48 protein-coding genes and 1 pseudogene (2 of these 49 running past the window's edge) are annotated in these 57671 nt (G+C 34.0%); 35 read left to right on the top strand and 14 right to left on the bottom strand.

The window, feature by feature from the left end; genetic code table 11:
* Together ribB and ribH are read left to right on the top strand one after the other, a co-directional pair.
* Window positions 1-1118, top strand: partial view of a 3,4-dihydroxy-2-butanone-4-phosphate synthase gene (ribB, locus tag QQM35_RS09965; RefSeq protein ID WP_251519733.1) — the 3' portion only. 64 nt of this gene lie to the left of the window's left edge; 1118 of the gene's 1182 nt are visible here — the last part of the coding sequence; its start codon lies off the left edge, out of view; it ends in the stop codon at window positions 1116-1118.
* A 12-nt stretch (window positions 1119-1130) separates the two neighbouring features.
* Window positions 1131-1589 (top strand): 6,7-dimethyl-8-ribityllumazine synthase, encoded by a 459-nt coding sequence (ribH, locus tag QQM35_RS09960; protein ID WP_251519734.1) that lies wholly within the window; start codon window positions 1131-1133, stop codon window positions 1587-1589.
* Between the two features lie 289 nt (window positions 1590-1878).
* On the opposite strand, the gene QQM35_RS09955 is transcribed toward ribH, so the two are convergent.
* Window positions 1879-2880: a proline dehydrogenase family protein gene (locus tag QQM35_RS09955; protein WP_342610374.1), complete on the bottom strand. Its 1002-nt coding sequence runs from the start codon at window positions 2878-2880 to the stop codon at window positions 1879-1881.
* A gap of 263 nt (window positions 2881-3143) precedes the next feature.
* Between QQM35_RS09955 and QQM35_RS09950 the strand changes: the two genes are divergently transcribed.
* The 3 genes from QQM35_RS09950 to QQM35_RS09940 all read left to right on the top strand — a co-directional run bounded on the left by QQM35_RS09950 (window position 3144) and on the right by QQM35_RS09940 (window position 5781).
* The gene (locus QQM35_RS09950) at window positions 3144-3968 is read left to right on the top strand and encodes an alpha/beta fold hydrolase (RefSeq protein WP_251519736.1); all 825 of its coding nucleotides are present in this window, start codon (window positions 3144-3146) and stop codon (window positions 3966-3968) included.
* 315 nt (window positions 3969-4283) lie between these two features.
* Window positions 4284-5240 (top strand): L-lactate dehydrogenase, encoded by a 957-nt coding sequence (locus QQM35_RS09945; protein ID WP_342610373.1) that lies wholly within the window; start codon window positions 4284-4286, stop codon window positions 5238-5240.
* A gap of 139 nt (window positions 5241-5379) precedes the next feature.
* Complete coding sequence (locus QQM35_RS09940) at window positions 5380-5781, top strand: transcriptional regulator, SarA/Rot family (protein ID WP_251519738.1); 402 nt, start codon at window positions 5380-5382, stop codon at window positions 5779-5781.
* 308 nt (window positions 5782-6089) lie between these two features.
* Here the strand turns inward: QQM35_RS09940 and QQM35_RS09935 are convergent, their stop codons facing one another.
* Both QQM35_RS09935 and QQM35_RS09930 read right to left on the bottom strand, forming a co-directional pair.
* Window positions 6090-6650, bottom strand: coding sequence for a tRNA (mnm(5)s(2)U34)-methyltransferase (locus QQM35_RS09935; protein WP_251519740.1), 561 nt, complete (start codon window positions 6648-6650; stop codon window positions 6090-6092).
* Window positions 6647-7600, bottom strand: coding sequence for a TIGR01212 family radical SAM protein (locus QQM35_RS09930; protein WP_342610372.1), 954 nt, complete (start codon window positions 7598-7600; stop codon window positions 6647-6649). The genes QQM35_RS09935 and QQM35_RS09930 overlap by 4 nt, the downstream gene beginning before the upstream one ends.
* A gap of 107 nt (window positions 7601-7707) precedes the next feature.
* Between QQM35_RS09930 and QQM35_RS09925 the strand changes: the two genes are divergently transcribed.
* The 3 genes from QQM35_RS09925 (at window position 7708) to QQM35_RS09915 (ending at window position 11977) form a co-directional block, all read left to right on the top strand.
* Window positions 7708-8883 (top strand): MDR family MFS transporter, encoded by a 1176-nt coding sequence (locus QQM35_RS09925; protein WP_251519742.1) that lies wholly within the window; start codon window positions 7708-7710, stop codon window positions 8881-8883.
* A 347-nt stretch (window positions 8884-9230) separates the two neighbouring features.
* A complete protein-coding gene (gene leuS, locus QQM35_RS09920; protein WP_251519743.1) occupies window positions 9231-11645 on the top strand; it encodes a leucine--tRNA ligase in 2415 nt (804 codons plus the stop codon).
* Between the two features lie 20 nt (window positions 11646-11665).
* Entirely contained in the window at window positions 11666-11977 is a 312-nt protein-coding gene (locus QQM35_RS09915) for a rhodanese-like domain-containing protein (RefSeq protein WP_251519745.1), read from the top strand.
* Window positions 11978-12047: 70 nt separating this feature from the next.
* Here the strand turns inward: QQM35_RS09915 and QQM35_RS09910 are convergent, their stop codons facing one another.
* On the bottom strand, window positions 12048-13319 hold the full coding sequence (locus QQM35_RS09910; protein ID WP_251519747.1) for an NAD(P)/FAD-dependent oxidoreductase: 1272 nt from the start codon (window positions 13317-13319) through the stop codon (window positions 12048-12050).
* 123 nt (window positions 13320-13442) lie between these two features.
* On the opposite strand from QQM35_RS09910, the gene QQM35_RS09905 reads away from it, so the two are divergent.
* From QQM35_RS09905 to QQM35_RS09870, 8 genes and pseudogenes are all read left to right on the top strand, one after another.
* A complete protein-coding gene (locus QQM35_RS09905; RefSeq protein WP_251519749.1) occupies window positions 13443-15083 on the top strand; it encodes a putative polysaccharide biosynthesis protein in 1641 nt (546 codons plus the stop codon).
* Window positions 15080-15778, top strand: coding sequence for a pseudouridine synthase (locus QQM35_RS09900; protein WP_251519751.1), 699 nt, complete (start codon window positions 15080-15082; stop codon window positions 15776-15778). Before QQM35_RS09905 ends, QQM35_RS09900 begins: the two co-directional genes overlap by 4 nt.
* Before the next feature lie 15 nt (window positions 15779-15793).
* Window positions 15794-16237 carry a YtxH domain-containing protein gene (locus QQM35_RS09895; protein ID WP_251519754.1) on the top strand — a complete coding sequence of 148 codons (444 nt, stop codon included), beginning with the start codon at window positions 15794-15796 and terminating at the stop codon, window positions 16235-16237.
* Window positions 16238-16447: 210 nt separating this feature from the next.
* Window positions 16448-17857, top strand: a complete 1410-nt coding sequence (gene pepV / locus QQM35_RS09890; protein ID WP_251942767.1) for a dipeptidase PepV — start codon at window positions 16448-16450, stop codon at window positions 17855-17857.
* A 1-nt stretch (window position 17858) separates the two neighbouring features.
* Window positions 17859-18707, top strand: coding sequence for a D-amino-acid transaminase (gene dat, locus QQM35_RS09885; RefSeq protein WP_251519758.1), 849 nt, complete (start codon window positions 17859-17861; stop codon window positions 18705-18707).
* A gap of 452 nt (window positions 18708-19159) precedes the next feature.
* A complete protein-coding gene (locus tag QQM35_RS09880) occupies window positions 19160-19951 on the top strand; it encodes a phosphotransferase family protein (protein ID WP_251519760.1) in 792 nt (263 codons plus the stop codon).
* 12 nt (window positions 19952-19963) lie between these two features.
* On the top strand, window positions 19964-20602 hold the full coding sequence (gene trmB / locus QQM35_RS09875) for a tRNA (guanosine(46)-N7)-methyltransferase TrmB (RefSeq protein ID WP_251942771.1): 639 nt from the start codon (window positions 19964-19966) through the stop codon (window positions 20600-20602).
* A 355-nt stretch (window positions 20603-20957) separates the two neighbouring features.
* Window positions 20958-21789: pseudogene (locus tag QQM35_RS09870) on the top strand (YtnP family quorum-quenching lactonase).
* 234 nt (window positions 21790-22023) lie between these two features.
* Here QQM35_RS09870 and QQM35_RS09865 read toward each other — a convergent pair.
* Window positions 22024-22344: a PepSY domain-containing protein gene (locus QQM35_RS09865; protein WP_251519764.1), complete on the bottom strand. Its 321-nt coding sequence runs from the start codon at window positions 22342-22344 to the stop codon at window positions 22024-22026.
* A gap of 80 nt (window positions 22345-22424) precedes the next feature.
* Here QQM35_RS09865 and QQM35_RS09860 point away from each other — a divergent pair, with 80 nt between their 5' ends.
* From QQM35_RS09860 to ccpA, 10 genes are all read left to right on the top strand, one after another.
* Complete coding sequence (locus QQM35_RS09860) at window positions 22425-23501, top strand: M42 family metallopeptidase (protein WP_342610371.1); 1077 nt, start codon at window positions 22425-22427, stop codon at window positions 23499-23501.
* Window positions 23502-23518: 17 nt separating this feature from the next.
* Window positions 23519-23827, top strand: a complete 309-nt coding sequence (locus QQM35_RS09855) for a thioredoxin family protein (RefSeq protein ID WP_251519768.1) — start codon at window positions 23519-23521, stop codon at window positions 23825-23827.
* 179 nt (window positions 23828-24006) lie between these two features.
* Entirely contained in the window at window positions 24007-24870 is an 864-nt protein-coding gene (locus QQM35_RS09850; protein ID WP_251519770.1) for a DUF1444 domain-containing protein, read from the top strand.
* A 12-nt stretch (window positions 24871-24882) separates the two neighbouring features.
* On the top strand, window positions 24883-25482 hold the full coding sequence (gene ytpR, locus QQM35_RS09845) for a YtpR family tRNA-binding protein (protein ID WP_251519772.1): 600 nt from the start codon (window positions 24883-24885) through the stop codon (window positions 25480-25482).
* Between the two features lie 17 nt (window positions 25483-25499).
* Window positions 25500-29192, top strand: a complete 3693-nt coding sequence (locus QQM35_RS09840) for a DNA translocase FtsK (RefSeq protein WP_342610370.1) — start codon at window positions 25500-25502, stop codon at window positions 29190-29192.
* A gap of 32 nt (window positions 29193-29224) precedes the next feature.
* The gene (gene murC / locus QQM35_RS09835; protein WP_251519776.1) at window positions 29225-30538 is read left to right on the top strand and encodes a UDP-N-acetylmuramate--L-alanine ligase; all 1314 of its coding nucleotides are present in this window, start codon (window positions 29225-29227) and stop codon (window positions 30536-30538) included.
* A gap of 71 nt (window positions 30539-30609) precedes the next feature.
* Window positions 30610-31179: a DUF948 domain-containing protein gene (locus tag QQM35_RS09830; RefSeq protein WP_251519778.1), complete on the top strand. Its 570-nt coding sequence runs from the start codon at window positions 30610-30612 to the stop codon at window positions 31177-31179.
* Window positions 31180-31259: 80 nt separating this feature from the next.
* Window positions 31260-32531, top strand: coding sequence for a hypothetical protein (locus QQM35_RS09825; RefSeq protein WP_251942779.1), 1272 nt, complete (start codon window positions 31260-31262; stop codon window positions 32529-32531).
* 311 nt (window positions 32532-32842) lie between these two features.
* Entirely contained in the window at window positions 32843-33934 is a 1092-nt protein-coding gene (locus QQM35_RS09820; RefSeq protein ID WP_251519782.1) for a bifunctional 3-deoxy-7-phosphoheptulonate synthase/chorismate mutase, read from the top strand.
* Window positions 33935-34188: 254 nt separating this feature from the next.
* The gene (gene ccpA, locus QQM35_RS09815; RefSeq protein WP_251519784.1) at window positions 34189-35178 is read left to right on the top strand and encodes a catabolite control protein A; all 990 of its coding nucleotides are present in this window, start codon (window positions 34189-34191) and stop codon (window positions 35176-35178) included.
* A 94-nt stretch (window positions 35179-35272) separates the two neighbouring features.
* Here the strand turns inward: ccpA and QQM35_RS09810 are convergent, their stop codons facing one another.
* Together QQM35_RS09810 and QQM35_RS09805 are read right to left on the bottom strand one after the other, a co-directional pair.
* Window positions 35273-36430, bottom strand: coding sequence for an acetoin utilization protein AcuC (locus QQM35_RS09810; RefSeq protein WP_342610369.1), 1158 nt, complete (start codon window positions 36428-36430; stop codon window positions 35273-35275).
* Window positions 36431-36443: 13 nt separating this feature from the next.
* Window positions 36444-37076: a GNAT family N-acetyltransferase gene (locus QQM35_RS09805; RefSeq protein WP_251519788.1), complete on the bottom strand. Its 633-nt coding sequence runs from the start codon at window positions 37074-37076 to the stop codon at window positions 36444-36446.
* A 179-nt stretch (window positions 37077-37255) separates the two neighbouring features.
* Between QQM35_RS09805 and acsA the strand changes: the two genes are divergently transcribed.
* Window positions 37256-38965, top strand: coding sequence for an acetate--CoA ligase (gene acsA / locus QQM35_RS09800; RefSeq protein WP_251519790.1), 1710 nt, complete (start codon window positions 37256-37258; stop codon window positions 38963-38965).
* 368 nt (window positions 38966-39333) lie between these two features.
* Entirely contained in the window at window positions 39334-41001 is a 1668-nt protein-coding gene (locus tag QQM35_RS09795) for a formate--tetrahydrofolate ligase (protein WP_251519792.1), read from the top strand.
* 97 nt (window positions 41002-41098) lie between these two features.
* Here the strand turns inward: QQM35_RS09795 and QQM35_RS09790 are convergent, their stop codons facing one another.
* Entirely contained in the window at window positions 41099-42004 is a 906-nt protein-coding gene (locus tag QQM35_RS09790) for a biosynthetic peptidoglycan transglycosylase (protein ID WP_251519794.1), read from the bottom strand.
* Between the two features lie 379 nt (window positions 42005-42383).
* Between QQM35_RS09790 and tyrS the strand changes: the two genes are divergently transcribed.
* Window positions 42384-43649 (top strand): tyrosine--tRNA ligase, encoded by a 1266-nt coding sequence (tyrS, locus tag QQM35_RS09785; RefSeq protein WP_251519801.1) that lies wholly within the window; start codon window positions 42384-42386, stop codon window positions 43647-43649.
* A gap of 61 nt (window positions 43650-43710) precedes the next feature.
* Here the strand turns inward: tyrS and QQM35_RS09780 are convergent, their stop codons facing one another.
* Entirely contained in the window at window positions 43711-45000 is a 1290-nt protein-coding gene (locus QQM35_RS09780) for a S1C family serine protease (RefSeq protein ID WP_251519803.1), read from the bottom strand.
* Between the two features lie 165 nt (window positions 45001-45165).
* Here QQM35_RS09780 and QQM35_RS09775 point away from each other — a divergent pair, with 165 nt between their 5' ends.
* From QQM35_RS09775 to QQM35_RS09765, 3 genes are all read left to right on the top strand, one after another.
* Window positions 45166-45786, top strand: a complete 621-nt coding sequence (locus QQM35_RS09775) for a lysophospholipid acyltransferase family protein (protein WP_251942785.1) — start codon at window positions 45166-45168, stop codon at window positions 45784-45786.
* Window positions 45787-45926: 140 nt separating this feature from the next.
* Window positions 45927-47405, top strand: coding sequence for an N-acetylglucosamine-specific PTS transporter subunit IIBC (gene nagE, locus QQM35_RS09770; protein ID WP_342610368.1), 1479 nt, complete (start codon window positions 45927-45929; stop codon window positions 47403-47405).
* Window positions 47406-47684: 279 nt separating this feature from the next.
* A complete protein-coding gene (locus QQM35_RS09765; protein WP_342610367.1) occupies window positions 47685-48806 on the top strand; it encodes an HAD family hydrolase in 1122 nt (373 codons plus the stop codon).
* Window positions 48807-48946: 140 nt separating this feature from the next.
* Here the strand turns inward: QQM35_RS09765 and serA are convergent, their stop codons facing one another.
* The 3 genes from serA to QQM35_RS09750 form a co-directional block, all read right to left on the bottom strand.
* Window positions 48947-50563 carry a phosphoglycerate dehydrogenase gene (serA, locus tag QQM35_RS09760; RefSeq protein ID WP_251519814.1) on the bottom strand — a complete coding sequence of 539 codons (1617 nt, stop codon included), beginning with the start codon at window positions 50561-50563 and terminating at the stop codon, window positions 48947-48949.
* Window positions 50556-51716 (bottom strand): pyridoxal-phosphate-dependent aminotransferase family protein, encoded by a 1161-nt coding sequence (locus QQM35_RS09755; RefSeq protein ID WP_251519816.1) that lies wholly within the window; start codon window positions 51714-51716, stop codon window positions 50556-50558. The genes serA and QQM35_RS09755 overlap by 8 nt, the downstream gene beginning before the upstream one ends.
* Window positions 51717-51875: 159 nt before the next feature.
* The gene (locus QQM35_RS09750; protein ID WP_251519818.1) at window positions 51876-52316 is read right to left on the bottom strand and encodes an SACOL1771 family peroxiredoxin; all 441 of its coding nucleotides are present in this window, start codon (window positions 52314-52316) and stop codon (window positions 51876-51878) included.
* A gap of 78 nt (window positions 52317-52394) precedes the next feature.
* On the opposite strand from QQM35_RS09750, the gene QQM35_RS09745 reads away from it, so the two are divergent.
* Complete coding sequence (locus QQM35_RS09745; RefSeq protein WP_251519820.1) at window positions 52395-53144, top strand: glycerophosphodiester phosphodiesterase; 750 nt, start codon at window positions 52395-52397, stop codon at window positions 53142-53144.
* An 84-nt stretch (window positions 53145-53228) separates the two neighbouring features.
* On the opposite strand, the gene rpsD is transcribed toward QQM35_RS09745, so the two are convergent.
* Window positions 53229-53831: a 30S ribosomal protein S4 gene (rpsD, locus tag QQM35_RS09740; RefSeq protein WP_251519829.1), complete on the bottom strand. Its 603-nt coding sequence runs from the start codon at window positions 53829-53831 to the stop codon at window positions 53229-53231.
* A gap of 252 nt (window positions 53832-54083) precedes the next feature.
* Window positions 54084-54548: a GAF domain-containing protein gene (locus tag QQM35_RS09735; protein ID WP_251519832.1), complete on the bottom strand. Its 465-nt coding sequence runs from the start codon at window positions 54546-54548 to the stop codon at window positions 54084-54086.
* A gap of 214 nt (window positions 54549-54762) precedes the next feature.
* Between QQM35_RS09735 and ezrA the strand changes: the two genes are divergently transcribed.
* Both ezrA and QQM35_RS09725 read left to right on the top strand, forming a co-directional pair.
* Window positions 54763-56454: a septation ring formation regulator EzrA gene (ezrA, locus tag QQM35_RS09730; RefSeq protein WP_251519859.1), complete on the top strand. Its 1692-nt coding sequence runs from the start codon at window positions 54763-54765 to the stop codon at window positions 56452-56454.
* Between the two features lie 350 nt (window positions 56455-56804).
* On the top strand, window positions 56805-57671 hold the 5' portion of the coding sequence (locus tag QQM35_RS09725) for a cysteine desulfurase family protein (RefSeq protein WP_251942791.1). Its footprint extends 270 nt past the window's final position; the window shows 867 of its 1137 coding nt (coding positions 1-867); its start codon is at window positions 56805-56807; its stop codon lies beyond the right edge, outside the window.

Here is a 57671-nt window from a genome sequence, read left to right as displayed (position 1 = left end):
TAGATGATGAAGATAGAGAAAATGAAGGTGATTTAGTCGCAGTCACAGAATGGATGAAAGACGACACTGTGAATTTTATGGCGACGCATGGTAAAGGTTTAATCTGTTCACCTATAAGTAAAGACATTGCTAATCAGTTAGAATTAGAACCAATGGTAAGACAAAATACAGATGCTTATGGCACGCAATTTACAGTCAGTGTCGACCATGTCAATACGACGACAGGTATAAGTGCACCTGAAAGAACAATGACAGCGAAAGCATTGATTAATGAGCACGCAACTGCTAAAGATTTCAATAAACCAGGACATCTTTTCCCGTTGATTGCTCAAGATGAAGGTGTTCTTGTGCGTCGAGGACATACAGAAGCTTCTGTTGATTTAGCAAAAATGACAAATGCAAAGCCAGCAGCACTCATTTGTGAAATAATGAATGATGATGGCACAATGGCTAAAGGCGATGAATTACAATCGTTTAAAGAAGAACATCAACTTGTCATGATTTCAATAGAAGATTTAGTTAAATATCGTAAATCTTCACCCTCCAACTTAGAAGCGAAAGCCAAAGTTAAATTGCCTACACAATATGGTCAATTCGATATGTATGGCTTTACTACTGGTGATAAAAAAGAAGAAATTGTAGCTATTGTGAGTGGTGACATTAAAAAAACTGAAAACGTACGTATACATTCGTCATGTTTAACAGGTGATATATTCCACAGTCAACGCTGTGATTGTGGTGAGCAACTTGATGCCTCTATAAAATATATTCAACAACATGGCGGCATGATTTTATATCTACCTCAAGAAGGTAGAGGTATAGGTTTAATCAATAAACTCAAAGCCTATGAACTGATTGAACAAGGATATGATACTGTAACTGCTAATGTTGCATTAGGTTTTGATGAAGATTTACGTGATTATAGAGATGCAGCTGAAATATTGAACTATTTCGGTATTGAAAATGTGAATTTAATAAGCAATAATCCTAAAAAGTTTGAAAGCTTAGAAACATATGGTATTAATATAGCACAACGTATAGAACTTGTTGTTCCAACAAATAAATACAATCAAGATTATATGGATACTAAAAAAGTTAAAATGGGACATTTATTATAGGAGGAAAACATTATGAATTTTGAAGGTAAATTAATAGGATCAGATTTAAAAGTAGCGGTAGTAGTAAGTAGATTTAACGACTTTATTACAAATCGTTTATTAGATGGAGCGAAAGATACACTTATTCGCCATGAAGTACCATCAGAAAATATTGACGTTGCATACGTACCAGGAGCATTTGAAATTCCGTTAGTAGCTAGAAAGCTTGCACAAAAAGGTGAATATGATGCAGTTATTACATTAGGTTGTGTCATTCGCGGAGCTACTTCACATTATGACTATGTATGTAATGAAGTTGCGAAAGGTGTTTCTAAAGCAAATGATGTAACTGATACACCAGTCATTTTTGGTATCTTAACTACTGAAAACATTGAACAAGCAGTTGAACGTGCAGGTACAAAAGCAGGCAATAAAGGTGCCGAAGCAGCAGTAAGTGCAATCGAAATGGCTAACTTATTAAAAGAAATTTAAACTATTCAGTTTTAATTAGAATAAAAATGATGTAAATCTGATTTGTTCTATATTCAGATAAAATAAAAACGATGATTTCTATCATATTAAAATAGAAATCATCGTTTTTTAGTTATTTTATCTTACTTTGAATTTTGGAATAACGGTTAAATTTTTATCGTGTAATAAATATATATGACGATCATAAGAGGGGATAAAGGTCTCCATTACATCATGACGTTAATCAATATAATATGCCCATCAAAAGGTTTTAATTAAAATCCTTTGATGGGCATCATTTTGACTTATTTTACTTTCTTAAAGCTTTTACTAAGTATGTTGAAGCTACTCCGACTGTTGTCACACCAGATGCTACAATTCCAATACGTTTAAGTGATTGTGGTTTTGTAAGTTCTTTAAACATAAGGTTTAAGTTTTGTGGTCTTTCAGCAAGTCTACGCATAAAGTAGCTGAACCAATCATCACCAAATGGTACATAAATACAGAAGTTGTAACCTTCATTTTTGATTTCTTCTGCTAATTCAGAACGGAAACCGTACAACATTTGGAATTCATATCTGTCTTTCTCGATATTATTATCTTTAATGAATTGTTTGATTTGTGTGATAATTTTGTCGTCATGTGTAGCAATTGACGTTACATTTTTGGCTGTTAATAATCTTTTTTCGATTAAGCGTATGTAATTTTCATCAATTTCTTCTTTCGTTTGATAAGCTATGTTTTCTGCTTCTTTATAAGCCCCTTTAACCATTCGTAAACGAAGTTCAGGATATTTCTCAATTAAAGCATCAGCTTTATATAAATATGCTTGAATCACTGTACCAACGTTTTTAAATTCGCCTTTTAATCGGTCGAGTACTTGTGTGATGTCAAATAGGCTATCGTATTTCTCAGTATCAATGTTGATATGCATATTATTAAATTCGTTTGCTTTTAATAAAATCTCTCGTAGGTTTTGGTAGGCAAGTTCAAGGTCAAATTCAGAACCAAGTTGGCTTAATTTAATTGACATATGACCATCAAGATTGTGATTATACATCGCATACATAACTTCGAGAATTTGGTCTTTAGCTTTAATTGCTTCTCCTGTAGTCAAAACAAATTCGCCTAGGCAATCAACAGTAACAGTTATCCCCTTATTGTTTAAACGTTCTGTAGTCTCTATCAAAGACTCAATCGTGTTACCTGCAACAACTTTCTTTGCTCCTAGTAAAGGACCAATTTCCTTAGCTGTTTCATTTAAAATTGTACTATTCGATAAACCTATGAAAAAATCTTTCACAATTGGCATATAAAATTCCTCCCATTCCTGCTACTACTCTATATTATCATATAGTGTAGCATGAATCTAAATGTAATGAAATCGTTCTCATAAAAATATATTACGTAATTTTTTACAAAATACACAATAACACTCTTTTCACAATAATAACAATATTTTTTAAATTCAGAACAAATTAGATTAAAAATTACCATGCTTTAAATGGAAATCGGTTGATATGATTTGATACAATAAAGACATTGAAAAATTTACAAAAAGGGGACCAAAGGATTATGTGGAAATGGGAAACTGAAAAAGAAGCCAAAGGTGTTGTGGTTATTGCACATAACATGCTTGAACATACAGGTCGATATGCGTATGTGATCACAATGCTACGTCGAAATGGCTACCACGTTATCATGGGTGATTTACCAGGACAAGGGCAAACACCACGTTCAGATAAAGGATTAATTAGAGATTTCGATGAATATCATGAACATTTTTTAGAGTGGATTAAAATTGCGAACGAATATAAAATCCCAACATACGTCTTAGGTGTAGGTTTAGGTGGCTTAATTATACTTAACTTATTAGAAAAAGTTGATGTTCCCATCGAAGGAGTTGTGTTAATTTCTCCTCTCTTAGAATTTAAAAAAGGTTATAAAACGAGAAAAGATAAAATTATCGCTAATGCAGGCAAAATGACAAAAAACAAACGCTTTAAAGTAGGCGTTTCAATCGATGAACTCACACGTAACGAAGAAGTGTTAGAAGAAACTTATGAAGATGAATTAATGTTACAGAAAGCTACATATCATTGGTATAAACAATTAACCGAAACAATGCGAGATACCGTATCACATTTAACAGATATTAATCCGATTCCGTTATTACTCATGTACGGAACGGAAGATAAAATTGCGGATACTGAAGTAATGAAATTAGTTAAAGATAAAGTAGATACAGATGAGCTTTACTTTAAAGTATGGAAAGGTTTATATCACGAAGTACATAACGAACCTGAACGTGATGATGTCATGAGATACGTACTTGCATTTTTAAATAACAGTGCAAGTCATAATGGTTTTATTATCGATGATGAAAATCAACCAAATTAATATATCAAAGCACATATATAGCAAACCAACTACCGAAATAAGGTAGTTGGTTTTTTTATATTACGAAAAAACCATTTTCAATTGACAATACTATTGATTAATTTCATTGATGAACGAATATCGCGTTATATATTCAAAAGCAAAAGGGTTCCTCGCAACTCAATAGCGTTAAATTACATTCGTAAAAAATAATCATAAAAATTCACGTGAAAATACTATAAATAATATTGCGAAAACTTAAATGATTTGGTATATTTTAATTGTGAAATAAATCACAATATCATATTGAGTGAACCAGATAAGGAGCGTAATATTATGAGTAAAATTAATGGTAATAAAGTCGTACTGATTGGTGATGGGGCAGTTGGGTCTAGTTATGCGTTCGCGCTCGTAGCACAAGGCGTTGCGGATGAACTTGTCATTATTGATTTGGCAGAAGATAAAGTTAAAGGAGATGTTATGGATCTTAACCACGGTGCACCTTATGGGGAATCACCGATTGTTGTTAAGGCAGGCAGTTATCCAGATTGTTCGGATGCCGACATTGTAGTAATAACTGCGGGTGCAGCACAAAAGCCAGGTGAAACTAGATTAGATCTTATAGAAAAAAACACGAAGATATTTAAATCAATCGTAACAGAAGTGATGGAATCAGATTTTGATGGAATCTTCTTAGTTGCTACCAATCCTGTCGATATTTTAACTTATGTTACTCAAAAGGTTTCTGGTTTACCTAAATCCCGTGTCATTGGTTCAGGTACAATTTTAGATACCGCACGGTTCAAATATGAATTATCTCAAGAATTTGGCGTTTCACCAACGAGTGTACATGGACAAATTATTGGAGAACATGGTGATTCGGAATTGGCGGTTTGGTCTCAAACGAACATTGCGGGTCAACCATTATATGATTTATTGAAGAACAATCCAGAAAGACAACATAGAATAGAGGAAATATTTGTTAATACACGAGATGCAGCTTATGAAATCATACAAGCTAAAGGTGCGACATATTATGGGATAGCAATGGGTTTATTACACATCACAAAAGCGATTTTGAAAAATCAAAACGTGGTTCTTACTGTTTCTAGTTATTTAGATGGCGAATATGGAAATGAAGACATTTATATTGGGGTGCCTACTTTAGTGAATAGACAAGGTGCTGTTAAAGTTTTTGAAACATCTTTAAGTAATGAAGAACGACAATTATTTAATAATTCGGCAAATTTATTAAGGGAAATGCAAAATAAAATCAAACATATTATTGCATAATTGTAATTTTAACCTTAAACTATTTGTATAATTCATATTATTTTAAATACTTTGACAATTTATGTAGTACATCATTTATGGGAATGGCTAAGCAATATGAATTTACATGTTAATATTAATTGCAATTGGGGGAAGATTTATGGGAAAGAAACTCAGAGATGATATTGAAGGTGTATTGAAACTTGAGATGATAATGAGTGACATTGATAGCGTGTTTAATAGGGTTATCAGTGACTACAATATGTCGAAAGAAGAAGTGCTTATTCTTTTAACTTTATGGAAAGAAGGTTCTATGACGTTGAAAGAGATGGATAGTTTTGTTCCAGTAAAATCGTATAAGAGAACAAGAACTTACAATAATCTTGTGGAAAAAGACTGGGTTATTAAAGAAAGACCACAAGATGACGAAAGAACAGTAATTATTCATTTCAATGAAGATCTTAAAGAAAAGAGAGAAGCACTTTTAAATCAGTTTAAAACTGAAATTAAAAACAAATCAACTAACCTTCAAAACAATATCAATCTTATCTTAGGTTTATAACAGAATATGAGTTCACGTTATCTCAGTACACAATAAAAACGGGAGAGTGACAGAAATCGAATTTTTAATAAAGATTTCGTAGTCCATCCCCGGCAAGGATGACTAGGATTGAAAAAAGCTTGATATAAGCGTATTTTCAATTCAGACATCTACTGCCAAATTGACAAAGAGTCTGAGACACCTATTTTTGTCTCAGACTCGTCTAATCAATTTGATAATAATAGAAAAATCGATGATTTTTACATTTTCACAGTAAAAATCATCGATTTTATTTTAGTCTGAAAGACTAATGTCCCAGACTCTTCTTTTTAACGTTTTTCAATTGCACAAATAAAAGGTGGATCGTTTTGTTGATTAATAAATTGATAACGTAAAATATGTGCTTTTTTCTGATCGATTGTTTGTAAATAATTGAGTACACGTTCACATTCAATCTTGCCTTCTGGGTGGCCTGGGTAAATGACTAGTACAATAATACCTTCAGGTGCCAACATTTCAAAAATTGAATTAATCGCATCGATTGTACTTTCTGGTGTAGTTACTATTGATTTATCACCTTTCGGTAAATAGCCTAAATTGAATATTGCAGCATCAATTTTTCCATGTTCGTGTGGCGGAATATAATCTTTCACTTGTGCATGGCTATCTTTAAAAACGGCGACATGACTAAAACCATGTGTTCTTTCTTTAGTATGTTCAATAGCTGTATCTTGGATATCAAAAGCGTATACTTTACCATTCCCAACCGTTTCAGCTAAAAATAATGTGTCGTGGCCATTTCCGCAAGTGGCATCAATGACGATACTCTCTGAGGTGGTATGTTGCGATAATAAAGTTCTAGCGAAAGGTAAGATGCGTTCTAATTTCATTGTTGGACTGCACCTTTATAGTGTTTACCTTGATAAGATGCTCTGCGTGCTAATTCATCATCTATCTCATTTAAAACTTCCCATTTATTGACACTCCACATTGGTCCTACCATTAAATCAATAGGGCCATCACCCGTGATTCGATGCACAATCATTTCTGGTGGTATGACTTCTAATTGATCACAAACGAGATTAGTGTATTGTTCTTGAGACATAAATTCTAACATCCCTTTATCATATTGCTTAACCATTGGTGTGCCTTTTAATAAATGTAGTAAGTGAATCTTAATTCCTTGAACATCCATTTGGGCAACTTCTCTTGCAGTTTCCATCATCATTTCATAATCTTCGCCAGGTAAACCATTAATAATGTGTGTACAAACATTGATATTATGTTTGCGTAATTTAGCAACACCATCATAGTATGTTTGCATGTCGTGTGCACGATTGATTAAATCTGAAGTTTCTTGATGAATTGTTTGAAGACCTAATTCTACCCATAAATACGTGCGTTCGTTTAATTCAGCTAAATATTCAACGACATCATCAGGTAAACAATCCGGGCGTGTCCCAATAGACAGGCCAACGACACCTGGTTCCTTTAATGCGGCTTCATATTTTTCTCGTAAAACTTCAACCGGTGCATGTGTATTCGTGAATGCTTGGAAGTAAGCAATATATTGTCCGTCGCTCCATTTTTCATGCATGCGGTCTTTAATTTGTTGGAATTGTACCTCAATTGGGTCAGCACGATTGCCTGCGAAGTCACCACTCCCTGCAGCTGAACAGAATGTACAACCGCCATAAGCCACTGTACCATCTCTATTTGGACAGTCAAAACCACCATCAATTGCTACTTTAAATATCTTTTGACCAAACTTATTTTTTAAATGATAATTCCATGTGTGATATCTTTTATTTTCGAATGCGTAAGGGAAAAATTGTCCCATATAACATTTTCCTTTCTAAATCGATTCTAAGTAAAGATTTTAACATATTTTAATGGTATAGTGTTTATCGTATAGTTGGAAAATTAAACAAAAAGGGGGATTAATGCATGAACATGCCTAAATCAGTTTGGTGGTTGGTTATTGGTATGGCATTAAATATCACTGGATCGAGTTTTCTCTGGCCGCTAAACACAATTTATATGAATGAGGAATTGCATAAGAGTTTGACAGTCGCTGGTCTTGTTCTAATGATAAATTCATTTGGTATGGTTGTAGGCAACCTCTTGGGAGGCAATCTTTTCGATAAACTTGGTGGTTATCGAACGATATTAATAGGGACAGTGATTTGTTTAACGAGTACAACATTATTGAATTTCTTTCACGGTTGGCCGTGGTACGCAGTTTGGTTAGTTGCATTAGGGTTTGGTGGCGGTATGATTGTACCTGCTATTTATGCGTTAGCGGGGGCTGTTTGGCCACAAGGCGGGCGCCAAACGTTTAATGCAATTTATTTAGCTCAAAATTTAGGTGTGGCAATTGGAGCAGCTACAGGTGGTTTCGTAGCTGAGCTTAGTTTTAACTATATTTTTATTGCGAATCTCGTAATGTATGTAGCCTTTGCGATTGTAGCTATTACTCAATTTAATTTAAGTATAGACTTTAAAGTTAAACACCAAGATGCATTTAGTTTATTTTCAAAGGAAAATAGGACACGTTTCATCGCTTTAGTACTATTATGTGTGATGTTCAGTATCTGTTGGATTGCCTACATTCAATGGGAAAGTACAATCGCTTCCTTCACACAGGAAATAGACATTTCTATGAGTCAATATAGTTTATTGTGGGTGGTTAATGGTATCATGATACTCATTGCACAACCTATTATCACACCCGTAGTCCGACTGTTAAAAGGTAATTTGAAATATCAAATGTTTGTAGGTATTGGCGTATTTATTCTGTCATTTTTCATTACTAGTTTTGCAGAACAATTTAGTGTGTTCTTAGTAGGTATGATTATATTAACTATTGGTGAAATGTTCGTTTGGCCTGCAGTACCAACAATTGCAAACCACTTAGCTCCTGAAGGTAAACAAGGAGCATTCCAAGGATATGTTAACTCTGCTTCTACTGTAGGGAAGGCCTTTGGTCCCCTCATTGGTGGTGTCGTTGTAGATGTGTTTAATATGTCGACAATGTTCTTATCGATGATTGGATTATTGGTTATTGCGTTATTTTTCTTATTTATATTTGATAGAAAATTAGACTCACAAATCAAATCATAAATTATTGAGAAATAACTAGACTAAAAATGAATATGATAATTTATTAAATATTCCAAGGTAGAAGTATTTTCCGTTTGAATGACTTGAAATAAAAGTATTTTTAAAATAGAATTATTTATGATAGGAGTAGTAGCTTGATTGCTGTTCTAAAGAGAGCTAGTGATGGTGGAATCTAGCGTTCGGCATTAAGTGAACTTGCCAGGAATAAGTGAATGACAAACATCTCTAACTATTAATCCAAACGAGTGCACATCAAATATGTGAATCAGGGTGGTAACGCGGCACAGTCGTCCCTGCTAAATGCTTAATAGTTTGAGGTGTTTTTTTAATGAATAGGAGGAAAAGTTGTGAATTACAATCATAATCAAATCGAGAAAAAATGGCAGGATTATTGGGAAACACATAAAACTTTTAAGACCAATGATCAACTTGGACAAAAGAAATTCTACGCTTTAGATATGTTTCCTTATCCATCAGGAGCTGGTTTACATGTAGGACATCCTGAAGGTTACACAGCAACGGATATTATTTCACGTTATAAACGTATGCAAGGTTATAATGTGCTACATCCGATGGGATGGGATGCATTTGGTTTACCTGCTGAACAATACGCCTTAGATACTGGTAATGATCCACGAGAGTTTACGCAACAAAATATTCAAACATTTAAGAGACAAATTAAAGAATTAGGTTTTAGTTATGATTGGGATAGAGAAGTAAACACAACGGATCCAGAATATTATAAATGGACACAATGGATTTTTATTCAACTTTATAATAAAGGACTTGCTTATGTAGATGAAGTAGCCGTGAACTGGTGTCCGGCCCTTGGCACAGTACTATCAAACGAAGAGGTAGTAGATGGTGTCTCTGAACGTGGTGGTCATCCTGTTTATAGAAAACCGATGAAACAATGGGTATTAAAAATAACAGAATATGCTGACCGTTTATTAGAAGACTTAGATGATTTAGACTGGCCTGAATCATTAAAAGATATGCAACGTAACTGGATTGGACGTTCTGAAGGTGCGAGTGTTACTTTCGATGTAGAGGGTTCAGATAAGGATATTGAAGTCTTTACCACACGTCCAGATACGATTTATGGTGCTTCTTTCTTAGTGTTAAGCCCAGAACATGAAGTTGTGAATGAAATTACAACAGAAGATAAGAAAGCAGCAGTTGAAGATTATCAAAACGAAGCGTCTAAAAAATCAGATTTAGAAAGAACTGGTTTAGCTAAAGAAAAAACAGGCGTCTTCACAGGAGCTTATGCAGTTAACCCATTATCAGGAGAAAAAGTTCAAATATGGATTGCAGATTATGTACTTGCTTCATATGGTACGGGTGCTGTTATGGCAGTACCTGGTGGCGACGAGAGAGATTATGAATTTGCTAAGGCTTTTGATCTTCCAATCGTTGAAGTGATTGAAGGTGGAGATTTATCGAAAGAAGCTTACACAGGTGATGGCCCACACGTGAACTCAGGAGAGCTCAATGGATTATATAATGATGAGGCAATCACTAAAGCAATTGAATTGCTTGAAGCTAAAGGTGCCGGCAAGAGACAAGTCAACTATAAATTAAGAGATTGGTTATTCAGTCGTCAAAGATATTGGGGTGAGCCTATTCCAGTAATCCATTGGGAAGATGGCTCTATGTCAACAGTTCCTGAAGATGAATTGCCACTACTTTTACCTGAAACAGATGAAATCAAACCTTCAGGTACAGGAGAATCACCACTTGCTAACATTGATGACTTTGTAAATGTCGTAGATGAAAAGACTGGTATGAAAGGGCGTCGTGAAACGAACACAATGCCACAATGGGCAGGTAGCTGTTGGTATTACTTAAGATATATCGACCCTAATAACGAGAAGATGTTAGCAGATCCAGAAAAACTTAAACATTGGTTACCAGTTGATTTATACATCGGTGGTGTAGAACACGCTGTATTACACTTATTATATGCAAGATTCTGGCATAAAGTACTTTATGATTTAGGTGTTGTACCTACGAAAGAACCATTCCAAAAGCTATTTAACCAAGGTATGATTTTAGGTGAAGGTAATGAAAAAATGAGTAAATCTAAGGGTAACGTTATCAACCCTGATGATATCGTTAAATCTCATGGTGCCGATACTTTACGCTTATATGAAATGTTTATGGGGCCACTAGATGCGGCGATTGCTTGGAGTGAAAAAGGTTTAGATGGTTCACGTCGTTTCTTAGATAGAGTATGGAGATTGTTGATTACTGAAGATGGAGAACTATCAGATAAAATTGTTAATAACCACTCTAAGACATTAGATAAGAGCTACCATCAAACTGTGAAAAAAGTAACTGAAGACTTCGATACACTTAACTTCAATACCGCAATTAGTCAAATGATGGTATTTATCAACGATTGTTACAAAGCAGATGAATTGTATAAACCATACGTTGAAGGCTTTGTTAAAATGCTCGCACCTATTGCGCCACATATTGCTGAAGAATTATGGTCACGTCTAGGCCATGAAGAAACAATCACTTATCAACCGTGGCCATCATATGATGAATCATTATTGGAAGATGATGAAGTAGAAATCGTTATCCAAGTAAATGGTAAAGTGAGAGCGAAAGTGAAAGTAGCAAAAGAAGCTACGAAAGAAGAAATGGAACAGATCGCATTAGATGAAGAAAATGTTAAAATGGCTATAGAAGGCAAAGATATTAAAAAAGTGATTGCAGTTCCACAGAAGCTAGTAAATATCGTAGCTAAATAATGAAGTAGGAGGAATTAACTATGCAAACTATTTCAGTTGATGAATTAAAGAATAAAGTTTTAAATTCAAATCCTGTAAATATTATTGATGTTAGAACTGAAGAAGAAACAGCGATGGGAATTATTCCAGGTGCTAAAACGATTCCGATGAATCAAATTCCTGATCATTTAAGTGACTTCAGTGAAAATGAAAAATATTATATCGTTTGTAAATCAGGTGGACGTAGTGCTCAAGTAACAAACTACTTAGAGCAAAATGGTATCGATGCTGTAAATGTTGAAGGTGGCATGGATGAATGGGGAGACGAAGGTCTTCAAATTGACCGCATTTAATAAAAGTTTAAAACTTTAAATATAAAAATAGACCAGATGAAACATTGAGTTTTCATCTGGTCTATTTATTTTATGTGTTAATTTCATGCTTAAATTGACTTGCATTAGACCCTGCAATATGACCTGTAACGAGGGCACTTGTGATGTTGTACCCACCTGTATAGCCATGTATATCTAGAACTTCGCCACATAAATATAGCCCTGGTACTATTTTAGACATCATTGTTTTAGGTTGGATTTCTTTAAGTGTAATGCCACCACCTGTTACAAATGCCTTATCTAAAGGTAAAGTGCCATTTACTGTAAAGGTAAAGCCTTTAAATAAATTAACTATTTGTTCGATTTGTGTTTTTGAGATGTGATGACCGGTTAAGGATTGTGAAATCTCAGCATATTCTAAGATTAACAATAAATATCTTTCCTCTATTAATCCATGTAAACTATTCTTTATATATTTATCGGGTGTGGCATTGATACGTTGTCGAATTTCTGATTCAAGTTCATCAGCGTTTAAATCAGGAAATGCATCGATTTGCATTTGGATATCTTTCTTTTTTTGATATTTTTGTTCTTTATAAACAAACTGACTACAGCGAAGTGCGGCAGGGCCACTTATACCGAAGTGAGTAAATAGCATGTCCATTTGATGCGTGACACGTTTTTTACCATTTTTCTTAAGTACAGACAACCTGACATCTTTTAGACTTAGACCTTTCATTCTTTTGCTCGTAATGAATGGTTCAGAAGAAGTAATCGGTACTTCAGTAGGGAATAGCTCAGTGATTGTGTGGCCTAAATGTTGGGCGAATTTGTAACCATCACCTGTGGATCCTGTTTTTGGGACACTTGTCCCACCTGTAGCTATGATTAAGCTTTTGCTTTCAAATAGCGTCTGATCATTTAATTGTACTTGGAATGTTTGGTTATCTGTATATTCAATGTTCGAAACAGTAGCCATTTCCTTTACTGACACGTTATTTTGATTTAAGGTTTCAATGAGGGCATCAACAACATCTTGTGCTTTATTGCTAACTGGGAACATACGACCATGATCTTCTTCTTTCAGACGTACGCCTCTCGATTCGAAAAATTGAATAATAGATTCATTATCAAAAATTGAAAATGGACTATATAAAAACTTTCCATTTCCTGGGATGTTTTTTATAATTTCATCATAGGGAAGGCGATTGGTTACATTACAACGACCACCACCTGAGATTTTTAATTTTCGACCGAGTCCTTTTTTCTTTTCGAGTAATAAAATATTATCATCATGTTGGCTTGCGGCGGCTGCAGCCATAAGACCACTCGGTCCACCACCTATAATAATTGTTTGATACATAAGATATGCCTCCCTAAACGATATAGTCTTATTTTATAGTAATATATTTTTGAAAAAAAGTAATTTAAAGGTTATTATTAAGTTTACGAGTGTAAAAATTTAATTGAGAATAGGAAGATCTGAATGAGTGAAAGTAAGGAATTAGTAAGAGGTACTTTCTTAATTACTTTAAGTATCATGATTACTAAGATATTAGGGATTATTTATTTCATTCCATTTAGTAGTATGTTTGGCGATAGTAGAAATTTAGCACCATTTTCATATGCGTATACGCCTTACAATATTGCTATTGCTGTGGCGACAGCGGGAATACCACTCGCAGCTTCAAAGTATGTTGCGAAGTACAATGCGTTAGGCGCCTATCGTGCCAGCCAAAAGTTCTATCGTTCTAGCTTTATCGTCATGGCTATCACTGGTTTTATCGGCTTTTTAATACTATATTTTTTAGCACCTGGCATTGCAGACCTTACCTTAGGTCACGGTAATGGTAAAGGTAATGGTGACGGGTGGTCAGTCGGTGAAGTAGCTTGGGTAATCAAGATTATCAGTGTGGTAGTCATCTTCATACCACTACTCGCTACATGGCGTGGTGTATTCCAAGGTTATAAATCCATGGGACCAACTGCCGTTTCAGAAGTAATTGAGCAAATTGCACGAATCATCTTTATTCTTGTAGGATGTTACCTCATGTTACATGTTTTAGATAGTTCATTGCTAATCGCTAACGGAATTGCAACATTTGGTGCAGCGATTGGTGCAATTGCAGCACTTTTCACTCTTTGGTATTACTGGCAGAAACGGAAACATAATATTGATAGAATGGTAGAAGAAGATACGACCGACATCAATATTAGTTATACGAAAATGTATTTGGAAATCATTTCTTATAGTATACCGTTTGTTATTGTAAGTTTGAATTTCCCATTATTTAACTTAGTCGATCAGATGACACACAATCCAACTTTAAAACTTGTGCATGTTGATCCTGGAGAACGAGACCATTTCTTTACAATTTTAAATATGTTTACAAATAAAATTGTAATGATACCAGCGTCACTCGCTTCTGGTTTTGCAGTGAGTTTAATACCATTTATTACAAAGACTTTCGCTGAAGGTAACACACGAGAAATGCATCGTCAGATTCGTACATCTCTTGGTGTCTTAATGTATATCACTGTTCCAGCTAGTTTAGGTATCATGGCTTTAGCTTTACCTATATACGTTGCGTTTTATGGTAGAGCAGATGGTAGTGAAATCTTATTCTATTACGCACCTGTAGGTATTTTAATTGCGTTATTGAGTGTAACTGCATCGATGTTACAAGGTATAGACAAACAAAAATTAACGGTCTTTGTTATTTTAGCTGCAGTTGTTATTAAATTTATATTAAACATACCTTTAATTATGATGTTCCATACAGTTGGTGCAGTATTTAGTACCGGACTTGCTACATTGTTTGCTGTTATATGTAATTTAGTGATATTAAAGATATATGCTAAGTTTAACTTTAGTGAGACGTGGTTACATTTCGGTAAAATCTTTATCTATAGTTTCATTATGATGATCGTAGTTGAAATTTGTTCATATGTTTTACAAATGTTTATTGAGCCACATGGCAGATTTAGTGCAGGTCTCATAGTTACAATTAGTGTAATAATTGGTATGTTGCTATATGCAATTATGACTATGAAGACACGTCTTGCTGATGAATTTTTAGGTGATTTGCCAAATAAAATCAGACGCAAGCTAGGAATTTTAAAATGAGATTAGATAAATATTTAGCGAATATGGGTCTAGGTACCCGAACTGAAGTCAAGCAAATGCTTAAAAAAGGTAAAGTTGCTGTAAATGACAAAGTTGAAAAATCACCTAAAACGCAAGTTCAAGCTGAAACAGATCGTGTATACGTGGATGGTCAAGAGGTACAATTTATAGATAAGGTTTATTTAATGTTGAATAAACCGAAAGGATACATTTCAGCAACTGACGATGATCAACATCCAACTGTTATTGAATTAATTGACGATTACCAGTATTTAGACATCTTTCCAGTTGGGCGTTTAGACAAAGATACAGAAGGATTACTATTAATTACCAATGATGGTCAATTTAATCATCAAATAATGAATCCTTCAAAGCACGTTTCAAAGACTTATGAAGTTATTTCAGAAAAAACTATCACGAATGATGATATAAAATCCTTCAAAAAGGGTATTGAATTGAGTGAAGGAGTTATGAAGCCCGCCGAATTATCGCATGGTAAACTGGACAAGCAATCATTTGTTACGATATCCGAAGGTAAGTACCACCAAGTTAAGCGTATGTTTCACGCGATAGATAATGAGGTATTAGTATTGAAACGTGTCAGTATAGGCGACTTGCAACTAGATTCAGGTTTGGATTTAGGCGAGTATCGTCATTTAACTGAAGAAGATTTTAAAAAATTAAGACAAAATTAATGAAGAGGTGTAATTATGGCTAAATCAAACGTATTAAGAGCATTAGTTGGAATTGGAGGAGCAGCTGCAGCAATTGTACTGTCTAAAAAGGAAAACCGCGATAAATTAAAAGGTGAATATGATAAATATAAAGAAAATCCAGAATCATATAAACAAAACGCAAAAGATATCGCAACACAAATCAGTTCAAAAGCAAACGAAACTTTCAATGAAGTAAAACAAGACCCTAAAGGTTATGCAAACAAAGTAAAACAAGATCCAAAAGGATTTATCAATGACCAAAAAGATAGAATTAAAGGGTCAACTGTGAAAAATCAAGACGAAGAACATGTTGAAGAAGCAAGATTTACAGACGAAGGTGCTGCAGATCCTTCAAACAACTTACGTGTTGTAACTGAAGAAGAACTTAAGAATAACAGTAATAAACACGATAGTGACAATGAAGACTCAAATAAATAATTGTTAATATTCATTATTTAAAATATAAAAGGTTGAAAGAAATGATTCGATTTCTTTCAACCTTTTTTTCGTCCATAACATAAGATTGCCTGATTTTTCACAAAATAAAACAGTCAAAATTTTCAAAAAATATGGCGTCTTACTGTAGTTTATACAAAAGTTCATGTAAAATAACAGATATATCAGACTTAAGAAGGAAGTTGATCATACATGTGGAGAGAAAAAGTTCAAGAGTACGAAGATCAAATAATAGAGGACTTAAATGGATTACTAAAAATCGAAAGTGTCCGAGAAGACAACAAAGCAGATGAAGACCATCCAGTCGGTCCAGGGCCGCGCGAAGCTTTAGATTATATGTATAAATTGGCTCAAAGAGATGGCTTCGAATCACATGACGTGGATCATATCGCAGGACGTATAGAAGCAGGTGAAGGTTCTGACTTATTTGGCATTCTATGTCACGTAGATGTTGTGCCAGCAGGAGAAGGTTGGGATTCAAACCCATTTGACCCAGTGGTAACTGATAAAGATATAATCGCTAGAGGGACATTAGATGATAAAGGCCCAACAATTGCAGCGTATTATGCTGTTAAAATTCTTAACGAGATGAATGTAAACTGGAAAAAAAGAATACATATAATCATAGGTACAGACGAAGAGTCTGACTGGTTATGTACAGATCGTTACTTCAAAACCGAAGAAATGCCTGCTTTAGGTTTTGCGCCAGATGCGGAATTTCCTGCAATTCATGGAGAAAAAGGTATCAGTACATTCGATATTAAACAAACTTCAAAAGATGATGAGTTAGATGAACCTGACTATGAACTTATTTCATTTAAATCAGGTCAACGTTATAATATGGTGCCTGATGAAGCAGAAGCACATGTTGGCGTCAAAGAAAACATGACAGATGTGATACAAAACTTCGAACAATATTTATCTGAACAAAATTTAGATGGAGAAAGTACAGTGGATAGTGGCGTGTTAGTATTAAATGTCCAAGGTAAAGCTGTACATGGTATGGATCCTTCAATTGGAGTAAATGCAGGTCTTTATTTATTGAATTTCTTATCTGCATTGAACTTGGATAAAACTGCTGCAAACTTTATTGATTTTAGTGAAAAATATTTATTTGAATCACACTTCGGCGAAAAAATGGGTATGAAATACCATACAGATACGATGGGGGATGTGACTACAAATATTGGTGTTATTAGCTATGACAAAGAAAATGGCGGCCAATATGGTGTTAATTTAAGATATCCGCAAGGTTTTGAATTTGAAGAAGCGATGGACCGCTTTAAAAATGAAATTAAACAACTTGGATTTACTTTTGAAATAGGTAAAGATCAAAAACCTCATTACGTAGAAAAAGATGACCCATTCGTACAGAAATTAGTGCAAGTATATCGTGAACAAACTGGAGATGAAGCCGAACCATATACAATCGGCGGTGGAACATATGCACGTAACCTTGATAAAGGTGTTGCTTATGGTGCTATGTTTAAAGGTTCAGAAGACTTAATGCATCAAAAGAATGAATATATTTCTAAAAAGCAATTATTTGATGCAACAAGTATTTATTTACAATCAATTTATGAAATATGCGTGGAGGGATAATATGACAAAAGTATTAATCAATGAACAATTAGTAGAAGAACAAGATGCAAAAGTACCGTACAATGACAGAGGATATGTATTTGGTGACGGCATTTATGAATATATCCGTATTTATGACAATTATATGTTTACGGCGAAACCTCATTTTGAAAGATTAGTAAGAAGTGCTGGAGAAATCGGTTTAAATTTAAAATATAGTGTTGATGGATTTATCGAATTAGTTCAAGAATTAATCGATGCCAATGGTATTATTAACGGCGGTGTTTATATCCAAGTGACAAGAGGTGCAGCACCACGTGATCATGCGTTCCCAGAGGAATCAACAGAAGCAAATGTTATGGCATTTACTAAATCATATGATCGCCCTTATAAAAAATTAGAAGAAGGTATCAGTGCAGTAACAACTGAAGATATACGTTGGTTAAGATGTGATATTAAAAGTTTAAACTTACTTGGTAACGTCTTAGCAAAAGAATACGCAGCTAAAAATAACGCTGGCGAAGCTATTCAACATAGAGAAGACATCGTCACTGAAGGTTCTTCTAGTAACGTATATGCGATTAAAGATGGAGAAATTTATACACATCCAGTTAATAACTACATCTTGAACGGTATTACACGTAAAGTGATAAAATCTATTGCTGAACAATATGAAATTGAATTTAATGAAGAAGTCTTTACTTTAGATTTTCTTAAAAATGCAGATGAAGTTATTGTTTCAAGTACTTCAGTTGAGGTTATGCCTGTAGTTAAATTAAATGATAAACCAGTAGGAGATGGAGAAGTAGGCTCAATTACTAAAAAGTTACAAGAAGGATTCACAAAATATATAGCTGAAGATAGAAAATAAATTACGAATTTCGATAGTAATATCTCAAAAATTACTCTCAAATTATGTTATAATTTTAAATGAGCCGTAAAAAAGTAATCTAAAAAATCAAAGGTAAAAAGTGACTTTTTGTTTCTGATTTTTGGTTGAAAAACACCCTTAAACGATATAAAATCTTTTATGAGTCTTCAAAAAATGAACTAATAAAGTTTATAAAAAAGATAAAATAAAAGCCTGTAACAACTCAATTTATGTTAGAATAACTAAGTTGAGAATAAAGAGGGAAATACGAGTGACAAATACATTTTAGTTTGTTTTATGTTCACATGGGGACAGTGTGTCATATATGCTTGTAAATGTTTGTTGCTTTAATATAAAAACTGTTGAAATTCAAATTCAGTGTAAATGATTAAATATGGCTCTTGGAATTATTTTCTGGAGCCATTTTCTATTTGGAAAGTGAGGTGAACGTGTTGGAGCAGTTTTATCAATTAGGGTGGACACTTGATTCTGCAGGAGGCGCATCTGGTGAAGCTTACATGGCCGAACAAGATGGACAAAAGCTATTCTTAAAAAGAAATTCTAATCCTTTTATAGCGGCATTATCTGCCGAAGGAATCGTACCGAAACTAGTATGGACGAAACGTATTGAAACTGGAGAGGTTGTCACAGCGCAACATTGGAAAAACGGTAGAGAGCTTGCTTTTAACGAAATGAAAGAAAATCGTGTCGCTTTATTGTTAAAAAAGATACACAATTCTAAAACTTTATTAAACATGCTTAAAAGAATGGAAATGGAACCTATCACACCTGAAATAATGTTGAATAAGATTAATGCCTCGTTGTCACGCGAAGTACTTACGCATCATGTGACAAGGAAGGCGCTTACTTATTTAGAAGACAATATACCTGATATGGATCCTCGCTTTTTCACCGTCGTTCATGGCGATGTAAACCACAACAATTGGTTACTTTCTGATCGAGATGAACTTTATTTGGTTGATTGGGAAGATGCCATGATTGCCGACCCTGCAATTGATTTAGGTATGCTGCTTTACAACTACGTTCCTGAAAGAAACTGGGCACAGTGGTTAGAAGAATATGGAGTAAAAGATTCAATTGAATTACAAAAGAGAATGAAATGGTACACAGCTATTCAAGCCATAGGAATGATTCAATGGTATGAAGAACAGAAACGTTACAAAGACATGAATATGTGGTTGAAATTTTTAAATGATATGATGAATCATAATGCATTTATATAAGGAGTAATATTAATGAGAGTGCGATACAAACCATGGGCTGAAGATTATTTGAAATCTCATCCAGAGATTGTAGATATGGATGGTGCACATGCAGGTAAGATAAGTGATTGGTTTGAAAAAGAACAACCGATTTATATAGAAATTGGTTCAGGTAAAGGCCAATTCATCACAACTTTAGCAGAACAACATCCTGAAATTAATTTTATTTCTATGGAACGTGAAAAAAGTGTCATGGTAAACGTTTTACAGAAAGTATTTGATTTAGGATTAACAAATATCAAATTAATTTGTAATGATGCGATAGAATTAAATGAATATTTTAAAGATGAAGAAGTTTCTCGTATCTATTTAAACTTTTCTGATCCATGGCCTAAAAAACGACATGCCAAACGTCGTTTAACATATCATACGTATTTAGCACGTTATAAACAAATATTAAAGAAAGATGGAGAAATCCATTTTAAAACAGATAATCGTGGTCTGTTTGCGTATAGTTTAGAAAGCATGTCGCAATTTGGTATGTATTTCACGAAAATGAATTTAAATTTACATGAAGAAGATATAGAAGAAAATATCGTCACTGAATATGAGAAAAAGTTTTCCGAAAAAGGTTCTCGTATTTACCGAATGGAAGCTAAATTCCATGAATAACATTTGTAAAGAGGCTGGGACAAAAATAGTTGTCTCAGCTTCTTTGTCGATTATACAGTAGATGACTGAATTGTAAATGCGCTTATATCAAGCTTTTCCAATCCTAGTCATCCTTGCCGGGGTGGGACTACGAAATCTCTATTAGAAAATTCGATTTCTGTCCCGCTCCCTCTTTTTATTTATATTAAATTAGGTAAATGTAAATATATAGTATTTGATTTCGTTATGTGATAGTTATAATCAATATTTAAAAATTTAAGCAAACATTATATAGAATGTTTTACCTCCCGTCATTATTATATTAATATGTTAATAAAGTGTTACGTAATTGGAAATATTCAAGGGGGTATGTGAGATGAAGTTAGGACAATTTGAAATTAATTATGTGAATGGTGGCATCACTCAGATGGATGGGGGAGCCATGTTTGGTGTCGTTCCTAAAGCACTGTGGTCCAAAAAATATCCTGTTAAGGATAAGAATCAGATTCCTTTACCAACACATCCTATATTAATTCAAACAGGTGATAAAAATATATTAATTGATAGTGGCATCGGTAAAGATAAACTTACAGATAAAGAACGCCGCAACTTCGGGGTAGACTATGAGAGTGATATAGATGCAAGTTTAAAAGCATTTTCACTGACAACAGCAGATATAGATATTGTGTTAATGAGCCATATGCATTTTGATCATGCTGCAGGGTTAACATATTCAAACGGTGACTCAGTATTTGAAAATGCTATTCACGTATTACAACAAGATGAATGGCATGAATTCCAAAGTCCGAATATGCGTAGTCAATCTACTTATTGGCCTAAAAATAACGGGGATTTCAAAAACAATTTAATATTATTTGAAAAAGAAATTGAAATTTATCCAGGTATAAAGATGATACACACAGGCGGACATAGTTATGGTCACAGTATTATTACTATAGAGAGTAATGGAGAAAAAGCAGTCCATATGGCAGATATCTTTCCTACGACAGCCCATAAAAATCCATTATGGGTAACGGCATACGATGATTATCCACTACAATCCATTCGAGAAAAAGAACGCCGAATAACGAATTATATTATGGATAATTTCTGGGTTTTTGTTTTATCATGATGCAACTTATTTTGCAGTTAAATTTAATAAAGCAAATTCAAAAGAAATCGAATCATATATTCAAAGAGAATCTTAGTATGAGTAGGGTTTAATTTTTATAAAATGATACGGTTTTAGTACTGTCATCATAAATATAAAAGATTGCATTTTAAAATGAGCCTGAGAAACGATAAAGTATCCCGGGCTCATTACCATTTCTTGTTGATAAATTATTTTGAATAAACAAACTCGTCAATCCACATTATCAGTTTCATGACGAGTAAATATACATGTAAGCTTATTTGAAATGGGTGTCGTATTCGCACACAAGTTAAGAAGTACGTTCAATAATATCGATGATTTCACCGTTGTTGGCATCAGCATAGAAATCATAATACGTGCGTTTATCATTTGATTGCGTTGTAATACCACCTTGGTAAACCGTAAATGTACCTTCACTTGTTTCATATGTTACGGTTTCATTTAATATGTATGAGCCGACAACATTTCTGAAATATGTTTTAACTTCTGCTAACGTCTTTTCGGATTGAAAGACATGATGGTGTAATTGTCGATGAATTAAATACATCACACCGATAATAGATAGAAATGAAAAAATAAAGGTAAAGTACCACTTCATTTTACTGAACATAACAGTTCTACCCCCTAAAAAGTCATATTTATAGTTTACCACAATGAAGATGCTATAATAAAGATAAGGAGTGAGCGAACGTGACTATTGATTTTAATAAAACAATTAAGAGAATGCAGACATTAACAGAATTACATGGTGCTCCAGGGTTCGAAGATGATGTTAAATCATATTTAATAAAAGAGATGGAACCTTGCGTCGATGAGTTTGTTTATAACCGAATGGGCGGGTTTTATGGCGTGAAGAAATCAAATAAACAAAACGCAAAAAAAGTAATGGTTGCTGCACACATGGATGAAGTTGGATTCATGGTGACGCATATAACCCCACAAGGTTTATTACATTTCACTAATTTAGGCGGTGTCGCAAATGATATTTGGCAAGGACAACGCTTAAAAGTAAAGACACGCGAAGACGAAGAAATTATCGGAATTGTATCTAATATACCTAAACACTTTAGATCCGGTAATGAAGGTGCACCTAAGATTGAAGATTTGATGTTGGATATAGGTTGTGACTCAGAATCAGAAGTCCTTTCACGTGGTATACAGATTGGAGATTCAATCGTTCCTGAAACACCGTTTACACAGTTATCTGAATACCGTTATGCTAGTAAAGCATGGGATAATCGCTATGGTTGTTTAATTGCCCTAGAACTATTAGAGTCATTACAAGGAGAAACGTTAGATTTCGATTTATATGTGGGTGCAAATGTACAAGAGGAAGTAGGTCTCAGAGGTGCACGCCCAGCAGCCGAATTAGTCGATCCTGACGTTGCTTTTGTAGTAGATTGTTCACCAGCCAATGATATGAAGGGAAGTCAACGTCTCTCAGGTACATTAGGAGCTGGAACGTTAATTAGACTTAAGGACGGGACGATGATACTCAAGCCTTCATTTAGAGACTATTTAATGCGTTTGGTAGAACAACATGATATCAATTACCAATATTACATTTCACCAGGTGGAACAGATGGTGGAGAAATTCATAAAGCAAATATTGGCGTACCGACAGCTGTGATTGGTGTATGTGCTAGATATATCCATAGCACAAATGCAGTATTTGATATTAGAGATTATCACTCAGCTCGACAATTATTAATTCAATCAGTTACGCAATTGGATGATAAACAAATAGAACATTTACAATATCAATAAGATTTAGGAGAGAGAATATGAAAGCATTAGAAAATGAACAACAATTTAATGAATTGAAACAACAAAAGACAGTATTTCTTTTCACTGCAGATTGGTGCCCTGATTGTAAAGTCATCGAACCAGATTTACCTCAATTAGAGGAAAAGTATGATTCATATCATTTTGTATCTGTAGATAGAGATCAATTTATGGATATTTGTATTGAACATGGCATTATGGGCATCCCAAGTTTTTTAGTATATCGAAACAATGAACAAATAGGCTCGTACATTGGGAAAGAACGCAAATCTATCGAGCAAATAGATGAATTTTTATCTAGTTTATAATGTCTAGTATAAATTTTAAAAGTAAATGATGGGGGTTTGTTGGAAAAATTTATTTATTTAAGTAGAGATGAGTAATGATTCATTATCTACAGACAAATCCCTACAATTTACTTTTTTTCTGTTACTAGCTTATTATTTATTGTAAACTATATTAAGGCACGTAAATAGGAGTGTTATCAATGAATGTCTTTCAAATGAGAGATAAGCTTAAAGAACGTTTAAGTCATTTAAATGTGAAATTTAGTTATAATCGCGAAGAAGAAACATTACGTATTTCAAGAGAAGATAACGGTAAAGGTGTAACCGTTAAACTTGATACAATTGTAGCTAAATATAAAGAACAAAAGGAAAATATCGTAGACGAAATTGCATATTATGTTACTGAAGCTATTGGTCAAATGAAAGATCAAGATATTTCAGAACTTGAAAACATAGAAGTAATGCCAGTATTAAGATCACCAAGTTTTGACAAAAAAGATAAAAACGGTGTTCCATTTGTTATCGAATGTCATACTGCAGAAACAAATATATATTATGCTGTTGACTTAGGTAAGTCATACCGTTTAATAAATGAAAAAATGTTGGAACAAATGAATTTAACACAACAACAATTAAAAGAAATGGCTTTATTCAACGTCAGAAAATTAGACAATAAATACAAAACTGATGAAGTTAAAGGTAATATTTTCTACTTTGTTAATTCAAATGATGGTTATGATGCGAGTCGCATATTGAATACCCAATTCTTAAATGAAATTCAACAACAGTGCGAAGGTGAAATGTTAGTTGCCGTACCACATCAAGATGTATTGATTATTGCTGATATACGAAACAAAACAGGTTATGATGTTATGGCACATTTAACAATGGAGTTTTTCACTAAAGGATTAGTGCCGATTACTTCATTATCATTTGGTTACGATCAAAGTCACTTTGAACCTATATTTATTCTAGGTAAAAATAACAAACAAAAAAGAGATCCGAATGTTATTCAAAGATTAGAAGCAACAAGAAAACAATATCAAAATAAAGATAAGCATTAAGGAGTTTTAAATATGAATTTATTTTATAATAAAGAAGCAGTAGGAGATGTAGCTTTTTTACAAATTGATCCTACACCAGGTGAATTTAGTTACGAAACTAAAGGAGATGTAGTGGAAATCACACGTGAAAGTCAAGTAGTTGGCTATAACATCTTCAACGTTTCTCAACACGTAGAAATTAATGGAAATGGACATATCAAACTCACAGAATCATTGCTCAATGGGCTACAACAGTTAATTAAAAATGCTGGATTTAATTATGAACTAGACGCTGATTTATCACCCAAATTTATAGTTGGATATGTAGAAACGAAAGAAAAACATCCAGACGCTGATAAATTGAGTGTATTAAATATAGATGTAGCAACTGAAAAGTTACAAATTGTTTGTGGTGCACCGAATGTTGAAGCGGGTCAAAAGGTAGTCATTGCTAAGGTAGGCGCAGTAATGCCTAGTGGTATGGTGATTAAAGATGCGAAACTCAGAGGCGTAGAGTCAAGTGGTATGGTATGTTCTATGAAAGAATTGAACTTGCCGAATGCACCGCAAGAAAAAGGAATTATGGTGTTATCTGATGATTACAAAGTGGGACAACCATTTTTTGAAGAATAAAAGGAGGTCATGCACGAATGAGCTGGTTCGATAAGCTATTTGGAGAAGATAATGATTCTAGCAATAGTTATCTTAATAAGAGAAACCAACGACGTCAAAGAGCTAATGAACGCGAGAGACATGACTCATTACATTCGCAAAATAACGATGTATACGAGAGACCTAGAGGTAAATTTAGATTTCCCATCAATGGTTTAGATGAGACGGAAGGTTCTCATCATAATGACGAGGTGAATGAATCTACTTCATACAGACACGAACAGACAGAACCTGACTTTATGAGTGATCAAGGTCAACGTAGACGCCGTAGACAAAGCAATGAGGCAGATTCAACATCACAGAATAATCGTAACAATAGTAGTTATACATCGACTAAACGCAAACAATCTAGTATAGAGCATAAGCCTAAACAACACAAAGGCACAAGAATGCGTATACAAACAGACGCTTTACGTGCGAGTAGTAATACGAAACAAAATCGTTCAAAACCTTTGTATCATCAACGAGAGTTTAAAGCGAGCGAAGTACCGTCAGCTATTTTCGGTACGAAGACGCCTAAACCGCTTAAAGCAGGTAAGATTGTAACTTCTAACAACTCTGAAGACACTTCGGATTCTAAACAACAAGAAACGAAAAGAGATTACAGTAGCACTGGGCATTCAAAAACTTCATCTTCTGAAAGCAATCGCAGTGAAGTACGTCAACAACATTCAGAAACGTCAAACACTTCGAATAAACAAGGGACACCAGAAGGTAAGAACAATACGATAAATATTGAAAATATTTACGCGTCACAAATTGTTGAAGAAATTCGTAGAGAACGTGAACGCAAAGTTAACCAGAAAAAGCAATTTAAAAAGGCTTTACAACAAAAGCGTCAACAATATCAACAAAACGATTCTGATAGTATACAAAAAGCGATTGATGAAATGTATGCAAAACAAGCGAAAGATTATTTAGGTGAAAGTTCTTTAGATGACCTAGAATTAGATGATATTGATTCACAAAACGATGAACAACATAATTCAACACAAAGTGAAACAAATACATTACATGAATCAAATCATGCAAATGATGCGTCACAGCATGAAGGTGGACAATATTCACCATTTAATTATGAAGAAGTTGACTTAGATAATGTAAGTAACGTACATACAGATGCAAACGAAACACAAATTATTGAAGACGTTGAAGACGAGAATAATGAGCAAGATTCTGTAGAAACATCCTCAAATAATGAGGACACGGAATCAAATCATTCAGAACAATCTCATTTAGAAGAAGTGCAATTATCTAATCCTCAACAAACAAATACGGAAAATGGTACTACTTCTACAACGAATATTGATGAAAATATAACAGACAATCAATATTCAGAATCTAATACTTCACCAGAAAATGAAGTAACTGAGGCAAATTATCGAGAAATTGATGAATCTTCAAGCAATAAACAACACGATGAGGATTCAGATATTCATGAAACTTCATCGAAAGAAGAAACTGATGGTGAAAACATATCTAACGACCAATTAACAGAAAACACTCAAACTTCTGAGTTTAAAGAAGATAATTCAGAAACATCTAATTTAACAGAAGAACAAAGTACTGGAAGTGAACATTCATCGCATGTTGTTTCAGAAACACCGACATCCGATATTGATTTAGTTGATAATGATAATGATTCTAATAACGATGAAACAGATGAACGCTCTGAAAACATAAACCAAAATGAAGAAACACAATCGCAGTACGAAAGTACAAAACATCACAGTGAAAATCAACCTCAAGCAACGGAATCATCTATCGTTAATAATTCGCATGATACTGCATCAAATCAGCAATCTTCAGATGTTGAAAATGCAAAAAATAATGAAAAATCAACGGAACCACGAACATCGAAAGAACAACCAAATTCAAATATTAAGAAACGTCCTAAGAAGAGTGGGGGTAGCCCGTTCAATGTTGTAATGACGCCTTCAGATAAGAAACGCATGATGGATGCACAAAAAGAAAAATATATTTCACAACATAAAGATATTTCAAATAACCTCGTAGACCAACAACAAGAAGAATCGAATGAAACAATGTCGGTTGAAGACGATTCAGATAAAGATAAAAATGAGCCACCAAGTCAAAATAAGGCAAATCTTGAAAAACCAAGCAGTGGAACAACTTCTTCTACACAAGAAAAACAGAAGGTAACTGAGCCGCCACTAAAACCAGAAGTTTCAAATCAACAAGCAGTTGAACATTCGGTAGAACAAACCGTTGAACAACCATCGCAAGATTCTCAAAATAAAAATTCATTAAGAAAAGGTCCAATGATTCAACTACCAAGTACAACTCTTCTAGAAGAGCCAGAAGAAATCAAGGTAGATAATGAGTGGATTGAAGAAAAGAAACAAGAACTTAATGAAGCATTTTATTACTTTAATGTACCAGCAGAAGTCCAAAATGTTACAGAAGGACCAAGTGTGACACGTTTCGAACTTTCTGTTGAAAAAGGTGTGAAAGTGTCACGTATTACTGCATTACAAGATGATATAAAGATGGCTTTAGCAGCAAAAGATATTAGAATAGAAGCACCGATACCGGGTACGAGTCTAGTTGGTATCGAAGTGCCCAACCAATCATCGACAAAAGTTAACTTGCGTTCGATTATTGAATCACCAAGTTTTAAAAATGCTGAGTCCAAATTAACAGTTGCTATGGGTTATCGTATAAATAACGAACCACTGTTGATGGATATAGCTAAGACACCGCATGCACTTATAGCAGGCGCAACAGGTTCAGGTAAATTTGTATGTATCAACAGTATTCTTATGTCATTGCTTTATAAAAACCATCCAGAAGAGTTAAAGTTATTACTCATAGATCCTAAGATGGTTGAATTAGCGCCATATAATGATTTACCACATTTAGTGTCACCTGTAATTACAGACGTAAAAGCAGCTACACAAAGTCTTAAATGGGCTGTCGATGAAATGGAACGTCGTTACAAAGTATTTGCGAAATACCATGTACGAAATATTTCAGCATTTAATAAAAAAGCACCATATGAAGACAGAATGGCGAAAATCGTTATCGTTATCGATGAGCTTGCCGATTTAATGATGATGGCACCACAAGAAGTTGAACAATCTATTGCACGTTTAGCACAAAAAGCACGTGCAAGTGGTATCCATATGTTAGTTGCTACACAACGACCTTCTGTAAATGTCATAACTGGATTAATCAAAGCAAACATTCCAACTAGAATTGCATTTATGGTATCATCAAGCGTAGATTCACGTACTATTTTAGATAGTGGTGGCGCTGAACGTTTATTAGGTTATGGTGACATGCTTTATTTAGGTAATGGTATGAATAAACCAATCCGCGTTCAAGGTACATTTGTTTCAGACGATGAAATAGATGATGTAGTAGACTATATAAAACAACAACGTGAACCTGAATATTTATTTGAAGAAAAAGAGCTCCTTAAGAAGACTGAAGCACAACCACAAGACGAATTATTCAATGATGTTTGTCAATTTATGGTTCGAGAAGGACATATTTCTACGTCATTAATTCAAAGACAATTCCAAATCGGATATAATAGAGCAGCAAGAATCGTAGACCAACTTGAACAATTAGGTTATGTTTCAGGTGCAAATGGTTCTAAACCGCGAGATGTGTATATGACAGAAGCTGATTTAAATGACACATAAAGATAAATAAACAATAAATAAGGAGTGGTAAAATGACGCATTATCATTTTGTTGGAATTAAAGGATCAGGTATGAGTTCTTTAGCCCAAATTATGCATGATCTTGGAAATAAAGTACAAGGTTCAGATATTGAAAATTACGTATTTACAGAAGTTGCGTTAAAAAATAATGGTATTGAAATCTTACCGTTTGATCCAAATAATATTAAAGAAGATATGGTGGTTATTCAAGGTAACGCCTTTCCTGATACACATGAAGAAATTGTTAAGGCACATGAGTTAAAGCTTGATGTTATTCGTTATCATGATTTCCTAGGACATGTGATTAATCAATTTATTTCCGTCGCTGTAACTGGTGCCCATGGGAAAACATCAACAACTGGTTTGTTATCACATGTGATGAATGGTGACAAGAAAACATCATTCCTAATTGGAGATGGAACTGGTCTTGGAATTCCAGCTAGTGACTACTTTGCCTTTGAAGCGTGTGAATACCGTAGACATTTCTTAAGCTATCACCCTGATTATGCAATTATGACAAATATCGACTTTGATCACCCAGATTATTTTAAAGACATAAATGACGTTGTAGATGCCTTTCAAGAGATGGCACGAAACGTTAAAAAAGCAATTATTGCTTGGGGTGAAGATGAGCATTTAAGAAATTTAGATTTTGAGGTACCTGTGTATTACTACGGATTCTCTGAAAATGATGATATCTATGCTAATAACATTCAAATAAGTGAAAAAGGTACTCAATTCGATGTTTATATAAAAAATGAATATTTCGATACTTTCATTTCACCACAATTTGGTGATCATAACATTTTAAATAGTTTAGCCGTAATTACTATTTGTTATTTAGAAGATTTAAATATTGAAAATATTAAAGAAGCGCTTGAAACTTTCGGCGGTGTTAAACGTAGATTTAATGAGACAAAAGTAGGTAAACAAGTACTCGTCGATGATTATGCACATCATCCAAGAGAAATTAGTGCTACAATTGAATCTGCGAGAAAGAAATACCCACAAAAAGAAGTAGTCGCTGTCTTCCAACCACATACATTTAGCCGTACGCAAGCATTTTTAGACGAATTTGCTGAGTGTTTAAATACAGCTGATAAAACTTACTTATGTGATATTTTCGGTTCAATAAGAGAAAATAATGGTGAGTTAACAATTCAAGATTTATTGCAAAGAATTGATAATGCCGAACTCATCGATGAATCGACTGTAAATGTCTTAGAACAATACGATGATGCTGTTATTTTATTTATGGGCGCTGGTGATATTCAAAAAATTCAGCGTGCATATATGGAAAATATAGGTGTTTCCACCTCATTTTAATATGTTTATGTTAAAATGAATTGGGTATTTATATTAAATAACAAGATATGTTTATTAGGAGGCGTTTTAAAATGGAATGGATTTTACCCATAGCTGGAATTATTGCGGCAATTGCTTTTTTAATCTTAGTCATTGGAATCGTAGTCGTATTAATTTCAGTTAAGAAAAATTTAGATCATGTTGCTAAAACTCTTGATGGGGTTGAGGGACAAATTCAAGGTATTACACGTGAATCAACGGATTTACTTCACAAAGCTAACCGCTTAACTGAAGATATCCAAGACAAATCAGATCGTTTAAATTCAGTTGTTGATGCAGTTAAAGGTATCGGTAACTCAGTTCAAACTTTAAATGGTTCTGTAGACAGAGTTACAAACTCAATTACGCACAATATTTCTCAAAACGAAGACAAAATTTCTCAAGTTGTTCAATGGTCAAATGTAGCAATGGAAGTTGCTGATAAATGGCAAAACAGAAGAGATCGTAGAAATAGTGCAAATTATAAAGCGGACAGTGTAGCAAATGAAACAAATTATTCAAGCGAGTCAAATTACTCAAATGATAGAAGAGCTTACTCAAATGAGTCAACTCATTCAAATGAATCAAACCAAAGCTATACAACACGCGTAAACAAAAAATAAATCATATACTTAAACAAACAAATGCACTTAAATGAGGGTAGTACTTATTTAAGTGCTTTTGTTATAGGAGGCTATCTTTTATGAAATATTATAATCGTGATAATTATGAAAGAAATAACTATGAAGGCAATTTTGAAAGTTATGAAGTACCAGAAAATTTTTCAGAAGGACCACGTAATGTATTTGTCTATGGTTTTATCGTAGGGGCTGTACTTGGTTCAGCGATTGGCATTGTTTCATTAAATAAACCTAAAAAACGTGAAAAACCTTCTGACAAAGCATACAATTCAAACATCATTGCTCAATCAGAACAAGATAAATTAGAAGCTGATAAGCAAGTTGATCACATTAAATCTAGTGTAAATGGAGCACAACGTAAAGACAACCCAGAATTAGAAGCGCAGAAATCTGCTATTCAACAAGAATCTGCAAGCAGTAATTTAGCTGATAATTCACCAAATCCTCAACACGATGAAAATAAACAACTTAATGCGGATGAAAGTAAATCAGATTCAAAAGATACTGAAGCATCACATATTAATTCAAATTCTACACCTTCAACAGACGAATACAATGCACAACAGCAGGCAATTAAAGAAGAGGTTGCTGAAGATGATGCTAAACATTCAGATAGTAACGCCTCTGATTCAAAACATACTGGTGCTAAAGTAGCAGCTGCTACAGGTGGAACAGTTGCTGCGGCTTCAGTTGCAAAAGCAGCGAGTGATAAAAAAGATGCAATGCATTCAGATGATAAAGTTGTAGAAGACACTAAAAAAGCCCAAACAACAAATGAAATCAACAGTAAGAATGACAAAGATGTACCTAACTTAGTTACTGAAGATGATAAAAAGCAAAATTCTAAAAAATCAGCAGCTGTAGCAACAGGTGCAATTACAGCATCTAGCCTTGCTTTAGCGGCAAAAAATAAAAATAATGCTTTATCAAAAGATAGCCAAGTAGCTAAAAAAACTGAGAACTTATTAAAACCTGAAGCAATCAAATTAGGTAAGAAAAAAGATGTACCTAACTTAGTTACATCTAGTGCTAGCACTGCTGGTGTTTCAAATGATAAAGTGAATAACACACCAGATAAAGAACAATCTGCGCAACCGGCACCAGCTGAAAGACGTGTAAAACAAACACACGAATCAGCAACATTCAACAATGGTATCATTACACATAATAAAGCAGGAGCTTCTGAAAACAATTCGACTGTAAATGAATCTAACAAAGAGCAAAATTCAGCTGAAGCAAAAAATAATGAACCTGTTTATAAAAAGAATAGACCACAATCAACAAAAGCTGAAAAAGCTGAAAGCAAAATCGAGAAAAGAACATTTAACGATTAATAATATTAAATAATTACTTCTGCCTGAGACAGGTCACTGTCTCAGGCTATTTTTATAAACAATAGATTCGCTAAATAATTTTAAAGATTTTGCTAAAAATATATCTTTATTCATATGTAAAAAGTAGGGTATTTGACAATTTCTATTTGAATATGACTGAAAATTCAGTTATTATTAAGTGTACCCGTTCCAAATATATTTTATATTCTGACTTGAACTTATATACGGTTCTTGTTAGAATGTTTTTTAACATTTATTTTATCGCTTTAAAGCGAAACAAAATATTTAAATTTTCATAGAGGTGAGTAAAAATGACGGACAGATTACAAGAACTGAGAGAAGAAATTGTTGGGATTAATGATGAAATACTTACGCTTTTATCTAAAAGAGGGAAGCTCGCACAACAAATAGGTCAGGAAAAACGTAAACAAGGTACAGTCGTTTATGACCCACAACGTGAAAAAGAAATGATTAATCAATTATTAGATAAAAATGAAGGCCCATTTAACGACAACGTGATAAAACAATTATTTAAAGAAATTTTTAAAGCCTCTACTGATTTACAAAAATCAGAAAACGAAAAGCATTTATATGTATCAAGAAAGTTAAAACCTGAAGATACAATCGTTCAATTTGATAATGGTGGTATCATTGGTGACGGTAACAAGTCATTCGTATTTGGACCATGTTCAGTTGAATCTCAGGAGCAAGTAGATAAAGTGGCTGCTGATTTACAGGCAAAAGGCGAGAAGTTCATTAGAGGTGGCGCATTCAAACCGAGAACATCACCATATGATTTCCAAGGACTTGGTGAAGAAGGATTAAAAATACTTAAAAATACAAAAGAGAAATACAACTTGAATGTTGTTAGTGAAATTGTAAATCCAGCTGACTTCGAAATCGCTGATCAATACTTAGATGTATTCCAAATCGGCGCACGTAACATGCAGAACTTTGAACTATTAAAAGAAGCTGGTCGTACAAACAAACCAGTCCTATTAAAACGAGGACTTTCAGCAACGATTGACGAATTTATTTTTGCTGCAGAGTACATCGCATCTCAAGGTAATGAAAATATCATCTTATGTGAACGCGGTATTCGAACTTACGAAAAAGCGACACGTAATACATTAGATATTTCAGCTGTTCCTATTTTAAAACAAGGCACGCATTTACCAGTATTTGTTGACGTCACGCATAGTACTGGACGTAAGGATATTATGTTGCCAACAGCAAAAGCTGGTTTAGCAGTAGGTGCTGATGGTATTATGGCCGAAGTACATCCTGATCCATCTGTAGCATTAAGTGATAGTGGTCAACAAATGGACCTAGATGAGTTCAATACATTCTACAATGAATTAAGACCACTTGCTGATATGTATAATAATAAACAATTAAAATAATAGATATTGAACTAAATCAACAATACATCTACTTAATTTAAAATTTTTCTATCCTTATCACATGTTCGAAATGCTTGTGATAAGGATATTTATTTTATAAATAAGTAACTTTACAAGAGCATTTTAAAGGTAAATTTGACATAACCATGACAACTAAGTCAAATTTATTTGATTACTTCACAAAATGTGATAAACTTTGAAAAGTCATGAAAACAGGATATAATAGTAAATAAAACGCTTACAAGGAGGAAAATATGACAGTCACTATATATGACGTTGCACGTGAAGCACGTGTTTCGATGGCAACTGTATCAAGAGTTGTAAATGGTAACCATAACGTTAAACCGCAAACCCGAGATAAAGTAAATGAAGTTATAAAGAAATTAAATTATCGTCCTAATGCCGTTGCAAGAGGGTTAGCTAGTAAACGCACGACAACTGTAGGCGTGATCATTCCTGACATATCAAACGTATACTATTCTCAACTTGCACGCGGTTTAGAAGACATCGCAACGATGTATAAATATCACACAATTATTTCTAATTCGGATAATGATCCACAAAAAGAAAAAGAGATTTTTAATAACTTATTAAGTAAACAAGTTGATGGCATCATCTTTTTAGGTGGTACGATTTCTGAAGAAATCAAAGAAATTATAAATAAATCTTCTGTACCTGTAGTCGTTTCTGGTACTAATGGAAAAGACGATGGTATTGCTTCAGTTAACATTGATTTTAAAGCGGCAGCCGAAAAAACTACGCAACACTTAATTGACAAAGGTGCTAAAACGTTTGCATTTGTTGGAGGAGAATACTCTAAGAAAGCTCAAGAAGAAGTACTCATGGGCTTAAAAAACGTTTTATCACAGCATCAATTAACATTAGATGATGATCATATATATAACGGTAATGAAACGTATAAAGATGGCATCAAAGCTTTTGAAGCTTTAAAGAAATATAAACCTGATGCAATTTTATCTATTAGTGATGAGCAAGCAATCGGACTCGTTTATGCAGCACATGATGTTGGGGTTGAAGTACCTGAATCATTACAAATTATTAGTTTTAATAATACGCGTTTAGTTGAGATGGTACGTCCACAGTTATCAAGTGTCATTCAACCATTGTATGATATAGGTGCGGTTGGAATGAGATTACTGACTAAATATATGAATGAAGAAGACATTGAAGAGCCTAATGTAATCTTGCCACATCGAGTTGAATACAGAGGTACAACAAAATAATTTGATATTCTAGATTTATCTTACTCATTTAGCAAGTAAAAGCGATGATTTCACTGTTTTATAAAATCATCGCTTTTTTATATACATTTATAAATTACTCAAACCAACTTTTTACTTGTAATGCATGCTTACGATTGGTTTGAGATATTTCGTCTTTTCTCGGAATCATTTGGTAGTTTGTCAATTCATCTTTCCAGACTGTTGGAAGGGGACATGTCGCATAACTTTGCCATTTATTTAACCATCGTTCAGGCAAATTCCGGTCTTGAGGTGGCTCATTAATCAATGCTAAAAATACATGACTCCATGCACGTGGTACAACTTCCCATATATTATAACCACCGCCTCCGAACATCATCACTTTACCTTCCGTATATTTGTCAGCTAATTCTTTAATCATATAAGGTATTTGATATAGTGCATCTAAAGTGCAATTCATATGTGTAAGTGGGTCTAAATAATGGATATCTGTACCATGCACACTGAGTATAATATCTGGCTTAAAGGTAGCAATTACTGGTTCAATCGTTGTTTTGAATGACTCAATAAACGATTGATCTTCAGTGTAAGGTTCTAGTGGCACATTCACTGTGTAGCCGTAGCCTGTTTCACTTCCCCGTTCTGTATAATGGCCCGAACCAGGAAATAGAAATTTACCTGTTTCATGAATGGAATAATTTAATATATGGTTGTTTGTATAAAAACTCCATTGTGTGCCATCTCCATGATGGGCATCTGTGTCGATACAAAGCACACGTTGATTGTAGTTCTGTTGTAAATAAGCTGCAGTAATTGCAACATCATTATAAATACAAAAGCCATTGGCACGACCTGGTAAACTGTGATGTAAACCGCCACCTAAATGACACCCATTTGTCAATTTACCTTCCATAATTAAATCAGCGAGATTAAGCGCGCCACCAACGATACGAGCTGAATGTCTGTGCATCATACGAAACTGAATGGTTTCTTCGCCATCTAAACCATATTTCTTCGCTTCTGATTCACTTAAAATACCATGAGAAGCATGACGTATTGCCTGTATATAATCATGTGTGTGAATTAAACCTATTTCTTTATCGGTAGCTATACGAGGTTGGATGATTTGTGTTTCCTTTAATGCACCTAACTCTAATAATAATTCGGTTGTTAATTTTAATCTCATTTGATTGAAGGGATGACTGTTATTAAAGCGATATTGTAAAATTGCGTTTGAATAAACATACCCCGTTGTTTGTTTTACGTTGTTCATGACATACCCACCTTTAAAAGAAAAATCGATTCATAAAACGAATATCATCAAATGATTGTAATTGATCGATTGTTATTCTTGAACCAATTCTGGCCATCAGACAATTTGCTGGATGACTTGTAATTTCAGGGTCATCTGTAGCAAATACTTCTAGGCCACCATAACCCATTAATTTTTGCATTAACTTTTTATATTGGTAAACATCTAATTGGGAATTCTTCAAATCCCAATGCCAATAATACTCAGTAGTTAATACGATATAATCTTCATATTCATCTGCTGCCAAACTAACCTTTATTAACTCACTACCAAGATGTAGGTGACGAAACGCTAAACTGACCTCTATGGCACCTAATTCAATTAAATAAGATAATTTACCAGTTGCCCATCGTTCTAGTGGATCGGGGTAATGATAAGTTACATAACCAATGATATGCTGCTCTTCACGCAATACGAAAATACGTCCTTCAGGTAATTCACTTATTTCTTTAAGTGCTTCAAATTGATCGTCAGGTGTACGAAATGCATCTAAACCTTCGTCGAATGTCATAGAAGATAACGATTCTATAGGGACTGGACCTTCAATTATGAACGTACCTTCATCCAAATGATAAGTTTCAGATTGATATGTTTTAATGTGTTCCATTGTTTCACTCCCATCACGCACGTTAAGGTATAAAATATTAATTAAATTATCTTTATTATAAGTGATAGTTCTAGAAAATCCTACAAAATGAGGCGTTTTATTTTGATTATTTTGAAAATTTAAAAATTATTCTGTATAATCAACTATAAGAAAGCGATTTTAAACAAGGGGGATTTAAAATGAAAGTAGAAGTTTATGAAGGGGAACAAGGAAATTTTAATCTTCAAGATTATGAAAAGGAATATCAAAACTTCGACTGGAAAGAAGTTGAGAAAGCATTCACGTGGTCAGAAACAGGAAAAGTTAATATGGCACATGAATGTATCGATCGTCATGTAGATGACGGTAAAGGCGATAAAGTCGCATTACACTATAAAGATGCGAAACGTCAAGAAAGCTATACTTATAAAGAAATGCAGTTAAATATTAATAAAGCTGCCAATGTGTTAAAGGATGAGGCAAATGTAGAGAAGAGCGATCGAGTATTTATCTTTATGCCTAGAACACCTGAGTTATACTTTGCATTTTTCGGGATTTTAAAGTTAGGTGCAATTGCAGGTCCTTTATTCGAAGCATTTATGGAGAAAGCTGTCGGTGATCGTTTAGATAATAGTGATGCTAAAGTAATCATTACAACGAATGCATTGTTACCTCGTATTCCTAAAGATAAATTGCCTAACCTTGAAACAATCGTCGTAGTTGATGACGAAGTTGATGATGAATACGTTGACTTTAATAAATCATTTGAACAGGCAAGCGAAGAATTTGAAACAGAATGGTTATCACTTGATGACGGTTTAATTTTACATTATACATCAGGTTCTACAGGTCAACCTAAAGGTGTGTTACATGCACAAAAAGCAATGTTATTACATTATATTTCTGGTAAATATGTATTAGATTTTAAAGAAGATGATGTTTATTGGTGTACGGCTGACCCAGGTTGGGTTACAGGTACATCTTACGGTATCTTCAGCCCATGGTTAAATGGAGTGACGAACTGTATTGCAGGTGGACGTTTCTCACCAGAGTTCTGGTATAACATGATTGAAGAATATAAAGTAACTATTTGGTATACAGCACCAACTGCTTTAAGAATGTTAATGAGTGCTGGTGATGATGTCGTTGAGAAATACGATTTATCATCATTAAAGAGTATCTTATCAGTAGGTGAACCGTTGAACCCAGAAGTTATAAAATGGTCTAAAGATGTCTACGGTAAACGTGTATTAGACACATGGTGGATGACTGAAACAGGTGGCCATATGATCGTTAACTACCCAGCAATGGATATCAAATTAGGCTCAATGGGTAAACCTCTACCTGGTGTGGAAGCAGCGATTGTTGATGATCAAGGAAATGAGCTACCTCCAAATCGCATGGGTAATTTAGCAATTAAAAAGGGTTGGCCATCAATGATGGTTTCTATTTGGAAGAATCCAGAGAAATATGATTCTTACTTTATTGGTGATTGGTATGTATCAGGAGATTCAGCTTATAAAGATGAAGATGGCTATTATTGGTTCCAAGGACGTGTCGATGATGTCATCATGACTGCTGGAGAACGTGTTGGCCCATTCGAAGTTGAGTCTAAATTAGTTGAGCACGAAGCTGTCGCAGAAGCGGGTGTGATTGGTAAACCAGATCCAATTAGAGGAGAAATCATTAAAGCCTTCGTAGCATTACGTTCTGGATATGAGCCTTCGGACGAACTTAAAGAAGATATTCGTAAATTTGTAAAAGAAGGTTTAGCGGCACATGCTGCACCACGCGAAATCGAATTTAAAGAAAAATTACCAAAAACACGTTCAGGTAAAATCATGCGTCGTGTACTTAAAGCTTGGGAACTTGATTTACCAGAAGGCGATTTAAGTACAATGGAAGATTAAAAAACTTTATAAATAGTATTAATTAATTCAAGAGTCCCTATTTAAGGGAAGCTATTTTATAACAATGAATAGGAGAGGAGTCTGAGGCAAAAATAGATGTCTCAGACTCTTTTTCAATTAGCCATTAGAAATCTGAATTGAAAATGCACTTAAATCAAGATTTTTTCAATCCTAGTCATCATGCCGAGATGGGACCACGAAATCTCTATTAGAAGATTCGATTTCTGTTTCACGTCACTAATTCAACACCGTGATGTCGCAAATGAAAGCGTTATCTAAATTGTCGACATTCAGATGTAAGTTAGATACTATTAAAGTGTAAGGACGTAATGAAATTTTTTACTATAAACTAAAAGGGGCTGAGGAATTTGGCACAATTATCGGATTTAGATATTGCGAATAAAGCAACGTTGCAACCAATTAGCGATATTGCAGAAAAGGCTGGAATCGACGCAAATGCATTAGAACAATATGGACATTATAAAGCTAAGATCGATATCAATCAGATTAAACGTCGTGAACAGAAAGGGAAAGTTGTACTCGTCACTGCAATGAGTCCAACTCCAGCAGGTGAAGGTAAATCAACAGTAACTGTAGGCTTATCAGATGCACTTAATCATTTAAAGCATAACGTAATGGTTGCATTACGCGAACCTGCATTAGGACCTACATTTGGTATCAAAGGTGGCGCAACTGGTGGTGGTTACGCACAAGTATTACCGATGGAAGATATCAATTTACATTTCAATGGTGATTTTCATGCAATAACAACTGCCAACAATGCGTTATCAGCTTTTATAGACAATCATATTCATCAGGGTAACCAACTTAATATAGATCAACGACGAATTGAATGGAAACGTGTCTTAGATATGAATGATCGTGCATTACGTAATGTGGTTGTCGGATTAGGTGGGCCAACACAAGGTGTGCCGAGAGAAGATGGGTTCAATATTACGGTAGCTTCTGAAATAATGGCAATACTTTGTTTAGCTCGTGGAATTAAAGACCTTAAAGAAAAGATAAGCAAAATTACAATTGGTTATACGACTGACAAAAAGCCTGTTACTGTAGCTGATTTAAAAGTTGAAGGCGCACTAGCGATGATTTTAAAAGATGCTATTAAACCGAATTTAGTTCAAACCATTGAGGGCACGCCTGCACTTGTTCACGGAGGTCCCTTTGCTAATATTGCACATGGATGTAATTCCATTTTAGCAACAGAAACAGCTAGAGATTTAGCAGATATTGTAGTTACAGAAGCAGGATTTGGTTCAGACTTAGGTGCGGAAAAGTTCATCAATATTAAAGCGCGTGAAGCAGGATTTGAACCATCAGCTGTAGTAGTCGTGGCTACAATTAGAGCAATTAAAATGCATGGCGGCGTTGCCAAAGATAATTTGAAAGAAGAAAATGTTGCAGCTTTAAATGACGGAATCGTAAATTTAGAGCGTCATGTAGATAATGTTAGAAAGTATGGACTTGAACCTGTTGTCGCATTAAATGCATTCGTCCATGATACGGACAAAGAAATTGAATTTGTTAAAAACTGGGCAAACACACATAACGTGAAACTTGCACTAACTGAAGTGTGGGAGAAAGGCGGGCAAGGGGGAGTTGAATTAGCAAATGAAGTGTTAGATGTAATTCAACAGCCTCAATCATTTAAACATTTATATGATTTACAAACGCCATTAGAAGAGAAAATAGAAACAATTGTCAAAACTATATATGGAGGAAGTAAAGTTACTTTTTCTAGTAAAGCAGAGAAACAATTGCAACAATTTAAGGCGAATGGGTGGAATCATTTTCCAATATGTATGGCAAAAACGCAATATTCCTTTACAGATGATGCCAACAAACTCGGTGCACCTGAAGATTTTGAAATTACGATTCGTGAATTAGAAGCTAAGACTGGCGCAGGATTTATTGTAGCATTAACGGGGTCAATTATGACAATGCCTGGTTTACCAAAAGAACCAGCTGCATTAAACATGGATGTGACTGATGATGGAAAAGCAGTAGGTTTATTTTAATGGAACATTATCAAGTGAAATAAATTTTTTACACATAAAAGGAGAGGCGTCCGAATATTAAAGACGCCTCTTTTGTTCATATTTAATTGAATGATTATTATTGTGTTACTAAATGTGTTTTAATGTTATATTTTTTTGCACGTTCATATGTTTTAGAGGAGATTTGTTTTTCCACTAACATACGTTTAAGAACGTAATGTTGTCGATCAATGCCAATTTGAAGCGCTTGATCTGATTTTAAAGAACCATCTTTGTTATAAGGCGTATAGTGATAGGGACTTTGTAGTAAGCCTACGATGTAAGCGGACTCAGCAACGTTTAAATTTTCTGCTGATTTACCGAACAAGCTAAATGAAACAGACGCAATACCACTAATATTTGCACCATGACTATCCAAACCAAATGGGACAATATTTAAATAAGTAAAGAGTATTTCTTTCTTACTGAGTAAATGTTCTGTACGCATTGCCAATACCAATTCATTGGCTTTACGGCTATAGGTGCGCTCTTTCGAAAGGACTTGGTTCTTAACGAGCTGTTGTGTGATAGTGCTGCCACCTGTAGCAGATTGTGAATTAAATAAATCTTCACTGATAGCTCGAAAAACTGCCTTTGGTAATACACCGTTATGGCGGAAAAACATACTGTCTTCAGAAGAAGTAAGTGCCTTAATAACATTGGGGCTGACTTCCTTAGGTCCTGTAATAAGTGTATTTGTAGAATTGTCATATTGAGGTAATATCGGTTTGTTGATTTTCATTTTAGTGTTGCCAGAAATGGTTAATAATTCCTTTTTTAGTTCTGCATCAGACATATTTGTGGAGGTTTTTGATAAACTATGAAAATATATCATTAAAGCTAATAATGTGATTCCACATATTAAACAAAAAATTAAAAATAGTCCTATACAGATGCGTTTAATCTTTTTATATATGCGTTCAAAATTTTGGAATGTTGTTTGGTCTGTTTGATGTTGAGGTTGATCAAAAATTTGTTTTTGCATTGTTACCTCCTTGATTTAACAAATATTATAACATATATTGTTTCATTGACTTTTAAAAAGGAGTTAATTATAATGAGTTACAAATCGATATCGTTATTTGGATATAGGACAAGTAGCATTTTGCCATTTCTTAAGAGAGTTAGTGGTTGCTGGAAACTAATGTAATGCTTAATGTGAATACACCTAGCTAATATTATCCAAACATTTTAGTTAATGAATGTATCATTAATAAAGTTGCTTTCTAGAGTATGGTGGTACCGTGCAATTGCGCCCTTACAATTCGTTGTAAGGGTTTTTTATTTTTTATAATGGTGAAATGTATGAGTAACGATATCCAATTTTCAATAATATAGAGCTAAATTACTAGGAGGTTAGGTTGATGACAAATGAACTCATTTCAGAATTACAATGGCGAGGTTTAATTTATCAACAAACGGATGAACAAGGTTTAGAAGATTTACTCAATAAAGAACAAGTGACTTTGTATTGTGGTGCTGATCCAACAGGAGATAGTTTACATATAGGGCACTTATTACCATTCTTAACATTACGTCGCTTCCAAGAACATGGCCATCGACCACTTGTATTAATAGGTGGCGGTACAGGAATGATAGGAGATCCTTCTGGTAAATCAGAAGAACGTACACTACAAACGGAAGAGCAAGTTCAACATAACGTTGAATCTCTTAGTAAACAAATGCACCAATTATTTGAATTTGATACAGATAAAGGTGCAACGTTAGTAAATAACAAAGATTGGTTAGGACAAATATCTTTAATTGATTTTCTAAGAGATTATGGTAAGCATGTCGGTGTGAACTATATGCTTGGTAAAGATTCTATTCAAACACGTTTAGAACATGGTATTTCATACACTGAATTTACGTATACCATCCTACAAGCGATTGATTTCGGTCATTTAAATCGAGAATACGACTGTAAAGTACAAGTTGGCGGATCTGATCAGTGGGGTAATATCACAAGCGGAATTGAATTAATGCGTCGTATGTATGGTCAAACTGAAGCTTTCGGTTTAACAATTCCATTAGTTGTAAAATCAGATGGTAAGAAATTTGGTAAAACTGAAGGCGGCGCAATTTGGTTAGACGCAGAAAAAACAAGCCCTTATGAATTTTATCAATTCTGGATTAATACTTCAGATGATGATGTAATTAAATTCTTGAAATACTTCACATTCTTAGAAAAAGATGAAATCGATAAATTAGAACAATCACTAGAAGAAGCACCACATTTACGTGAAGCACAAAAAGCATTAGCAGAAAATGTTACTCGATTTATTCACGGTCAATCAGCACTTGATGATGCTATTCGAATTTCACAAGCATTATTCTCAGGTGATTTACAATCTCTTTCTGCTCAAGAGTTAAAAGAAGGATTCAAAGATGTGCCACAAGTTGAATTAAGTCAAAATACGACAAACTTAGTTGAAGCAATTGTAGAAACTGGTATCTCTTCTTCTAAACGTCAGGCACGTGAAGATATTAATAACGGAGCAATTTATATTAATGGTCAACGTCAACAAGACCTCAAATATGAATTAAGCGATGAAGATAAGATTGAAAATGAATTTACGATTATCCGTCGCGGTAAGAAAAAATATTTCATGGTGAACTATAAATCATAATTCGATTAACAAAATATATAAAAGAGGATGGAAAATAAATTATTTTCCATCCTCTTTTTTGTTATTGAAATAAGCCTGAGCCATCACTTGATCCTTGGTCGGGTTGTTGCTGAGTAGAAGATTGACTTTCACTATCTTTTTGTTTAGATAATTTAACTTTAATATCTTTCGTTTTGTTTTTCCGTTCAACTGTGATTGTGATAGTATCTCCTGGTTTTTTGTTGTGATAAAGATATGATTTTAAATCAGTGTCTTCTTTGATTGATTTACCATCAACTTTAGTGATGATGTCGCCTTCTTTTAAGCCATTATCCTTTTCTACTTTAGCAACGTAGATGCCGTCGTTGCGTTTTGTTTTTAATTCGTCTTTATAAGATTCTGGAATTTCACTCAAGTTTAATAAACCAATTCCAATTGAAGGGCGCTCGATTTTACCATGTTTTGCAAGTTCCTTGATTGTTTCTTTAACTTCATTACTAGGAATGGCAAATCCAATTCCTTCAACTTGTTCATTTGCAATCTTCATTGAATTAATTCCGACTAAATTACCATTAACGTCTACTAAGGCACCTCCAGAATTACCTGGATTAATAGCAGCATCAGTCTGAAGTACATTCACCTTATTATTACCAGATGAAGTTTGACTATCTATCGTTCTTTCATTTGCTGAAATGATGCCGGAAGTGACAGAATTGGCAAATTCTAAACCTAGTGGATTACCCATTGCAAAAACACTATCTCCCGTTTTAACTTTAGAAGAATTTGCAAATTGGATTGATTTTGTACCTTTCGTGTTATCTATTTTCAAAACAGCCATATCGGTTTGAGCGTCTTTACCGATAAGTTTAGCATCGACCTGCTTAGAATTATGTAATTGAACTTTGATTTCACTCGCATCATCGATGACGTGATTATTCGTAACAATGTAAGCAGAGCCGTTACTTTTTTGATAAATAACACCTGAACCTACGCCAGCTTCTTCTGATTTAGAAGATTTCCCTTTTAATAAATCATCTAATCCTTCAGCTTTTTGCATATTGATGACGCCGACAATTGCAGGTGAAACGTCATTAATCATCTGATTGACAGAGTCATATTTATCACTTTTACCATCTAGTGTATTACCACCACTTTTGGTATTCGTCGTTTCTTGAACTTTACCAGCATCTTTGTTAGACATTGTTCGGTCAATGATCTTTCCAACGCCTAGAACGAGTAAAGCACCGATAATACCTGCAATAAGTGCAACGATAATCGTTTTTAACCAAGGAAAACGTGATTTGTTATGACGACTATAACGCTGATTTGATTGTTCTTGATGTTGATTCATCCCATTATTAAAATCTGACATGTTTTACCTCCCAACTCGTCTATAAGTATTATTATCTAAGTTTTTTCAAATGATTTCTAGTGTAAAAACTTCATACTTTAGACTGAAATATAATTGTACTTGTTCGGAACAATTCTAAATGATAAAATCAGTAGGTGATAAAAAGCAAATAAAGTAGGTGGGAAAATGTATAGTTTTATCAGTGGTTTATTAAAGTTAATCATCGTTAAGTTAAGTCGTTCATTAGAAGTACAAGGTAAGGAGAATATACCCCAATTACATAAGTATGTAGTGACATGTACTCATGAAAGCTATAACGAAGTAATCATGTTAGGTATGGCAATTCATCCAAATCAAATTCATTATATGGCGAAAAAAGAATTATTTAACCATAAATTGTTTGGTAAGTTTTTATTATCTCTTAATGCCTTTCCTGTGGATAGAGAAAATCCAGGGCCAAGTACTTTAAAGAAACCAGTTAAACTAATTAAAGAGAACAAAACGGTTGGAATCTTCCCTACAGGTCAACGTAAAAAATATAGTGAAGGGGCACCTTTAAAACGAGGAGCTGCTACAATTGCAATGCTTTCAGGTGCACCGATATTACCTGCTGCTTACGTAGGGCCAAGTAAAATTATAGGATTAATTACTGGGAAAGCAATTATTAAATTTGGTGAACCAATCGAAACAAAAAATCTACCAAAAGAAATGAAACGTAATGAAAAGCTTGAATATATTACGAAAACGTTAGAGAGTCGTACGAAAACGTTACAAGACGAGCTCTATGCTTATGTTGGTAAAAAATAACTATATTGTTAATTCATGAAATGTTAAAATATATTATTAAATAATATGTTAAAATAACATTGTACAATAACGATATATGTTCGACACCACGTGTACAAATATTGTACGTGGTGTTTTTTTAATGAAAAGGGGGATTTGTTTTGTTAAGTTTCTTACAACGATTAGGTCGATCGTTAATGTTACCAGTTGCGGTATTACCAGCTGCTGCGATAATTGCAGGAATTGGTAACGCACTTAAAGCGATGCATATATTACCTACAGTAGCAAACTTCTTCAGTACTGCGGGACAAACGATACTAGAACAATTAGGGATTTTATTCGCCATTGGTGTAGCGCTTGGGATGGCAAAGAAAAATGATGGTGCAGTTGCATTGGCTGCAACAGTCGGTTATTTCTTAATAACAGGTGTATTAAGTCCTGAAAAGTTGGCACCGCTATTAGGTGAAAAACAGTCTCACGTAGATGCTGCTTTCGAACAAATGAATAATGGTAATGTACTTATTGGGTTGTTTGTTGGGTTAATCGCAGCATTTACATATAATAAATTTGCAGAAACAGAATTACCTGCTGCTTTATCTTTCTTTAGTGGTAAACGTTTAGTGCCAATTATGACTGCTTTCTTTAGTATCTTCTTAACTGTCGCAATGTTATTTATTTGGCCTGCAATTTATTCAGTTATAGTTAACTTCGGTAAATGGATTATAGATTTAGGACCATTTGGGGCATTTCTATATGGATTCTCTAATAGATTATTAATACCAACTGGATTGCATCATGCATTGAATACAGTATTTTGGTTTGATTTAGCTGGTATAAATGATATTGCTAAATTCCAGTCGGGAGATGGTGCTGAAAAAGGTGTTACTGGACGTTACATGGCTGGTTTCTTCCCAGTGATGATGTTTGGAGTGCCTGCTGCCGCACTAGCTATGTACCGTGCTGCTGAATCTAAACAGAAAAAACGTGTCTACGGTTTGATGCTAGCAGGTTCAATTTCAGCATTCTTTGTAGGTGTCACAGAACCCATTGAATTTGCATTTATGTTCGTTGCACCTGAATTATTTGTTATCCATGCATTTTTAACAGGTGTATCAATGTTTATAGCAGCATTGTTTCATTGGACAGCAGGATTTTCATTTAGTGCAGGTCTCATAGACTTTGTGCTGTCTCTAGTTAACCCTGTTGCGAATAAACCTTATATGTTAATTGTACAAGGACTCGTTTTCTTCGTAATGTATTACTTTGTTTTCAGAGCTGCAATTAAATTCTTAAAATTAAATACACCAGGCCGAGGAAACAATTTATTACCTGACCCAACTTCAGAAGAAGCTTCAACGGGAGACAAAGATAGCCAATCTGACAATCGCACGTCTAATAAATATGCGAAGACAGCAAGTCAAATACTTGATGGGCTAGGTGGTAAAGATAACGTTAAGACATTAACAAACTGTGCCACACGATTACGTATGGAGTTAAATGACAATTCAATTGTCGATGATAGTAAAATTAAAGGCGCTGGTGCAGTAGGCGTCACTAAGAGTGGTAAACATAATACGCAAGTTATCGTTGGTACTCAAGTACAACAGGTTGCAGATGAGATAGAAAAATTAATAGACTAGCATGTATCAACGTGTTAGTTTCACCAGAAGCTGAGACAAAAATAGTTGTCTCAGCTTCTTTGTCAATTAATGAGACTACGAAATAACTTTCTGTCCAAATCCATATTTTTAACAATAAATATAGCTATAGATAGTTCCTTTTAAAATATAAATTAACACTTAACTTTGAAAGGAGCTTATTTATGTTTGAAAAGTGAGTGAAATCTAATTGCGCTTTATTATAGGACATAGTACGATTAATACATATCAGAATTTTCTGATTAAAGGAGAGGCGATAGTATGAAATCGGTATTATTTGATGTAGATGGTGTATTTTTAAGTGAAGAAAGATGTTTTGATGTTTCTGCTTTAACTGTGTATGAGCTACTAATGAGTAAATCATATATAGGACTTGATCCTTCGTTTGAGTTTGAAGGTCTGACAGATCAACAAATCAATGATATTAGAAATACTGTATTTTATCATGATGAGATACTTAAGAAATTAAAGTCATTAGGCTTAAATTCTAATTGGGATATGTTATTTATTGTAGGGGCATTTCATTTTATTGAATTATGTAAGACACTACCACCACAAATGAAGGAAAGTGTATTAGAAGCAGAGAAATTTAATGAACAGACTTTACAAACTGTAGGCGGACAATTAGATGATATTACGCTTAATTTTGAATTACCATTATCATTTTTAGAAGGTGTTAAATCTGGAAAAGATAATATATATAAAGCGTTAATTACATATGCGAGCGAAACTTTGCACACTAACCAGACAGAGATATTTGAATTGAAGAGCCCATTCTGGAAATTGACTCAAGAAATTTATCAAGAGTGGTATTTAGGAGTAGAGCTATTTAAACAGGTTGAACAAAAAGAAAACCGTTCTTTATTTAAAAAGGGCTATATATACGAGGAAGTGGTTTTACGACCTGTCGAAGAAATCAAGCAATTATTAGCTGATTTAAAAGCAGCAGGCTACCATATTGCGATAGCAACAGGGAGACCACGTACAGAAACAATCGTTCCGTTCGAAACGATAGGGATTAAATCTTACTTTGATGAGAAATATATTGTCACAGCCAGTGAAGTATTAATTGCTGAAGATAAATTTCCACATTTAAAACCGTTGGGCAAGCCTAATCCATTTAGTTATTTAGCTACATTATCTGGTAATGATGAAAATGAATACGAAAGTTATACTACAAATCAAGAACAACGTGTAACAAAGGATGAAGTATTTATTGTGGGTGATTCGCTAGCCGATTTATTAAGCGCGAAAAAGATTGGCGCAACTTTTATCGGACCATTAACTGGTTTAAAAGGTCAACAGGCACGTGAAGAGTTAGAAAGTTATGAAGCGGATTATATTGTAAATCATGTAGGGGAAATTCGTGATATATTACTCTAACGTTATAAATAACGTATTTTAGATATTAAAACCCCTCTAACAGATATTTTAACTAAATCTGTTAGAGGGGTATATTTTTGGTTTTTCAACATTTTTAAAATAATGGAAATATGGCGCGTACATTAACTTTTTGCATTTACTTATAGAACGGGTTGCGTTTGTTCTATGTCTTCTAATTCAACACTTCGAACTTGGTTGAAACCTTCAATTTGATATAAACTTTCAATTACTTCTTGCGTAGCAGGATTATCAATTGAAAGAATCATTAAAGCATTTCCGCCTTGTTTAGAACGGCCTAAATGCATTGAAGCGATATTGATATTATATTCACCTAAGATTTGACCAGTTCGACCAACGATACCTGGTTTATCAGTATGATTTACTACAAGCTGGTGTCTTTCAGGTTTGAAATCAACAGGATATTCGTTGATTCGCACAATACGCGTACCGTAACCATTTAAAACTGTTGCACCGATTTTAATTTGTGTATCTTGGTTTACGAGTGTTAATTCAACGTAATTACTGAATCCACGATGTTTTGAATTTTTTTCTATATTATAAGATACACCTTGTTCATTCAGTGAAACTAAAGCGTTGATAAGGTTCACGCGTTCTCCTAAATCTTGGCGTAACACACCAGAAACAAGCGTTCTTGTTAATAAACTTGTATCATCTAAAGCGATATCGCCTTCATATTTAATGTGTAATTCACGCGGAGCTTTTTCTAATAATTGAATACCAACTTCTCCAGTTAATTTACTTAATTCGATATATGGTTTTAATTCTTCATTGATGACATCATATGTCATTTTTGGAGCGTTAATTGCATTGAGTACATTTCCATTTTCAAATATATCAATAATTTCATTCGCCACTGAGATTGCGACTTTTTCTTGAGCCTCTACTGTTGATGCACCTAAATGAGGTGTGACAATAACTTTATCATTCTTAACGATAGGTGATTCTGTTGCAGGTTCATTTTCAAATACGTCAATTGCAGCTGCTTGTATTTTATCTTCATCTAAAGCTTTCACTAATGCCTCTTCATCGATAATACCACCACGTGCGACATTGATAATCTGTAACGTTGGCTTTGCGCGTTGGAAGAATGCTTCATTGACAATGCCTTTCGTTTTAGGCGTGAGTGGGGTATGCACAGTGACAAAATCAGATTGCTCTGCAATTTCTTCTACCGTAGCTAAAGTAATATTTAGTTCTTTAGCTTTATCTTCAGAAAGGTAAGGGTCAAAGGCTAGTATACGCATGCCGAAACTTTGCGCACGTCTCGCAACACCAATACCGATTCTTCCGGCACCTATTACACCTAAAGTTTTATTATATAACTCTGTACCTCTATACGCTTTTCGATCCCAGCGACCGTCCTTTAAAGATTGATGTGCTTGTGGAATATTACGCGCCATTGATAAAATCATAGCCATTGAATGTTCAGTTGCAGAAATGGTATTTCCGTCAGGCGCGTTAATTACAATGACACCGTGTTTTGTAGCAGCATCAATATCTATGTTATCTACACCAACACCTGCTCTTGCAATGACTTTTAAATTTGGCGCAGCTGCAATAACATCTTGAGTCACTTGTGTTTGACTACGTACGATAAGCCCTTCATAGTTAGCTATTTTTTCGATAAGTTGCTGTTCATCTAAATCGGTATGCGTATCTACTTCAAAATCATCGTGCTCAAAAAGACTTTTTAAACCTTCTGGTGAAATTGGATCAGAAACTAAAATTTTATACATAAGCTTTAATAACCTCCATATATTGAGTAATTGCTGTTCCGATATATGATTTCTGTCTAAAGTCAGAAACTAAAATTTCAAGTGCTGATACAACATGTAAGATATCAAATGGTGAAATTTGTCCCATGTGTCCGATACGTAATATTTCGCCTTTTAAATGTCCTTGACCACCAGCAATTGTAATATTGAAACGAGACTTGAGTTCACCTTTAAGATAATTGAGTTCTTCCTTTGATTGAGGTACAAAGGCAGTAACAGTAGGTGAAGCATACTCATCTTGTACGAGTAGCTCTAACTCTAAAGCTTTTAAAGCTTGTCTCAATGCATCTCTTATCGCATAATGTCTAGAAATAACATTTTCTAAACCTTCTCGTTCTATTAATTTCGCGTAAGCATTTACACCTCGAAAGAGTGAAACATTCGGTGTGAATGGTGTAGAATTCTTAGAAAGTGAGGTTAAATATTTATTTAAGTCTAAATAAAATCTTGGCGTCGTCACTTCGCTAAATCGTTCTTTTGCACGATCATTGTACGCCACGAAAGCAAGGCCAGGGGGTAACATGATTGCTTTTTGACTGCCTGATACGAGCACATCAATATCATCACGTTCAAGGTCGACGTCGACTGCACCGATACAACTTACTCCATCTACAATGAAATAGATAGAATCATCGAATTGTTTTAATGCATGGCCGAGTTCATTAACTGGATGTAATACAGCGGTAGAAGTCTCACAATATTGACTGAAGACTGCTGTAATAGAAGTGTTTAATGATTGTAGATAGTCCATAAATGCATCAACATCTACTGCTTGTCCCCATTCCACATCGTATATATGTACATTGTTGTAGTAGGTCTCTGCAATTTGTTTGAAACGATTACCAAATGCGCCAGAAACAATAATAACAATTTCGTCGTCTGGATTAGCGATATTTAACATACTTGCTTCTAAAGCGCTTGTTCCACTTGATGTTAGAATCATGACATTATTCTTTGTACCAAATGTTGGTTTAAGTGCTTGGAATGCTTCCTCTGCAATTGCTTCAAAGTCAGTTGACCGATGTCCTACCATTGGTTGTTGTGTTGCATGTAAAATTTCTTGAGCTACAGGAGTAGGACCAGGTGTTAATAACAAAGCGTTATAATAGTTCATTGAATAATCCCCCCAAATGAATAAGATTTAATAAGTTTAGCAAATTTTCTGATAATAAAAAAGTATTAAATTGTGAAAATAAAGAAAATTAGGAAAATTAAACCGAGATGTAAGGGCATACATCTTTAGTATATAGGACTTAGTGAAATATTTAAAAAATTATACAATTTTTGGTTCGATTTCGACGATCACATTGCCTTTTATAGAATTAGAAATCATACAATTGCTATCTGCAATTTTTAATAATTTATCAATTTTTTTAATAAGTTTTTGTTTTTGTGTATCATTTACAGTAATTTGTGGGTAATGAATGATAGAGTGCATTTTAAATTTGCCTTTTTCAAGCATAGCATTACCGACGCTTGATTGTTCAATATGAATATCTTTGAAACCTGAGCGTTCTAACACTGTTGCTAGTGAAATGATATAGCAAGAGGATGCTGCGGATACAAGTAATTCATCAGGGTTGGTTCCTATACCATTACCACCTAATCCGGATGGAATCGAGATTTGTTCATTTAGTACATCACCTGTTAAGTCACCGTGAGCATTTCGCCCATCTTGCCACTGTGTTTTTACTTTAAATTGATGTTTTACCATTATCGGCACCTCCGTAATATAGATAATAATTTAAGTTTAGATGATTATTTTAAATAAAGAAAGGGGAGATGTTTTTTCATGGTTGAAACGCATGGGAAAAATATAACTTTAGTTGCACATAGAGGTTTATCTCTAGAATACCCAGAAAATACTAAAGTTGCATATAAAGCAGCATTAAAAGAAAATATTGATATTTTAGAAATTGATATTCACCGCACTAAGGATGATTACTTTGTAGCCATACATGATGATACGATAAACCGTACTTCTAATGGTGAAGGTAAAATAAGAAAAGAAACGCTTGAAGAGTTAAAAAAATATGATATTGGTGCTTGGAAAGATATTAAATATTCAGCGTCAGTTATACAAACGCTTGATGAGGTCATTGAATTAATCAAGGATCATCCACAAAAGTTATTAATTGAATTAAAAGATCCAAGTAAATATCGAGGCATCGAAGAAGAAATTGTAGAATTTTTACATAATAGTGATTTATCTAACGATAGAATTATCGTTCAATCTTTTAATCATAAAACAATTAAAAAGATGTATAAGATTGGCGTTGAATTTGAATTAGGTGTATTGGTAAGTAAAAGAAATTATTGGTATAAATTACCGAGATTCAAAAAAATAAGCAAATTTGCTCATTATGTAAATCCAAATGCAGCACTCGTAAGAAAAAGATTTATTAAAAAAGCGCATGAGTATAATTTAAAGGTCATGCCCTATACTGTTAATGCCCCTAAAAAAGCAAAATCTTTAATCGATTTAGGGGTCGACGGTTTAATCTCAGACACACCAGATACATTACTCAATGAAGAAACATAATATACAAAAAACCACGCAGAAACAAATGCTTCTGCGTGGTTTATTATGGAATCGTAAATTCCTAAAGTTATTAACCAACTCAGCTTATCTTGAGTAGTACTCAACGATAAGTTGTTCGTTGATTTCAGCTGGTAATTCGCTACGTTCTGGAATGCGTACGAATTTACCTTTTAAGTTGTCAGCATCAAATTCTAAGTAATCAGGTACAAAGTTATTGATTTCAACTGATTCAGCAATGATATCTAATTTCATAGATTTTTCACGAACTGAAACTTCTTGACCAGGTTTTAATGTGTAAGATGGGATATCAACACGTTTACCATCAACTTCGATGTGACCGTGGTTAACGATTTGACGAGCTTGACGGCGTGTACGTGCTAAACCTAATGAATATACAACAGCGTCTAAACGAGCTGCTAATAATTGCATGAAGTTTTCACCGTGTACACCGTGTTGGTTACCAGCGATTTCGAATGTGTTACGGAATTGTCTTTCAGTCATTCCATATAAGTAACGTAATTTTTGTTTCTCACGTAATTGTAACGCATATTCTGATAATTTTTTACGTTGGTTTGGTCCATGTTGACCTGGAGCGTATGGACGTTTTTCTAATTCTTTACCTGTACCGCTTAGAGAGATACCTAAACGACGAGATTTCTTCCAATTTGAACCTCTGAATCGAGCCATAATAGGACTCCTCCTTTTTCTTTTTTGTTGTTATGAAAAAACAAAAAAGATGTTGTATGCTTAGTTGGATATGTTGTTTTATGTGTCCTCGCCTCATAGCTACGGTTACACGGCACGTCCGCGTTGGGAACAACATAGAGCCAATTAATATACAACTGCTATTTCGTTAATTCACACAAAGTTCATTGTACCACGATAAACAAAACTGTCAATAAGGTTTAGTGTTTTTCTTCAAATAAGTATGAACAGATTTTATTTGATGCGTTGTTCAATAATTTGTACAACTTTCTTTAATTTGGTTGCATCCGTTTCAGAAAATCGACCTTTAATCGGGGCATCAATATCAAGTACACCTATCACATCATTATCTTTATGTACAGGGATAACGAGCTCTGATTTACTATTAGCATCACATGCGATATGTCCTGGAAAAGCATGAACATCATCAATACATTGTGTCGTATCATCCTGGACTGCGGTACCACAAACGCCTTTACCAATAGGAATATGCATACATGCTGGATGTCCTTGGAACGGTCCTAAAATTAATTCATTCTCGTTGATTAAATAAAACCCGACCCAATTAATTTGAGGAAGTGTATCATTTAATAAAGCGGATATATTACTTAATATTGCAATTAAATTAGACTCATCTTCAATAAGACTTTCAACTTGTTTCTGCAAAAGATCATAGTTAGTTTGTTTCATTTCTGTCATATGGGTACCTCGCTTTTTACTTTTCATTTAGTATAAAGACTGTTTTAATAGTAATCAATCAAATGATTTTAAACTGAGAGATAATTTGTATTTCAAAATGTGTGACCACAATAAAATATTTGTAATTTTATCTTCAATTCACTCATTTTCTATTTTAATGGATGTGTTAATTACGTTATAATGGAAGGTGATAAAATAGGAGGAGAAAAAATATATGGTGTTGTATATAATTTTAGCAATTATTATCGTTATACTGATCGTAGTCGGTATATTATTTTATATGCGTTCGAGCAAAAGCAAAATGATTGAAAAAGCCGAATCGCGTAAAGAAGAGGTAAAGAAATTACCATTCGATGAAAGTTTGAATAAACTTTCAAAGCACAAATTAACAGGTGAAACTAAATCCACATATGAAGGATTAAAGAAATCATCAGAAGATAGTAAAAACAAATATCTTGTTCCAGTCGAAGAAAAGATTCATAATGCTGAAGATTTATTGTATAAATTTAAATTTTCTCAAGCCGAAAATGAAATCAACGAAGCCCATGAGTTTATGGATCAATACGAAGCAAATTATAATTCTATGACGAATGATGTTGAAAAAATTAATTCCGTACATAAAGAAAATGATCAACTTTATAATGATTGTAAAAATGATTATAGAGAAATGAAACGTGATGTATTGGCAAATAGACATCAATTTGGTGAAGCAGCAGAACCACTTGAACATGAAATTGAATCATTTGTTCCTGAAATGGAACAATATGAAGCCTATAAAGCAGAGGGTAACTATAATCAAGCGCATCAACATATCAAGACGTTACATGAAGATATGGATTTCTTAAAACGTGATATGGCTGAAATACCTGATTTAATCAGAGAAGCTCAAAAGGAATTACCAGGTCAATTTCAGGATTTAAAATATGGTTGTAGAGATTTGAAGGTTGAAGGTTACGACTTAGATCATGTTAAGGTTGATAGTAATTTACAAACGTTGAAGACGGAACTTAGTTTTGTAGAACCTATGATAAGTCGATTAGAACTTGACGAAGCCAATGAGAAGTTAGCAGCAATTAACGATAAATTAGATGAAATGTATGAGTTAATTGAAATTGAAGTAAAATCTAAAAACTCAGTGGAAGAATCTAAAGAAGTAATTACAGATGACTTATTTAAAGCGAAAGAAATGAACTATACACTCCGTACAGAAATAGAATATGTACGAGAAAATTACTACATCAACGAAAGTGATGTTCAAAACGTTAGATTATTTGAAAATGAAATTCAAAATTTAATCTCAGTTTATGATGAAATTTTAGGTGAGATGTCAAAATCAGCTGTTCGTTATAGCCAAGTTGGTGACAACCTTAAATATATTGAAGAGCATGTTGTTGTCATTAATGAAAAACAAGAAAAATTACAAAACCATCTCATCCAATTAAGAGAAGATGAGTCAGAAGCAGAAGACAACATTCTTCGCGTTCAAGCGAAAAAAGAAGAAGTTTATAGAAAGTTACTTGCTTCAAATTTACCAAGTGTGCCTGAACGTTTCGTTATTATGAAAAACGAAATTGATTATGAAGTACGTGAAATAAATGATAAGTTCAGTGTTCGACCTATTCACGTAAAGCAATTAAAGGATAAAGTTTCTAAAGTTGTGTTACAGATGAATAAATTCGAAGACGAAGCAACAGACGTATTAGTCAATGCAGTTTATGCAGAAAAACTTATCGAATATGGTAATAGATACCGTAAAGACAATACAAATGTTGATAAGAGTCTAAACGAAGCCGAACGACTCTTCAAAAACAATCGATATAAACGTTCAATTGAAATTTCTGAACAGGCGTTAGAAAGTGTCGAACCTGGTGTTACAAAACATATTGAACAACAAGTCATTAATTAATAAAAATATAGTTACGGTGAGTAATTTATACTGAAAAGCCAACCCAAAAGATAAATTTAATCTTTTGGGTTGGTTTTTTAATTTTCACGAATATATAAAGAACTGTTCTAGACGTAAGTTGAGGGAATTGGTAAGATGTTTTATGCGAGTTAAAAGTATATTCATTATAAGATTAAATTAAAAGCAATGATTATTATTGATAAAAAATGAATTGGAAATAACCATTTTCAATTTGCGATACAATATTTGATTTGAAGTGGCTTTTCAAACATGGTGATGAGGCGTATAATAATCAAATTGTAATTAATGAATAAGAGATAACAGCTATCGAAATAAAAGGAGTGAACAAAGTGATATACCTTGATAATGCCGCTACGACGAAACCTAATAAAGATGTTTTAGACACGTTTTTAAAAGTAAATGAGTCATTGTATTTTAATCCAAATAGTCCTCACCAAGCTGGACTCCAAGCAGAACAATTATTACAACAGACAAAATCACAAATAAAATCGTTATTTAACATAAAAAATGAATATGATATTTTGTTCACGAGTGGCGCTACAGAGTCCAATAATATCGCAATCAAAGGCATAGCTCGAAAGAAAAAAGATTCTGCAAATGAAATTATCACTTCGTTATTGGAACATCCATCTGTACTAGAAGTTGTCCGAGCACTAGAGGATGAAGGTTTCGTAATAAAATATGTGGACGTGACGTCTGAAGGTAAAATCAATTTAGACCATCTAGAAGAACTCATGTCAGACCGCGTAGCATTGGTGACATGTATGCATGTGAATAATATTATGGGACAAATTCAACCTATAAAAGAAGTTGCAAATATCGTACATCAATATCCGAAAGCACATTTACATGTAGATGCTGTTCAAGCTATTGGTAAAGTAGATTTAATATTCGAAGGTGTTGATACTTTAAGTTTAAGCGGTCATAAATTTAATGGTCTAAAAGGGCAAGGCGTGTTGTTTGTACGTAACGTTCATCAATTAGAAACCATAGTTCATGGCGGTGGCCAAGAATTTGGAGTTCGTAGTGGGACGGTTAATTTACCCATAGATATAGCAATCGTGAAAGCGATGAAACATGCAGTTACACATACAGAACAACTTTTTAAACAATTATTGCAATTTAATAACGATTTACGACAATTCTTAAATCAGTTTTCAGGCGTGAAAATTAATTCGCCTCAAGATGCCGCATCG

Source organism: Staphylococcus hsinchuensis (assembly GCF_038789205.1).
Taxonomy (GTDB): Bacteria; Bacillota; Bacilli; order Staphylococcales; family Staphylococcaceae; genus Staphylococcus; species Staphylococcus hsinchuensis.
Note: the sequence above shows the minus strand (reverse complement) of the source record. Positions and strands in the feature narration are given on the sequence as shown.

What these genes read in the sequence shown, in the direction of transcription:
- QQM35_RS09735 (WP_251519832.1), bottom strand. Translation starts at nt 54,548, where the DNA reads ATGACAGAAATGAAACAAACTAACTATGATCTTTTGCAGAAACAAGTT.
- QQM35_RS09925 (WP_251519742.1), top strand. Translation starts at nt 7,708, where the DNA reads ATGAACATGCCTAAATCAGTTTGGTGGTTGGTTATTGGTATGGCATTA.
- QQM35_RS09840 (WP_342610370.1), top strand. Translation starts at nt 25,500, where the DNA reads ATGAGCTGGTTCGATAAGCTATTTGGAGAAGATAATGATTCTAGCAAT.
- acsA (WP_251519790.1), top strand. Translation starts at nt 37,256, where the DNA reads ATGAAAGTAGAAGTTTATGAAGGGGAACAAGGAAATTTTAATCTTCAA.
- QQM35_RS09910 (WP_251519747.1), bottom strand. Translation starts at nt 13,319, where the DNA reads ATGTATCAAACAATTATTATAGGTGGTGGACCGAGTGGTCTTATGGCT.
- ytpR (WP_251519772.1), top strand. Translation starts at nt 24,883, where the DNA reads ATGAATTTATTTTATAATAAAGAAGCAGTAGGAGATGTAGCTTTTTTA.
- ccpA (WP_251519784.1), top strand. Translation starts at nt 34,189, where the DNA reads ATGACAGTCACTATATATGACGTTGCACGTGAAGCACGTGTTTCGATG.
- QQM35_RS09765 (WP_342610367.1), top strand. Translation starts at nt 47,685, where the DNA reads ATGAAATCGGTATTATTTGATGTAGATGGTGTATTTTTAAGTGAAGAA.
- trmB (WP_251942771.1), top strand. Translation starts at nt 19,964, where the DNA reads ATGAGAGTGCGATACAAACCATGGGCTGAAGATTATTTGAAATCTCAT.
- QQM35_RS09755 (WP_251519816.1), bottom strand. Translation starts at nt 51,716, where the DNA reads ATGAACTATTATAACGCTTTGTTATTAACACCTGGTCCTACTCCTGTA.
- pepV (WP_251942767.1), top strand. Translation starts at nt 16,448, where the DNA reads ATGTGGAGAGAAAAAGTTCAAGAGTACGAAGATCAAATAATAGAGGAC.
- QQM35_RS09865 (WP_251519764.1), bottom strand. Translation starts at nt 22,344, where the DNA reads ATGTTCAGTAAAATGAAGTGGTACTTTACCTTTATTTTTTCATTTCTA.
- QQM35_RS09935 (WP_251519740.1), bottom strand. Translation starts at nt 6,650, where the DNA reads ATGAAATTAGAACGCATCTTACCTTTCGCTAGAACTTTATTATCGCAA.
- QQM35_RS09830 (WP_251519778.1), top strand. Translation starts at nt 30,610, where the DNA reads ATGGAATGGATTTTACCCATAGCTGGAATTATTGCGGCAATTGCTTTT.
- tyrS (WP_251519801.1), top strand. Translation starts at nt 42,384, where the DNA reads ATGACAAATGAACTCATTTCAGAATTACAATGGCGAGGTTTAATTTAT.
- QQM35_RS09750 (WP_251519818.1), bottom strand. Translation starts at nt 52,316, where the DNA reads ATGGTAAAACATCAATTTAAAGTAAAAACACAGTGGCAAGATGGGCGA.
- QQM35_RS09900 (WP_251519751.1), top strand. Translation starts at nt 15,080, where the DNA reads ATGAGATTAGATAAATATTTAGCGAATATGGGTCTAGGTACCCGAACT.
- QQM35_RS09790 (WP_251519794.1), bottom strand. Translation starts at nt 42,004, where the DNA reads ATGCAAAAACAAATTTTTGATCAACCTCAACATCAAACAGACCAAACA.
- serA (WP_251519814.1), bottom strand. Translation starts at nt 50,563, where the DNA reads ATGTATAAAATTTTAGTTTCTGATCCAATTTCACCAGAAGGTTTAAAA.
- QQM35_RS09775 (WP_251942785.1), top strand. Translation starts at nt 45,166, where the DNA reads ATGTATAGTTTTATCAGTGGTTTATTAAAGTTAATCATCGTTAAGTTA.
- QQM35_RS09895 (WP_251519754.1), top strand. Translation starts at nt 15,794, where the DNA reads ATGGCTAAATCAAACGTATTAAGAGCATTAGTTGGAATTGGAGGAGCA.
- QQM35_RS09905 (WP_251519749.1), top strand. Translation starts at nt 13,443, where the DNA reads ATGAGTGAAAGTAAGGAATTAGTAAGAGGTACTTTCTTAATTACTTTA.
- QQM35_RS09915 (WP_251519745.1), top strand. Translation starts at nt 11,666, where the DNA reads ATGCAAACTATTTCAGTTGATGAATTAAAGAATAAAGTTTTAAATTCA.
- QQM35_RS09820 (WP_251519782.1), top strand. Translation starts at nt 32,843, where the DNA reads ATGACGGACAGATTACAAGAACTGAGAGAAGAAATTGTTGGGATTAAT.
- ezrA (WP_251519859.1), top strand. Translation starts at nt 54,763, where the DNA reads ATGGTGTTGTATATAATTTTAGCAATTATTATCGTTATACTGATCGTA.
- QQM35_RS09855 (WP_251519768.1), top strand. Translation starts at nt 23,519, where the DNA reads ATGAAAGCATTAGAAAATGAACAACAATTTAATGAATTGAAACAACAA.
- QQM35_RS09955 (WP_342610374.1), bottom strand. Translation starts at nt 2,880, where the DNA reads ATGCCAATTGTGAAAGATTTTTTCATAGGTTTATCGAATAGTACAATT.
- QQM35_RS09850 (WP_251519770.1), top strand. Translation starts at nt 24,007, where the DNA reads ATGAATGTCTTTCAAATGAGAGATAAGCTTAAAGAACGTTTAAGTCAT.
- QQM35_RS09805 (WP_251519788.1), bottom strand. Translation starts at nt 37,076, where the DNA reads ATGGAACACATTAAAACATATCAATCTGAAACTTATCATTTGGATGAA.
- QQM35_RS09780 (WP_251519803.1), bottom strand. Translation starts at nt 45,000, where the DNA reads ATGTCAGATTTTAATAATGGGATGAATCAACATCAAGAACAATCAAAT.
- QQM35_RS09825 (WP_251942779.1), top strand. Translation starts at nt 31,260, where the DNA reads ATGAAATATTATAATCGTGATAATTATGAAAGAAATAACTATGAAGGC.
- QQM35_RS09945 (WP_342610373.1), top strand. Translation starts at nt 4,284, where the DNA reads ATGAGTAAAATTAATGGTAATAAAGTCGTACTGATTGGTGATGGGGCA.
- QQM35_RS09940 (WP_251519738.1), top strand. Translation starts at nt 5,380, where the DNA reads ATGGGAAAGAAACTCAGAGATGATATTGAAGGTGTATTGAAACTTGAG.
- QQM35_RS09930 (WP_342610372.1), bottom strand. Translation starts at nt 7,600, where the DNA reads ATGGGACAATTTTTCCCTTACGCATTCGAAAATAAAAGATATCACACA.
- murC (WP_251519776.1), top strand. Translation starts at nt 29,225, where the DNA reads ATGACGCATTATCATTTTGTTGGAATTAAAGGATCAGGTATGAGTTCT.
- ribH (WP_251519734.1), top strand. Translation starts at nt 1,131, where the DNA reads ATGAATTTTGAAGGTAAATTAATAGGATCAGATTTAAAAGTAGCGGTA.
- QQM35_RS09810 (WP_342610369.1), bottom strand. Translation starts at nt 36,430, where the DNA reads ATGAACAACGTAAAACAAACAACGGGGTATGTTTATTCAAACGCAATT.
- QQM35_RS09950 (WP_251519736.1), top strand. Translation starts at nt 3,144, where the DNA reads ATGTGGAAATGGGAAACTGAAAAAGAAGCCAAAGGTGTTGTGGTTATT.
- rpsD (WP_251519829.1), bottom strand. Translation starts at nt 53,831, where the DNA reads ATGGCTCGATTCAGAGGTTCAAATTGGAAGAAATCTCGTCGTTTAGGT.
- QQM35_RS09745 (WP_251519820.1), top strand. Translation starts at nt 52,395, where the DNA reads ATGGTTGAAACGCATGGGAAAAATATAACTTTAGTTGCACATAGAGGT.
- dat (WP_251519758.1), top strand. Translation starts at nt 17,859, where the DNA reads ATGACAAAAGTATTAATCAATGAACAATTAGTAGAAGAACAAGATGCA.